Raw genomic sequence first — 51,454 nt, 5'->3', positions numbered from 1 at the left:
GGAATACGTGAAGACCGCGCTGGCCAAGGGCCTCGACGTCGACGGCTTCGCCGGGCGCCTGAGCTTCTTCTGGGCCATCGGCATGAACTTCTATCTTGAAGTGGCCAAGATGCGCGCGGCGCGCCTGCTGTGGTGCCGCATCATGAAGGAGTTCAACCCCAAGAACCCCAAGAGCCTGATGCTGCGCACGCACTGCCAGACCTCGGGCTGGAGCCTTACCGAACAGGACCCGTACAACAACGTGGTGCGCACCACCATCGAAGCGATGGCCGCAGTGTTCGGCGGCACGCAGAGCCTGCACACCAACGCGCTCGACGAAGCCATCGCACTGCCCACCGAGTTCAGCGCCCGCATCGCGCGCAACACGCAGCTCATCATCCAGGAAGAGACGCACATCACCAACGTGATCGACCCCTGGGCCGGCAGCTACATGATGGAGAAGCTCACGCAGGACATGGCCGATGCGGCCTGGACCATCATCGAGGAAGTCGAGGCCATGGGCGGCATGACCAAGGCCGTGGACAGCGGCTGGGCCAAGCTCAAGATCGAAGCCGCCGCCGCCGAGAAGCAGGCGCGCATCGACTCCGGCAAGGACGTGATCGTCGGCGTCAACAAGTACAAGCTGAAGAACGAAGACGCGATCGACAGCCTCTCGATCGACAACGTGAAGGTGCGCGACCAGCAGGTGGCGCGGCTGCAGAAGATCCGCGCCTCGCGCGACACCGCCAAGGTGCAGGCCGCGCTCGACGCGCTGACCGAGGCCGCCGAGAACAACACCGGCAACCTGCTGGCGCTGAGCATCGACGCAGTGCGCCTGCGCGCCACGGTGGGCGAGATTTCGGATGCGCTCGAAAAATCATTCGGCCGCCATCGGGCCGACACGCAAAAGGTGACCGGTGTGTACGCAGCTGCCTATGACTCCGCCGAAGGCTGGGAAGCCCTGAAGACCGAAATCAACGCCTTCGCCGAAGAGCAGGGCCGCCGCCCGCGCGTGATGATCTCCAAGCTCGGGCAGGACGGCCACGACCGCGGCGCCAAGGTGGTGGCCACGGCATTTGCCGACCTGGGTTTCGACGTGGACATGGGGCCGCTGTTCCAGACGCCCGAAGAATGCGCACGCCAGGCCATCGAGAACGACGTGCACGCAGTGGGCGTGAGCACGCTCGCAGCCGGCCACAAGACTCTTGTGCCGGCCATCATCAATGAACTCAAGAAGCAGGGCGCGGACGACATCATCGTGTTCGTCGGCGGTGTGATTCCGCGGCAGGACTACGACTTTCTCTACGAGGCCGGCGTCAAGGGCATCTACGGACCGGGCACGCCCATTCCGGCCAGCGCCAAGGACGTGCTGGAGCAGATTCGCGCGGCGGTCACGGCCTGAAGAAAAGCATCGACGTGAGCGATCTCTTGTCGCGGCTGTCGCTGCAGCCGGTGGATTCCAGCGATTTCGAGGCCATGCTGGCCCTGCGCATCGACGCGATGCGCCCGAGCCTGGAGCGAGTGGGCCGCTTCGACGCAGCGCGTTCGCGCGAGCGCCTGAGCGCGGGCTTTGTCGTGCCGTACATGCACCACATCGTGCTCGATGGCGATCAGCGCGTCGGCTTCGTCACGCTCAAGCCCGAGGACAGCGACGCGCTGCGCCTCGACCACCTCTACCTGCGCACCGGCTTCCAGGGCCTGGGCATCGGCGAATGGGTGCTCGAATGGGCCAAGTCGCAGGCGCGCGCACAGCAACTGGACATCAAGCTCACCGCGCTCGTGAAGAGCGACGCCAACCGTTTCTACCTGCGGCACGGCTTCGTGCTCGAAGGCGGGGAGGGTGTTGACCTGCACTACCGCTGGCGCGTGGCTTCGGAGGACGTGTGCTGAACACGGCGCAGGCGCTAGAACGCGCTGTCGTCGAGACTGACGGAATGGCACAGCGGCGCGCCATCGCGAAGGCGATCACGCTGCTCGAGTCGACGCGCGACGACCACCGCACGCAGGCCGACGAACTGCTCACGGCGCTGCTGCCGCGCACGGGCAATTCGTTTCGCCTCGGCATCTCGGGTGTGCCCGGTGTCGGCAAGTCGACCTTCATCGAAACGCTGGGCCTGCTGCTGATCGGCAAGGGGCATCGCATCGCGGTGCTCACCATCGACCCGTCGTCGACCGTGTCGGGCGGCTCCATCCTCGGCGACAAGACGCGCATGGAACGCCTCTCGGTGCACGAGCGCGCCTACATCCGCCCGAGCCCGTCGAGCGGCACGCTGGGCGGCGTGGCCGAGAAGACGCGCGAGGCGATGCTGGTGTGCGAGGCGGCCGGCTACGACATCGTGATCGTCGAGACGGTCGGCGTGGGCCAGAGCGAAACGGCGGTGGCAGGCATGACCGACATGTTCGTGCTGATGCAGTTGCCCAATGCCGGCGACGACCTGCAGGCCATCAAGAAGGGTGTGATGGAGCTGGCTGACCTCGTCGTCATCAACAAGGCCGACATCGACAAGGACGCCGCCACGCGCGCGCAGGCGCAGATCACCTCGGCGCTGCGGCTCTTTGGCCACCAGGGCAACCCGGACCATGCGCATGCGGTTCACGATGCACACAGCGGCGCCGAAGTGCGCTTCTGGCTCCCCAAGGTGCTGCAGCTCAGCGCGCTCGCCAACACCGGCGTTGACACCTTCTGGGACGCCGTCACCCAATTTAGGCAACTGCAGACCACCAACGGCAAGCTGGCCAAGCGCCGAGAAAAGCAGTCCACCGCGTGGATGTGGGAGCGCATCGACGCTGGCCTCAAGCACGCCTTCAGGCATCACCCGCAGGTGCGCGAGCTGCTGCCCCAGCTCACGCAGCAGGTGGCGCAGGGCACGCTGCCGGCATCGACCGCGGCGCGCAACCTGCTCGCCGCAGCCGCCATCACGGCCAGACCATGAGACACGAAATTCAGGACCACAGCTTCGGAAGCACACCATGCAAGAACTGATCGAACAACTCGAAAAGCGCCGCGCCCAGGCGCGTCTCGGCGGCGGGCAAAAGCGCATCGATGCGCAGCACGCCAAGGGCAAGCTCACGGCGCGTGAGCGCATCGAGCTGCTGCTCGACGACAACACCTTCGAAGAGTGGGACATGTTCGTCGAGCACCGCTCGGTCGATTTCGGCATGGCCGAGCAGAAGATTCCCGGCGATGGCGTGGTCACAGGCTACGGCATGATCAACGGCCGCCTGGTGTTCGTGTTCAGCCAGGACTTCACCGTCTTCGGTGGCGCGCTCAGCGAGGCGCATGCCGAAAAAATCTGCAAGGTGATGGACCAGGCCATGAAGGTCGGCGCACCGGTCATCGGCCTGAACGACTCCGGCGGCGCGCGCATCCAGGAAGGCGTGGCCTCGCTCGGCGGCTACGCCGACGTGTTCCAGCGCAACGTGATGGCCTCGGGCGTGGTGCCGCAGATCAGCATGATCATGGGTCCCTGCGCGGGCGGCGCCGTGTATTCGCCGGCCATGACCGACTTCATCTTCATGGTGAAGGACAGCAGCTACATGTTCGTCACCGGCCCCGAGGTGGTGAAGACCGTGACGCATGAAAGCGTCACGGCCGAAGAGCTCGGCGGCGCGATCACCCACACCACGCGCAGCGGCGTGGCCGACATGGCGTTCGAGAACGACGTCGAGGCGCTGCTGATGCTGCGCCGCCTGTACAACTACCTGCCGCTCAACAACCGCGAGAAGCCGCCGGTGCGCCTGGGCAACAACGGGCTGGGCGACCCGGCGGACCGGCCCGACTACTCGCTCGACACGCTGGTTCCGGACAACCCGAACAAGCCCTACGACATCAAGGAGCTGATCCTGAAGGTGGTGGACGACGGCGACTTCTTCGAGTTGCAGCCCGACTACGCGAAGAACATCGTGATCGGCTTCGCCCGCATGGAAGGCCAAACCATCGGCATCGTGGCCAACCAGCCACTGGTGCTGGCAGGCTGCCTGGATATCAAGAGCAGCATCAAGGCCGCGCGTTTCGTGCGCTTCTGCGACGCCTTCAACATTCCGGTCGTCACCTTCGTCGACGTGCCCGGCTTCATGCCCGGCACGGGGCAGGAGTACGGCGGCATCATCAAGCACGGCGCCAAGTTGCTCTACGCGTATGCGGAATGCACGGTGCCGAAGATCACCGTCATCACGCGCAAGGCCTACGGCGGCGCCTACGACGTGATGGCCTCCAAGCATCTGCGCGGCGACGTCAACCTCGCTTGGCCGCGTGCCGAGATCGCGGTGATGGGTGCCAAGGGCGCGGTGGAAATCATCTTCCGCGAGGACAAGAACGACCCCGAGAAGCTCGCAGCCCGCGAGGCCGAATACAAGGCCCGCTTCGCCAACCCATATGTGGCGAGCGCGCGTGGCTACATCGACGACGTGATCCTGCCGCACGAGACGCGCAAGCGCATCTGCCGCTCGCTCGTGATGCTGCGCGAGAAGAAGCTCGAGAACCCGTGGCGCAAGCACGGGAACATCCCCCTCTGAAGACGCAGGACGACAACATGTTCAAGAAGATCCTGATCGCCAATCGCGGTGAAATCGCCTGCCGCGTGATCCAGACAGCGAAGAAGATGGGCATCCTCACCGTCGCCGTCTACTCCGACGCCGACAAGGAAGCCCGCCACGTCGAGCTGGCCGACGAGGCCGTGCACATCGGCGCCGCGCCCAGCCGTGAGAGTTATCTGCAGGCCGACCGCATCATCGCGGCCTGCAAGCAGACGGGCGCCGAGGCGGTGCACCCGGGCTACGGCTTCCTGTCGGAGAACGAAGCCTTTGCGCGCAAGGTCGAGGAAGAGGGCATCGCCTTCATCGGGCCGAAGCACTATTCGATTGCGGCCATGGGCGACAAGATCGCCTCGAAGAAGCTCGCGAACGAAGCCCAGGTCAACACCATTCCGGGCTGGAACGACGCCATCGAGACGGCCGAGCGCGCCGTCGAGATCGCGAAAGACATCGGCTACCCCGTGATGATCAAGGCCTCGGCCGGCGGCGGCGGCAAGGGCCTGCGCGTGGCCTTCAACGACAAGGAAGCCTTCGAGGGCTTCACTTCGTGCCGCAACGAGGCGCGCAACAGCTTCGGCGACGACCGCGTGTTCATCGAGAAGTTCGTCGAGGAGCCGCGTCACATCGAGATCCAGGTGCTGGGCGATTCGCACGGCAACGTCATTTACCTGAACGAGCGCGAGTGCTCGATCCAGCGCCGCCACCAGAAGGTGATCGAGGAGGCGCCGTCGCCCTTCATCTCCGACGCCACGCGCAAAGCGATGGGCGAGCAGGCGGTGCAGCTGGCCAAGGCCGTGAAGTACCAAAGCGCGGGCACGGTGGAGTTCGTGGTCGGCAAGGACCAGAGCTTCTACTTCCTCGAGATGAACACGCGCCTGCAGGTGGAGCATCCGGTCACCGAATGCATCACCGGGCTGGACCTGGTCGAGCTGATGATCCGCGTGGCGGCCGGCGAGCAACTGCCGCTGACGCAGGAGCAGGTGAAGCGCGACGGCTGGGCCATCGAGTGCCGCATCAATGCCGAAGACCCGTTCCGCAGCTTCCTGCCGTCGACCGGCCGGCTGGTGAAGTTCCAGCCGCCGACGGAGACCATGTTCGCGAGCGACACGCAACACCTGCAAGGCGTGCGCGTGGACACGGGCGTGTACGACGGCGGCGAGATCCCGATGTACTACGACTCGATGATCGCCAAGCTCATCGTGCACGGCAAGGATCGCCAGCATGCGATTGCCCGCATGCGCGAGGCGCTCAACGGCTTCGTGATCCGCGGCATCAGCAGCAACATTCCGTTCCAGGCAGCGCTGCTGGCGCATCCGAAGTTCGTGGCGGGCGACTTCAACACCGGCTTCATCGCCGAGCACTACGGCAAGGGCTTCCATGCGGAAGACGTGCCGCATGCCGATCCGTCGTTCCTGATCGCGCTCGCGGCATACGTGCATCGCCGCTACCGTGCGCGAGCATCGGGCATCAGCGGACAGCTCGAGGGCCACGGCGTGAAGGTGGGCGAGCAGTTCGTGGTGGTGGAACTGGGGCCGCAGGGCAAGCACGTGCACCACCCGGTGTCGGTCACCGACTTCCACGGCAAGACCGGCGCGAGCGCGGTGGCCGTGGGCGGCAAGAGCTACAAGATCGACAGCACCCTGACGCTGGGCGCGATCCGCGTGCAGGGCACGGTCAACGACAAGCCCTTCACGGCGCAGGTGGAGCGCGGCGCTGGCAAGAGCCCGCTGGCGCTGCGCGTGTCGCACGACGGCACGCAGATCGAGGCGATGGTGCTGTCGCCGCTGGGCGCGCGCCTGCTCGAGCTGATGCCCTACAAGGCGCCGCCGGACCTGAGCAAGTTCCTCATGTCGCCGATGCCGGGTCTGCTGGTCGAGGTGTCGGTGCAGCCGGGCCAGCAGGTGCGGGCCGGCGAGAAGCTGGCCGTGATCGAGGCCATGAAGATGGAAAACGTGCTGTTCGCCACGCAAGACGGCGTGGTCGGCAAGATTTCGGCGGGCAAGGGCGAATCGCTGGCCGTCGATCAAATCATTCTGGAGTTCAACTGATGGGTGCCAACGACTTGCAACAGGCGATCACGCTGCACCGGCCCGCGAAGGCCGCTGCCCCCAAGACCGAGGGCCCGTGGTCCGTCGAGGCGATCCAGGCGCTGCTCGACAAGCCGCTGATGGACCTGCTGTTCGAGGCGCAGACCGTGCACCGCCAGCATTTCCCCGCCGGCGACATCGAGCTGGCCACGCTGCTGTCGGTGAAGACCGGTGGCTGCCCCGAGAACTGCGGCTACTGCCCGCAATCGGCCGAGTTCGACACCGGCGTGAAGGCGCAGAAGCTCATGGAGGTCGACGAGGTGCTGCGTGCAGCGCAGGCTGCCAAGGACGCCGGCGCCACGCGCTTCTGCATGGGTGCCGCATGGCGCGCGCCGAAGGACCGCGACGTGGAGAAGGTCGCCGTGCTGGTCGAGGCGGTGAAGGGACTTGGCATGCAGACCTGCGCCACGCTCGGCATGCTGGAGCCGCACCATGCGCACCAGCTCAAGGCAGCTGGCCTCGACTACTACAACCACAACCTCGACACCGCGCCCGAGTACTACACCGACGTCGTCGACACGCGCACCTACCAGGACCGGCTCGACACGCTGGCCCATGTGCGCAGCGCGGGCATCAGCGTGTGCTGCGGCGGCATCGTCGGCATGGGTGAGGCACCGGTGCATCGCGCGGGGCTGATCGCGCAACTGGCCAACCTGAACCCGTACCCGGAATCGGTGCCGATCAACAGCCTGGTGCGCGTGCCCGGCACGCCGTTGGCTGATTCGGACCCGGTCGATCCCTTCGACTTCGTGCGCATGATCGCGGTCGCGCGCATCACGATGCCGACCGCGCGCGTGCGGCTGTCGGCCGGCCGTCAGCAGATGGGCGACGCGGTGCAGGCGCTGTGCTTCATGGCAGGCGCGAATTCGATCTTCTACGGCGACAAACTGCTCGTCACCGGCAATCCCGATGTCGAAGCCGACACAGTGCTGCTGCGCAAGCTCGGACTCAATGCGCGGCAGGTTCAGGAGCAGGCTTCGGAAGGCTGTGCCGCATGACCGCCACCACCGCGCGGCCCTTCAAGGTGCTGGGCATCCAGCAGATCGCCATCGGCGGCCCCGACAAGCTGCGGCTGCAGAAGCTGTGGGTCGACATGCTGGGGCTCGAAGTCACGGGCACGTTCAAGAGCGAGCGTGAGAACGTCGACGAGGACATCTGCGCGATGGGCGTGGGGCCGTTCAAGGTCGAAGTCGACCTGATGCAGCCGCTCGATCCGGAGAAGAAGCCTGCCGTTCACACGACGCCGCTGAACCACGTGGGGCTGTGGATCGACGACCTGCCAAAGGCCGTCGAATGGCTCACCGCGCAGGGCGTGCGCTTTGCGCCGGGTGGCATCCGCAAGGGCGCGGCTGGTTTCGACATCTGCTTCCTGCATCCGAAGGCGAACGACGAGTTTCCGATTGCGGGTGAGGGCGTGCTGATCGAGATGGTGCAGGCGCCGCCCGAGGTGGTCGCAGCATTCAGCGCACTCGCAGCTACGCGTTCAGAACCTTCCTGATCGGCGGCTTCACGTCCGAGCGCTGAGGCGGCAGCATCGCCTGGTGCTCGCGCGCCGGGTTCAGGATGATCGAGGTTGCCGTCTCGGTGAGGATGCAGAACTTGGTGAGCACCGCGTCGAGGTGGCTCACGTCGATCACCGCGATCTCGAGGATCCAGCTGTCTTCGCCGGTCACGTTGTAGGCATTGACGCATTCGGGCGTCTCCTGCACCAGCTTCACGACGAGGTCGTAGTCGGCACGACCGACGCGGATGATCGCGCGGATGCCGTAGCCCAACTTGCCGAGGTTGACGGTGGCGCGGTAGCCGCTGATGACGCCCGCGGCCTCCAGCTTCTTCACGCGCTCGGTCACGGCCGGCTGGCTCAGGTGCACGCGGCGGCCGAGTTCGGCCATGGTCAGGCGTGCGTCGGCCTGCAGTTCGGCGAGGATGCGTGTGTCATGGGCATCCAGCGAGGGGTTCAAGGAAAAGTCCATGCAACTCCTTCAAATCGACGGTGTAATGAGGGCAGAACCATGAAATCTGCATGGCTGCCGAGGGATGGCTTTCATACCATGACCGGCATTCAATACCAAGGAAGAGACACCCTCGATATGCCGACCCTCGCTTCTCCCGCCCATGCCGCGCCAGCCGCGGGCCGCCCCGGACTGCCGCCGCTGCTGTGGCTCTGCCTCGCCGCCACCTGGGTGGTGTGGGGCTCGACCTACCTCGCGATCAAGTACGCGCTGATCAGTTTTCCGCCGTTCCTGCAGATGGGCTCGCGCTTCCTGGTCGCGGGTGTGCTGTTGGCAGCGTGGATGCGCTGGCGTGGCGCGCCGTGGCCATCGCTGTTGCAGTGGCGCAATGCCTTCATCGTCGGCGCGCTGATGCTGGGCGGTGGCATGGGCGGCACGGCGAACGCCGAGGTGTCGATCGGTTCGGGGCTGGTGGTGGCGTTCATCGCGGTGATCCCGCTGCTGATTGCGCTGCTCAATCTGATCTGGGGCGTGAAGCCGTCACGGCTTGAGGCGGCAGGCATTGCGCTTGGCCTCGTCGGCGTGCTGATGCTGACGCAGGGCAGCGGTTTCCGTTCGTCGCCCGAGGGGCTGGTGGCCATCTGCATTGCCTGCGTCTGCTGGTCGCTTGGCAGCGTGCTGAGCCAGCGCAGCCTGCCGCTGGCGTCCGGTGCGATGGGCTTTGCGAGCGAAATGCTCTGCGGCGGCGTGGTGTTGATGGGGCTCGCCGCCGTGTCTGGCGAAACGATGAGCTGGCCGCCGCAGGCCGAAGCGGTCGCCGCGTGGATCTATCTGGTGGTGTTCGGCTCGCTGATTGCCTTCAACGCCTACATGCTGCTGCTGGCTAAGGCGCCGGCCGGGCTGGCGGCGAGCTATACCTTCGTCAACCCGGTGATCGCGATGCTGCTGGGCGTGTGGATCGCCAACGAGGCTGTCACGCGCTTCGAGTGGTACGCGGTGGGCGTGGTGTTGGCGGGTGTGCTGCTGCTGCTCTTCAAGCGCCGGGGCGGCGCCACACCGCAAGCGTAGCGGCGAGCAGCCACATGCCGGCTGCACAACCGCGGTTCATTGCCTTGAGGCCGCGCTGCGAAAGAAAGCGCACGGCCTGAGTGCCGGCCGATGCATAGGCCAGCATCACGCAGGTGTCGAGCACGACGAATACCGAGCCCAGCAGCAGGTACTGCGGGCCTTGCGGCTTCGCGATGTCGACGAACTGCGGCAGGAAGGCCGCGAAGAACAGCACCGTCTTCGGGTTCGAAAGCGCCACCATCAGGCTGCGCAGCAGCGCGACACGGCCTTGCGGACGGACTTCGAGCGGCGACTTGGCCAGTGCCGTGCCAAGGTCGGTTACCTCGCTGCGCCAGAGCTTGATGCCCAACCACACGAGATAGGCCACGCCTGCAACGCGGATCGCGTTGAAGAGCCACTCCGAGGCCGCCAGCAGCGAGCCCAGCCCGAGCGCGACGACTGCGATCAGAGTGATGCTGCCGAGCGACGCACCAGCAATGCCCCAGCTCGCGCGGCGCATGCCACCCTCGATGCCGTTGGACAGCGCCAGCAGCATCGTCGGCCCCGGGATCAGGGCCAGCGCGAGCGAAGCGACGATGTAGATGAGCAGGGTGTCGAGCGTCATGGTTTGGTGGCCGGTGGGCGTTGTTGCGAGGCGGCGCGGGCACGCGCCAGTGCGGCTTCGACGATGGCGCGCTTGCGGGCGCTGGCGTCTTGCGGGGCTTCGGGCTCGGGCGCCGTTTCGGCCAGCCGGGCGTCGGTGTTGCGGTGCCTGCCGTGCACTTCGTAGCGGTGCCGCGCACTTTCGGCCTGCTCGGCCGACCAGGCCTGCCATCCGCTGAGGCCCGGTGTCTCGACTTCGAGCGAGATGCAATCGACGGGGCAGACCGGAATGCACAGCTCGCAGCCCGTGCAATGGGGTTCGATCACCGTGTGCATGCGCTTGTTGATGCCGACGATGGCGTCGGTGGGGCAGGCATCGAGGCACAGCGTGCAGCCGATGCACCAGGCCTCGTCGATGACTGCCATGGCACGCGGGCCTTCGGTGCCGAACTGGGGATCGAGGGGGAGCGGTGCGCAGCCGGTGAGCAGTGCGAGCCGCTCGATGCCTTCAGCGCCGCCTGGCGGGCACTGGTTGATGCCGGCCTCGCCGTCGGCCACGGCCTGCGCGTAGCCTGCGCAATCCGGGTAGCCGCACCGTGTGCACTGCGTTTGAGGCAGTGCGTCGTTGATGCGTGCGGCCAGCCCGTTCACTTGATGATGAGGTTGCGTGCGCGCTCTTCAGCGCGCCGCACGGGCGCCGGGCTTCTTGCGCGCGGCGGGCTTCTTCACTGCCACGGTCGCGGCCTTCTTTGCCGGCAGCTTCTTGGCCGCGACGGCGGGCACCTTGCGGCCGGGCTTGATGGTGTCTTCAGCGGCCAGGCCGCCGCGGTTGCCGGCGCGGCTCTGGGGCTGGTCGTTGGCGGCGATGAATTTCAGCACCTTCGGATAGACCAGTTCGCGCCAGCGGCGGCCGCTGAAGATGCCGTAGTGGCCTGCACCTTTCACTTCATAGTGCTCGCGCTTGTCGTCGGCGATGCCGGTGCACAGGCTGTGCGCCGCTTCGGTCTGGCCCGAGCCCGAGATGTCGTCGAGTTCGCCTTCGACCGTGAGCAGGGCAGTCGAGTGAATGTCTTGCGGGTGCACGCGCTCCACCTGACCCTGGGGGTTTTTCACGTCCCAGGTGCCGTTGACCAGGTCGAACTCCTGGAACACGGTGCGGATGGTCTCGAGGTAGTAATCGGCGTCCATGTCGAGCACGGCGTTGTACTCGTCGTAGAACTTGCGATGGGCCTCGGCGCTGGCGTCATCGCCTTTGATCAGGTCCTTGAAGTAGTCGTAGTGGCTGCTGGCGTGGCGGTCGGGGTTCATCGCCACGAAGCCGGTGTGCTGCAGGAAGCCGGGGTACACCTTGCGGCCCGCGCCCGGAAAGCCCTGCGGCACGCGGTAGATCACGTTGTTCTCGAACCACTCGTAGCTCTTGTTCATCGCGAGGTTGTTCACCGCGGTGGGCGACTTGCGAGCGTCGATGGGGCCGCCCATCATGGTCATGGTCAGCGGCAGCGGCTCGCCGCGGCTGGCCATCAGAGACACAGCCGCGAGCACCGGCACCGTCGGCTGGCAGACGCTCACCACGTGGCAGTTGCCGTATTCGGCCTGCAGGCGGCGGATGAACTCCTGCACGTAGTTGATGTAGTCGTCGAGGTGGAACTCGCCTTCGGACAGCGGCACCAGGCGCGCATTCTTCCAGTCGGTGATGTAGACCTTGTGGTCCTGCAGCATGGTGCGCACGGTGTCGCGCAGCAGCGTGGAGTAGTGGCCCGACAGGGGCGCCACGATCAGCACCACGGGCTGGCTCTTGAGCGTCTTGAGGATGTGCGGCTCGTCGGTGAAGCGCTTGAAGCGGCGCAGTTCGCAGAACGGCTTGTCGAGTTCGACGGCCTCCTGTATCACGACTTCTTCGCCGTCGACCTTGACGGACTTGATGTTGAACTCGGGCTTCTCGTAGTCTTTGCCGAGGCGATAGAGCAGGTCGTAGCCGGCGGCCATGCGCTGGGCCATGGGCAGTTGGCCCCACACGGCGCCCTGGCCATAGAGCTTGGAGGCCGCCTGTGCGAAGTCCGAGAACGGCTCCATAAGGGAACGCTGGGCTTCGTAGAGTTGATAGAGCATCGCTGGTCTTGGAGTGGAATGTTGCGGTGCAATATATCAGCGCATTCGCTGCGTTGCAGGGGGCCAAACCCCTACATCGGCCCCGCCGCGAGGAGCCTTCTTCATTGAGCGTGAAGGAATCGTCGCGAAGACGATTCCCTCACACCTTGCTGTCACCTAGATGACTTTGGCGATCGAGGCACAGACGTGCTCGATGTTCTTGCTGTTGAGCGCGGCCACGCACATGCGGCCGGTGTCGGTGCCATACACGCCGAACTCGCTGCGCAGGCGCACCATCTGGTCCTTGGTCAGGCCCGAGTAGCTGAACATGCCGATCTGCGTGGTGATGAAACTCATGTCTTCCTTCACGCCGGCGGCCTTGAGGCCGTCGACCAGCTTCTGGCGCATGGCCTTGATGCGCACGCGCATCTCGCCCAGTTCCGTTTCCCACAGGGCGCGCAGTTCGGGGTTGCCGAGCACCGCGGCCACCACGGCACCGCCGTGCGTGGGTGGGTTGCTGTAGTTGGTGCGAATGGCGATCTTGAGCTGCGACAGCACGCGGCCGGCTTCTTCCTTGCTCTCGCACAGCACCGACAGGGCGCCCACGCGTTCGCCGTACAGGCTGAAGCTCTTGGAGAACGAGGTCGAGACGAAGAAGGTCAGACCGGCATCGACGAACTTGGCGACGGCGGCGCCGTCTTCCTTCAGGCCGTAGCCGAAGCCCTGGTAGGCCATGTCGAGGAAAGGCACCAGGCCCTTGGCCTTGACGGTGGCGACGACCTGGTCCCACTGCTGCGACGTGATGTCGTAGCCGGTCGGGTTGTGGCAGCAGGCGTGCAGCACGACGACGGTGCCGGCAGGGGCTGCGTTGAGCGCGGCCAGCATGCCGTCGAAGTCGATGCCGCGCTTTGCGGCGTCGTAGTAGGGGTAGCTTTCGACTTCGAAGCCGGCGTTGGTGAAGAGGGCGCGGTGGTTTTCCCAGCTCGGGTCGCTGATCAGCACCTTGGCGTTGGGGTTGAGCTTCTTCAGGAAGTCAGCGCCGACCTTGAGGCCGCCGGTTCCGCCGATGGCCTGGATGGTGGCCACGCGGCCCGAGGTAACGGGTTCGCTGTCTGCGCCGAAGACCAGCACCCTGACGGCGTTGTCGTATGCGGCGATGCCGTCGATGGGGAGGTAGCCGCGCGCCGTGGGCGCTTTCATCATGTTCTGCTCGGCCGCCTGCACGCACTGCAGCAGTGGCAGCTTGCCGTTGTCGTCGTAATAGACGCCGACGCCGAGATTGACCTTGTTGGGGTTGGTATCGGCTGCAAATTGCTCGTTGAGGCCGAGGATCGGGTCGCGCGGCGCCATTTCGACCGCGGTGAACATAGACATGGAAAGGTCCTTTGGGATGAAAGCTTCGCTGCAACCGGAGGAGGCTTTATCCTTTCCGGTTGCCTTGAATTTTACCGGCGCGAGCGCCACCTGTCGGGAACAGCCATGCCAGAGAACAACGAAGCCATAGCAGACCTGAAGAAACTGGACCCGATCGGGCCTGTGAAACAGGGGGAATTCATCCGCTATCCGGACTCGCCTTTCGAGCTTTTCCAGCCCTATCCGCCGGCCGGCGACCAGCCGAAGGCGATCGAGGGGCTGGTCGAGGGCGTGATCGACGGTGAAGTGTTCCAGACCCTGCTGGGCGTGACCGGTTCGGGCAAGACCTTCACCATGGCCAACGTGATCGCCCGGCTGGGCCGCCCGGCCATCGTGTTTGCGCCCAACAAGACGCTGGCGGCGCAGCTCTACAGCGAGTTCCGCGAGTTCTTCCCGAAGAACGCCGTCGAGTACTTCGTGAGCTACTACGACTACTACCAGCCCGAGGCGTACGTACCGCAGCGCGACCTGTTCATCGAGAAAGATTCCTCGATCAACGAGCACATCGAGCAGATGCGGCTGTCGGCCACCAAGAGCGTGCTGGAGCGGCGCGACACGGTCATCGTGGCCACGGTGAGCGCCATCTACGGCATCGGCACGCCCGAGGACTACATGGAGATGCGGCTGATTGCCCGCGTCGGCGACAAGGTCGGCCAGCGCGACCTGATCTCCCGGCTCATTCGCATGCAGTACCTGCGCAACGAGCAGGACTTTGCCCGCGGCACTTTCCGCGTGCGGGGCGACACCATCGACGTGTTTCCGGCGGAACACAGCGAGCTGGCGATCCGCTTCGAGCTGTTCGACGACGAGATCGAGTCGCTGCAGCTCTTCGACCCGCTGACCGGCCGCATCCGCCAGAAGGTGCCGCGCTTCACCGTGTATCCGTCGAGCCACTACGTGACGCCGCGCGACAAGGTGCTGGCGGCCGTGGAAACCATCAAGATCGAGCTGGCGGAGCGGCTCAAGGAACTGGTCGGGGTCGGCAAGCTGGTCGAGGCGCAGCGGCTGGAGCAGCGCAGCCGTTTCGACCTCGAAATGCTCGCTGAGATCGGCCATTGCAAGGGAATCGAGAACTACACACGCCACCTGTCGGGCGCTGCGCCCGGCGAGCCGCCCGCCACACTGACCGACTACTTGCCGAAGGACGCGCTGATGTTCCTCGACGAGAGCCATCAGATGATCGGCCAGCTCAACGCGATGTACAGCGGCGACCGGGCGCGAAAGACAACGCTGGTCGAGTACGGCTTTCGTCTACCGAGCGCGATGGACAATCGTCCCCTCAAGTTCGAGGAGTTTGAAGCGCGCATGCGTCAGTGCATCTTCGTTTCGGCGACGCCGGCGCAGTACGAGAAGGATCATTCCGGTAATGTCGTCGAGCAACTGGTGCGGCCGACTGGCCTGATCGACCCGGAAGTCGAGGTGCGGCCCGCCACGCATCAGGTGGACGACGTGCTGGGCGAAATCCGCGTTCGCGTGGATAAGAACGAGCGCGTGCTGATCACCACGCTGACCAAGCGCATGGCCGAGCAGCTGACCGATTACCTGGGTGACAACGGCGTGAAGGTGCGCTATCTGCATAGCGACGTCGATACAGTCGAGCGGGTGGAAATACTGCGCGACCTGCGCCTGGGCACATTCGACGTGCTGGTGGGCATCAATCTGCTGCGCGAGGGGCTGGATATTCCCGAGGTTTCGCTGGTGGCGATCCTGGATGCCGACAAGGAAGGCTTTCTGCGTGCGGAGCGCTCGCTGATCCAGACCATCGGCCGGGCGGCGCGGAACCTGAACGGCAAGGCCATCCTCTACGCCGACCGGATGACCGAATCGATGAAGAAGGCCATCGGCGAAACCGAGCGCCGCCGCGCCCGGCAGATCGCCTACAACGAAGCCAACGGCATCACGCCGCGCAGCATCGTCAAGCAGGTGCGCGACCTGATCGACGGCGTCTACAGCGAGAAAACGGGCAAGGAAATGGCCAAGCTCGACCTGGAACGCGCCAAGGTCGAGGACATGAGCGAAAAGGACATTGCCCGGGAAATCAAGCGGCTGGAAAAGCAGATGCTGGAGCACGCCCGCAACCTCGAATTCGAGAAGGCGGCCCGTGTGCGGGACCAGTTGGCCCTGCTGCGGGAGCAGGCGTTCGGGGCGTCGGGCGGCGACAACATCGCCATACCGCCGCAGTAGGTCAGACGTTCGCATTCTTCAAGCGAACTGCGCTGGGGTTTACCCCAGCAGACCTCGGGGGCTTCTGTTATACTTGACCGAAACAGTCAACAACAAGAAAAGAACTTCGCGATGAAGGACCGACTCCTACCGACTGGTTCACCAGCGTCAGGGGTCGGGCAGGGCGGAGACGAAGTCACCGCGGTCCGGGACCACGGTGTCATTTCAACGGTAAGCACTTGAAGGAGCTTGCGATGCGTCTCACTACCAAAGGCCGTTTTGCGGTCACAGCAATGATCGATCTGGCGTTGCGTCAGAACACCGGTCCGGTCACGCTGGCTGCGATCAGCCAGCGGCAGCAGATTTCTCTGTCGTACCTCGAACAGCTGTTCGGCAAGTTGCGCCGTCACGAGCTGGTCGAGTCGACACGCGGCCCCGGAGGCGGCTATAGCCTCGGCCGCAAGGCTGCGGACATCACCGTGGCCGACATCATTGTTTCCGTCGATGAACCCATCGATGCCACCCAGTGCGGCGGCAAGGAAAACTGCCTCGGCGAAGCCGGTCGCTGCATGACGCACGAGCTTTGGGCCTCGCTGAATCAGCGCATGGTCGAGTTCCTCGACTCCGTCACGCTGCAGAAGCTGGTCGACGACCAGATTGCCAAGGGCGTGCAGATCGAGAACAAGCCGGTCGTCAAGCGTGCGATCTCGGCCCAGCCGGTGGTCAAGCCGATCCGCGTGAACGCACCGAATTCGGTGTTCGCGCTCGGCAACGCCTTCGCCAAGTCCTGAGTACTGAGTCCCCGGCGGCGCCTTCGGGCGCCACCCTGAGCAGCCCAGATCAAAAAACAACCCCCACGCCAGCACGAGCCAGCCATGGACGTAACTCCTCATTTCCCGATCTATCTCGATTACGGCGCCACCACGCCGGTCGACCCGCGTGTGGTCGACGCCATGATTCCCTGGTTGCGCGAACACTTCGGCAACCCGGCATCGCGCAGCCACGCCTGGGGTTGGGAAGCTGAAGAGGCGGTCGAGAAGGCGCGCGGCCAGGTGGCTGACCTGATCAATGCGGACCCCCGCGAAATCGTCTGGACGTCGGGTGCTACCGAGTCGATCAACCTCGCGCTCAAGGGCGCGGCCCAGTTCTACAAGGGCAAGGGTAAGCACCTGATCACCCTGAAGACCGAGCACAAGGCCGTGCTCGACACCATGCGCGAACTCGAGCGCCAGGGCTTCGAAGTCACCTACCTCGACGTCGAGGAAAACGGCCTCGTCGACCTTGAAAAGTTCAAGGCCGCGATCCGCCCCGACACCATCCTGGCCAGCGTGCTGTTCGTGAACAACGAAATCGGCGTGATCCAGGACGTGGTCGCGATCGGCAATGTCTGCCGCGAAAAGGGCATCATCTTCCACGTCGATTCGGCCCAGGCCACCGGCAAGGTCGACATCGACATCACGAAGCTGCCCATCGACCTGATGAGCCTCGCCTCGCACAAGACCTACGGCCCGAAGGGCATCGGCGCGCTGTACGTGCGCCGCAAGCCGCGCGTGCGGCTCGAAGCGCAAATGCATGGTGGCGGTCACGAGCGCGGCATGCGTTCGGGCACCTTGCCCACGCACCAGATCGTCGGCATGGGCGAGGCCTACCGCATCGCCAAGCTCGAAATGAAGGACGACATCGCCCATGCGCGCCGCTTGCAGAAGCGTCTGCTCGACGGCCTGAAGGACGTCGAGCAGGTGTTCATCAACGGCGACCTCGAACACCGCGTGCCGCACAACCTGAACATGAGCTTCAACTACGTCGAAGGCGAGTCGCTGATCATGGGCATCAAGGGCTTGGCGGTGTCGTCGGGTTCGGCCTGCACCTCGGCCAGCCTCGAGCCCAGCTACGTGCTGCGCGCCCTGGGCCGCAGCGACGAACTGGCCCACAGCAGCCTTCGCATGACCATCGGCCGTTTCACGACCGAAGAAGAAATCGACTACGCCATTTCGACCATCAAGCACAACGTTGCCAAGCTGCGCGAGCTGAGCCCCCTGTGGGAGATGTTCCAGGACGGCGTCGACATCAGCACGATCCAGTGGTCGGCCCACTGACGCAGGCCCGCACCAGGCTCCACGATTGAACAAAGTTTGAGAGGTACACCATGGCATATTCTTCCAAAGTCATCGACCACTACGAAAATCCACGCAACGTCGGCTCCTTCGAAAAGGGCGACGACTCGGTAGGCACCGGCATGGTCGGTGCGCCGGCCTGTGGCGACGTGATGAAGCTGCAGATCAAGGTCAACCCCGAAACCGGCGTGATCGAAGACGCACGCTTCAAGACCTACGGCTGCGGCTCGGCCATCGCCTCGTCGTCGCTCGTGACCGAATGGGTCAAGGGCAAGACGCTCGACGAAGCGGCTGCACTGAAGAACGCGCAGATCGCCGAAGAACTGGCGCTGCCGCCCGTGAAGATCCACTGCTCCATCCTGGCCGAAGACGCGATCAAGGCCGCCGTGAGCGACTACAAGGCCAAGCACGGCGTCAAGACCGAATCCGCTGCTGCCGAAGCTGTCCACTGACATGGCCGTCACGCTGACCGAAGCCGCTGCGCGACACGTCACCCGCTACCTCGGCAAGAGGGGCAAGGGCGTGGGCGTGCGGCTGGGCGTGAAGACCACGGGTTGCTCCGGCCTGGCCTACAAGCTCGAATACGTGGACGAGTTCACGCCTGAAGACGTGGTGTTCGAAGACCACGGCGTCAAGGTGCTGGTCGACCCGAAGAGCCTGGCCTACATCGACGGCACGCAGCTCGACTTCGTGCGCGAGGGCCTGAACGAGGGCTTCAAGTTCATCAACCCCAACGAACGCGACCGTTGCGGCTGCGGGGAAAGTTTTCGCATCTGATGCGCCGTCGCTGACCGCGACAACAGCCGCCACCATGTCATGTGCTGGCGGTTTTTTCTTGCCATGAACCTGAACGACACCGACTTTCAACTGTTCGCCGTCCCGGCGACTTTCGCGCAGGACCGTGCCGTGCTCGACGCGCGCTGGAAGGAGCTGCAGCGCGAAGCCCACCCGGACCGCTTTGCCGCGCAGGGCGCCGCGGCCCAGCGCGTGGCCATGCAGTGGTCGGTGCGCATCAACGAGGCTTACCAGCGGCTCAAGGACCCGATCCGCCGCGCCAGCTACATCTGCGAGCTGCACGATGCACCGCTGAACGCCGAGAACAACACGGCGATGCCGCCGGAATTCCTGATGCAGCAGATGGAGTGGCGCGAGGCGCTCGACGATGTCGAAGACACCGCTTCGCTCGAGAAACTCCAGTCCGAGGTCGAGGCCGCCCGCGCCCGCGCGCTGTCGTCGCTCGACTGGCTGATCGACGAAAAAGGCGACTACCCCGCCGCGGCACAGCAAGTGAGAGCCCTCATGTTCATTGAGCGCTTCGGACAGGACGTCGAAGCCAAATTCGATCAGTTGGGACAATAGCGGCATGGCTCTTCTTCAGATTTCCGAACCCGGCCAGGCGCCAGACCCGCATCAGCGCCGCATTGCCGTGGGCATCGACCTCGGCACCACGCATTCGCTGGTGGCCGCGGTGCGCAATGGCGTGGCCGAATGCCTGCCTGACGACCAGGGCCGCGTGCTGCTGCCTTCGGCCGTGCGCTACCTTGAAAACGACCGTCGCCAGATCGGCTTCGATGCCCTGGCGGCGCGCGCCCAAGACCCGGCCAACACGATCACTTCGGTGAAGCGCCTCATGGGCCGCGGCCTGGCCGACATCGCGAACCGCGAAGCGATGTCGTACCGCATCGGCAGCAGCGATGGCGGCATGGTGCAGGTGCGGACCCTGGCGGGCGAGAAGTCGCCGGTCGAGATCAGCGCCGAGATTCTTGCCACGCTGCGCTTTCGCGCCGAGGACACCTTCGACGACGAGCTCTACGGCGCGGTCATCACCGTGCCGGCGTACTTCGACGAAGGCCAGCGCCAGGCGACCAAGGATGCCGCTCAGCTCGCCGGCCTCAACGTGCTGCGCCTCATCAGCGAGCCCACGGCCGCCGCCATCGCGTACGGCCTGGACAACGCGAGCGAAGGCGTCTACGCGGTCTACGACCTGGGCGGTGGCACCTTCGACATCTCGATCCTGCGGCTTACGCAAGGCGTGTTCGAAGTGATCGCCACGGGCGGCGACTCGGCCCTCGGCGGCGACGACTACGACCACGCGCTAGCCGACTTCGTGCTCGCGCAGACGGGCCTGCAGGCCGGCAGCGATGCCGACAGGGCCGCGTTGCTGGTCGCCGCACGGGCCGCGAAAGAGGCGCTGACCGATTCGGAATCGGCCCTGTTCAAGGCTGATGTGGCAGGCAAGACCGCCTCGTTCGATGTGACCCGCGAACAGTTCTACACCGCCACGCGGCCGCTCACCGATCGCACCATCGCTGCCGTTCGCAAGGCACTGCGCGACGCAAAGCTCAAGTCCGACGACCTGCGGGGCATCGTGCTTGTCGGTGGCTCCACCCGCATGCCGCAGGTCCGCAGCGCCGTCGCCGAGTTCTTCGGCCGCGAGCCGCTTGTCAATTTGAACCCCGACGAAGTCGTGGCCCTCGGCGCCGCCATCCAGGCGAATCAACTCGCTGGCAACAACGGCGCGGGCGAACTGCTGCTGCTCGACGTGATCCCGCTGTCGCTCGGCATCGAGACCATGGGCGGCCTGGTCGAGCGCATCGTGCCGCGCAACCAGACCATCCCCACCGCGATGGCGCAGGACTTCACGACCTATCAGGACGGCCAGACCGCGCTGGCACTGCACGTGGTGCAGGGCGAGCGCGACCTCGTGGCTGACTGCCGCAGCCTCGCGCGCTTCACGCTGCGCGGCATCCCGCCGATGGCGGCCGGCGCGGCACGCATCCGCGTGACCTTCACGGTCGACGCAGACGGCCTGCTGAGCGTGAGCGCCAAGGAGCAGGGCAGCGGCGTCGAAGCCAGTGTGGCGGTCAAGCCGTCGTATGGCCTGTCTGACGACCAGATCGCGACCATGCTGCAGGAGAGCTTCTCCACGGCGCAGCAGGACATGCAGGCCCGCGCGCTGGTCGAGGCGCGTGTCGATGCCGACCGCATGCTGCTCGCTACGCAGAGCGCGCTCGATGCTGACGGCGATCTGCTGAGCGACGAAGAGCGCGCCGTCATCGACGCATCGATGGCGCAGTTGCGCGAAGCCGTCAAGGGCAGCAATGAAGCCGCGGCCATCGAGGCCGCCACCAAGAAACTGGCCGATGACACCGAGGCCTTTGCCGCACAGCGCATGAATGCGGGCATTGCGCGCGCACTTGCCGGCCGCAAGGTCGAATCTCTCTAGAACAACAACATGCCCACGATCAAGATCTACCCGCATCCCGAGTACTGCCCGCAGGGCGCTGAAATCACCGCGCCCGCCGGCACCTCGATCTGCGAGGCGCTGCTCGACAACCACATCAACATCGAGCATGCCTGCGAGATGAGCTGTGCTTGCACCACCTGCCACGTGATCGTGCGCGAGGGCTTCAACTCGCTGAACGAGGCGGAAGAGGGCGAAGAAGACTTGCTCGACCGTGCCTGGGGCCTGGAGCCGCAGTCGCGCCTGAGTTGCCAATCGATCCTGGCGCAGGAGAATGTGACTATCGAGATTCCCAAGTACTCGATCAATCACGCCAAGGAAAACCACTGATGTCGCGCCAGATCGTTCTCGACACCGAAACCACCGGCCTCTCCGCAGAGAACGGCGACCGCGTCATCGAGCTTGGCTGCGTCGAGCTGTTCGCCCGCAAGCTCACCGGCAACGACCTGCACATCTACTTCAACCCGGAGCGCGAGAGCCATGAAGACGCGCTCAAGGTCCACGGCCTGACGACCGACTTCCTGCGCGACAAGCCGAAGTTCGCCACGTTGGCCAACGACATCGTCGAGTACCTGCGCGATGCCGAGCTGATCATTCACAACGCGGCCTTCGACGTCGGCTTTCTCAACAAGGAGTTCGAGCGTGCCGGCCTGCCGCCGCTGCGCACCTTCGTCAGCGAAGTGACCGACACGCTGGCCATGGCCAAGCAGGTGTACCCGGGCAAGCGCAATTCGCTGGATGCGTTGTGCGACCGCTTCGGCGTCGACCGTTCGAACCGCACCTTCCACGGCGCCAAGCTCGACGCGCAGCTGCTGGCAGACGTCTACATCAACCTCACGCGCGGCCAGGATGCGCTGCTGATCGACGTGGCTTCGAACGAGCCCGAACTGGGCACCACCGTGGTGGCCATCGACCTGAGCCAGTTCGAGCTGCCGGTGATCTTGGCGGCCGAGCACGAACTGACCGCGCACGAGGCGGTGTTGGGGCAACTCGACAAATCGAGCGGCGGTCGCACGCTGTTTCGCGAAAACGGCTGAAAAGCTATGGCATAATCTGAGGCTTCGCACAACGCGATACGTTTTCAGAACGCTGCAGGCAACAGCAGCGTTTCGGGCGGTTAGCTCAGGGGTAGAGCACAGCATTCACACTGCTGGGGTCGGAGGTTCGAAACCTCCACCGCCCACCATTTGGGAAACATCGTTTTCCACCCCACCTTCCCATCTGCCCTGTGTAATTCACAGTGCAATTTCAGGCGAAGGCTTTCACCATCGCTGAGCGCTGCTGCTTCACCTGCAGATGGCTGTAGCGCTGGGTCGTGATGATCGACGAGTGCCCGAGGATCTTGCTGACCGTGTAGAGGTCGGCGCCGCTGGCCACCAGGATCGAGGCGCAGGAATGGCGCAGGTCGTGGAAGTTGACATGCTCCATCCCAGCCGCTTTCCGGCCCCGCTGGAACCCGCTTTTGAGCCCCTCGTAGTCCTTGTATGGCAGAGGCAGGTGTTTGAGCCATGGCCGCAGCGGCTTCACGATGGGGATCACCCTGGTGCGCAGTGTCTTCGTGTTCCTGGCGTGGATCGTGAGCGCGGTTTTTGCCACATCCTCCGGCTTCATGGCTAGGATCTCGCCGCGCCGCGCACCGGTGTACAGGGCGATCCAGATGGCGGCCTGCACTGGTTCCGGACAGTGGCCGGCCAGCTTCTCGACCTGAGCAGGCGTCAAGAACACTTCGCGCTTGTTGTTCGGCGGCAGGCTCTTGATCGCCGCCCCATGGTTGATCTCTGTCTGCCCCAACTCCCAGGCCAGAGACAGTGCCTTCTTGAGCGTGGCCAGGCTACGGTTGATCGTGGCAGGGGCGTATTTGGGTTTCATGTCTCGGATGATCGTGGCGGCCACCTCGCGCGCCTGCGAGGCACGGAAACCCGTAAGCCAAGGTTGAATGCGCATTGCGCATTGCTTTGCCTGTTCGGGCCATCTGGTGCCCTTGGCGTGCGCCAGGTAGAGCGGCATCACCGCCACCAGCAGCGGGTCGCCGGCCAGCGGCTTGGGGGCCGTCAGCCGGCGTCGGAGATCAGCCTCAAGTTGCTTGGCATCACTCGCCGACGCACCTTCTGGGAGGATTCGATGTACTCGGCGGCCTGAGACCATGAGGCCGACGTGTCTACGCCCTTGCTTGTCGATCCAGATTGACATTGTTGACCTTGGTTGGCGCGAAGCCACTGCTTGCATTCGGCGAGATCGTAGCGTTTGCTCCGGCCCACCGGCGTGCAGGGCAGGCCCGCCACCTCGAGCCGGCGCACCGTCGACTCGCTGATGCGAAGGCGCACGCAGAGTTCTTGGCGGGTAAGGTCGGCGGTCATGATTTGCTTTCCGGCGCTGGCAGCAGCTTCTGCTGCTCGACGTGATCGAGGATGGTCTGGCCGTTTGGCAGCAGGATCTGGCCGAGAAACGCGCCCTCGAAGGTCAACACGCCCGATTCGATGGCGACGACCTGGCCTTTGATCCAATCGCGCAGCACGCTGCAAACGCTGATCTCGGCCTGCTTGAGCGCGGCGCGCTCATTGGTCGCGGTCTTGCTTTTGCCGCGCAGAAGCGCCGCGGCGTAGCCCTTGTAGCTGGCCCGGGCGATCACATCGCGGCCACGGTGCGAGAACTGCACCAGCAGCTCACCGCGCTCGGTATCGGTCATCGTGCCGAAGCGGGTGCACCCGAAGCCCTGCAGGATCTTCTGCAGGTCGGCCAGCGCATTGCGGCCACTGGTGGCGCGGGAGTATGGAAGGGTCACGAGACGTTCTCCACCTGCCGCAGCACGATCACATCAGGAGACCATCCTTCGCGCGACAGCACCCCATCACGGGCGCCAGCCGGCGTCAGCTGGTGCACCGTGCCGTCGGCCTCAACCTCGACGACGGTATACCCGCCCATCGCAGACATGGCTGGGCTGGTGACCTCGTAGAAGCCGGGGCGCGCAATCATCTCGTCGATGGTCATGATCCGAGGACCTCCTGAGTGCCATCCCACACGAACTCCGCCAGCGGCAGGTGAGTCCTGCAGCCGACGCAGAACGTGCCGGAATAGAAGCCAGGGTCGCGCGCATAGGTCTCGGCGATGTCTTGGGACATCCGGGTGACCACGCCGCACTTCGTGTGCACGTACTTGGTCCGCACGGGGCGCACGAAGCCCTTGGCGCGCTCTTCGGCCGTGAGCACCACGTAGCTCTTCTGCTGGCCCGTCGCATGGTCGATGTCGCGGTGGTCCGGTGTGATCGGTTTCCCGCCGGAGAGTTCTCGATCGTTCATTGCGGGCCTTTCATGTTTTTGCATTCGACTGTGGCCGCCACGACGGCGCGCTGCAGCTTCGCAGGCTCGTCCGTTATGACGGTCAACAAGAGGGTTTCCGGGGCCGCGGCGCCATGCTCCTCGTACGAGAACCCGGCCTCCTTCAAATGCCGCGTGAAGATGGGCAACTTCCAGCGGTCGATGACGATGGCGGCCTTCATGCCCCGATCTCCTGCTGTGCTGCCTTGCGCTTCTCGCTGGCCAGCATGCGGTGATAGGTGGTCGGCGCCAGGTCTTTTCCTTCGAGAGACGCGATACCTTCGATCGCGTCAACGCAGGCCTGCAGGTATGCGATGTCGCTGAGGAAGGCGAAGTCCTTGCGGCACGCGCGATACCGGGTGTTGATCGTGCGCTGCACCTGGATCGGCACCATCTTCCAGTGCGTGATGCACAGGAAGCGGCCGGGCTGGATGTTGGCGCTGCACTGCAGGGCGTCACAACTTCGGCTCATCGCGCATCCCCTTCGCCCGTTTCGAGCGACGTGTCGTCGGGTGCATGCACGGCAGTTGCGCGCGGTCGCGTGCAGTCCGGGCACAGGCAGATGACGTGCTGGCGCTCGTTGCCAGCGTGCAGCCAGGTAGCCGCGGCGGCGCGCACCACCGGCAGGGCGCGGGCCGCGATGCCGATGAACTCCCACGCGCGTCGTGCATGCCAGTCGCGCAGGCCTTCCTCGCTCTCCTGGCCGCTGCCGGACATGCCGGCCAGGGCGATGCTCTCCAGCGCCTCGACGGCGATCTGTAGGGCGCTCATGCCGCCACCTCGTCATGAGCCTTCAGGTCCGCGTCTTGGCCAATGCCAGCGCCGCTCGTGTCGGCGCTGATCGCCTCGTGCCAGTTCGCAAGCACCGCGGCGCTGCTGATCGTGTGGTGCAAGGCCTTCACCTTGTCGCCCATGATCGCTGCGCGCAGCGCCTTGCCGGCGAGATAGCACAACAGCCAGAACCAATGCTCCGCGCTCTTCTGACGGTCGGCGGCGCGACCCCAACGCTCGATTTGATGCGCCTTCTCGGCCGCCACCGCCGTGAGGAAGTTCGCGGTCTGAGGGCTGTTCACGAGCGCGTCGAGGCGATCACGCTCGATCTCGGCCGCCAGCAGGCGGTCGTGCTCGGCTTCGGAAAGCATGCGCATGGCTTACCCCTTGTCGGCCGTAGCGATGAACGCCTCTTCGGGCGTCTGCGCGCCGGCAGGCGGATCGTTCGGGAAGGGCCAAGCCTCTGCGGGCTTGAGGTCTTTCTTTGCGCCCTTGGCAGCCTTGGCCGGTGCCGGCGCAGCAGCCGGCTCGTCCTCGATGTCCTGCTGCGTGACTTCGGGCTCCAGCAACTTGATGGGAACCTCGCGGCTCTTGAGCATCGTGAGCTCGCCCATCGTCAGCTTAGGCACGTCGATCATCTCGATGCTCCACCAGGCCGCTACAGTGCCGCCTTCTTTCGCTGCGAAGCGGAAGTTTTCGAGCGTCGCATCGGTCAACGGCAGATTCGACTTACCGCCGATGCCGTGGTCGATCTCTCCGCTGTAGCCGGTGAGCTTTTCCGACCATGCCACCTTGCGCACGTGGCGCGCGATGGAGGTAAGGTTCGGCAAGTCACTGATGGGCTCGACGCCCGGCAGCGTCTGGCGCTTGTCCTTGGCCGTCTCGGCCGCGGCGCTCTTCGTGAACAGCGTGTTGCGCAGCGCCGGATCGAACTCCGACAGCACGTAGTTCGGCAGATCAGCCTGCACATTCAGGCACACGCCGGGGTTCGCGCCGGCGGGGCGGTTCTTCTGGCTCAGCACGGTGACATCGAGCACCTTGACCTTGGTGAATTCGGGGAGGGAGAACATGGTTGCCTTTCAGTGGTTGATGGAATGGGCGCGGAAAATCTTGGTCAGGCCGCCGTCAATGGCATGCCCGCGCTTGAGCAGCGCGCGGCCGACGGCGACCTGGTCCTGGTGGCTGTTGCCGGCCTGGCGCATCAGCCCGAGGTAGCTGTTGCCGGTGGCGAACAGATCGGCGGCCGGCAGCGTCTCGATGCGGTGCAGGGCCGTTGCCACCGTGCGCGGCCGGGTCGTGCGACGCCATGGCTTGATGACGTGCCCCACGAAGTCGATGCCGCGGTCTACCGGTTGCAGGATGGTCTTGCTGGGGTTCAGCCGCGCGCCGAGGCGTTCGGGCAGGAAGACCGCAATGCGGTCATGTGCCTGGCGCAGCCACTGCGGCGACTCGTGAAGCAGGATGAAGTCGTCGACGTAGCGCACGTACCGCGTGGCGCGCAGCTGGTGCTTGGCGAACTGGTCGAGTGCATCGAGGTGCACGTTCGCGAAAAACTGGCTGCTGAGATTGCCGATCGGCAGGCCCGTGTGCACCGGCGCGTTGAAGAGGCTCTTGTGCGCTGGCACGCGCGCCAGTAACTCTGGGCGTCCGCGCAGCTCGTGGTCATCGCGCGGGTCGTGGAACAGGATGGTCTCGGCCAGCGCCAGCCAGAACGGCTCGTGCACCTTGCGGGCCAGCTGATCGCGCAGCGTGACCTTGTCGATGGCTACAAAGAAATTGGCCAGGTCGCACTTCAGGTAGAAGGCCGGTCGGCTCCAGTTCTGAGTGATGCTGCGGACATCGCCTTCCAGCAGCTTGGCGGCGTACAGCGTGCCGCGGCCAGGGATGCATGCGCTGCTGCCGTGAACGAAGCTCGCGTGAAAGCGCCGGGCGATGCGGTTGTACAGGAGGTGGTGGACGATGCGGTCACGGAAGTCTGCAGCCCAGACCTCGCGCGGCTTGGGGCGTGTGATGACGAAGCAGATCGACCGACCAGGGCGCCATGCGCCGCTGGTCAGTTCCTCATACAGAGCGCACAGGTTGCGCTCGAGCTGGCTTTCAAAGGCGAGCGCGCTTTCCGTGTTGCGCTTGCTCTTGCGGCAGTCCAGATAGGCCTGCACCAGCTCTTCGAAGGAGAACGGATATGAATCTGCGAACGAGGCGGGCGCGGCCTTCGAACTTCTTGTTGTTGTTGTTCTGGTTGCCGTTGTTGAAGTTCTGATTCCAGGCGTTGTTGCTGGAAGCCTGCGTTGGTTCGCGCTATCTACATCGCCCCACCGAAGACCGGAGCCGATCAGCGGGGAGACTGCGCCGGACCGGGCCTGCACTGGGGCAGCGGTATCCGTTGTGCGCATGGCGGTGCCCTCGTGGGGCAGCGGCGCGACCAGATTCAAATTGCGCACGGGCGTGAGGGCCTTGACCGTCATGCTGCAGGCGCCTTCTCGCTTGACACTTTGAGCCATCCACTGGCCTGCTTGCCGATGCTGTCGAGCATCTGCACCGACTCGCCCCAGAGCTTCGGCGAGATCTCCTTCAGGTCGAAGCCCACACGCAGCCAAACTGTGGCAGCCCGGTTGTGCGTGAGGATTTCCCTGATGTGCGCCGCCCGCTGCGCGTGCTTCGTGGCATTCGCGAGCGCCATGAGGTCGAGCATTTCGGCGCAGTGGCCGATGATTTTCTCGCCCACCGAGCGCTTGTAGCCGCGGCGCATCTGCGCGTGGATCTGGACCACAAGGCCGAGCAGCTTGCTGCCCGTCTTGTGAATCGGCAATTGGGTATGGATGGCCATGACTCAACGGACTAAAGGATCAAAGGACCAATCTGCGAACGAGGCGGGCGCGGCCTTCGAACTCCTCGTAGTAGTCGTCCTGGTAGCCGTAGCCGAAGTGCTGACGCCAGGCGTCGCCGCTGGAAGCCTGCTCACTCGACCAGTACCAAGCGGCCTTGAATTCGCTCTTGAGGTTCGCGAAGAGCAGGGACTGTTCACGCCTGGAGGGAAGCTCGCCCCCGACCTTCTCTGCGGCGCTCTTCGCAGCATCCCAAGACACGTCCTCGAACTCGCCGGGCAGCAGCACCAGGTGATGACTCGGCTTGCCTTCCTCATCGAGGAGAAGGCCCGCATAGCGCTCGCCCGGTGCCAGCGTGATCTCGATGCCAGGGAGGGTGAGGACGGTGGCCGCGCTGGCCTTGAGCTTGGCGAGCAGACCTTCGGCCCATGCCTTGGCATCGCCGACGTTCACGCCGATGGATTCGAACCGGGCGATCATTTCGCCCAGCTTCTTCGTCTCTTCTTGAATGGTCTCTTGGGTGATGGCCATGGGAACTCCTGAAAGGATTGAAGGACTCAAGCGTTGAGCTGAATCAAGCGAACGAGGCGGGCGCGGCCTTCGAACTTCTTGCCGTCGCCGTCCTGGCCGCCGTTGCTGAAGCCCTGAAACCAGGCGCCGTCGCTGGAAGCCTGCGTGCTGCTCCAGTACCAGGCTTCTTCGAACGCCTCGGCACCTCCCTTGCGGAAGGCTTCGACGCTGGTTTGCGCGGGCAGCTCTTCGGTGTACGCATCGCCCGGGGGAACGCTGCTCGTGTTCTCACCGTCCTCGTAGGCGTAGTTCTCTTCGCCGGTGGGCTTCAGGTGCCGGTAGGCCAGCTCCAGCACGTCACGCGCAGGGATGCACCAGTCCTTGTGCCCGGCGATCTCAGCGGCTAGGGCCTGCTGCGCAATGGGGCTGCCCGCCGCGGCCATCGCAATGGTGTTCGCCATGCTGTCGAAGTAGCTGTCGGTATTGGGCACCTGCGTGTAGCTCGGCAGCCAGAGGCCCTTGATATCGCCGTTGGCTTTGGGTGCCCAGACGACTGCGTAGATGCCGTCGCCGATGCGGATCTTGCCGCCGTAGAAGCCGCCTTCGAAAGGCGCTCCATGTTCAGCGGGAACGAGGGTGGTGGGGTTGTCTGCGTTCATGGATTGCTCCGGTTGGTTGAGGGAAAGAAAAGGGGCGGCTGCTCGCGCAGCGCCGGCCGGGAATGGAGGGAGGGAGGAGGAGACGGAGGCCCGGTCGTACGCCCGAAACTGGTGTCAGGCTGCGACAGGCTCAGCGGCCGGCGCGGTGGCTGCGAAGAAGACTTCCATGCACGCACGCACGTCCACGATCGCGCTGTGCGCACCCTCGAGCGGTTTGCCCATGAAGTGCGCATAGGCCTCGCCGAGGTTGGCGCTCTTGTGCTTGAGGAAGCCGGCTGCCTTCATCTTCGCGGTGGGCGGCAGCTTCAGGATCGGCGTGCTGATCTGCTGGGTGCACTTCGCGGCACCGGCCTTCCAGAGGTCAGCGAGCACCGCCTCGCCTTGGGCGGCCGGGAAATGACGCATCAGGGCAATACGCACGATGCGGGCGTCGAACGTCTCGTTGTGGCCGATGCGGCACGACGCCTGCTGCCACATCGCGATCAGGATGCCGACAGCTTCGGCTTCGGGCACGCCAGCGGCGGTTGCCAGATCGGTGCTGATGCCGTGAATGGCCGTCACCTCTTCGGGAATCGTCCAGCCTTCGGGCTTCACGATCACATCGAGCGAACTGAGCACACGGCGATCGTCGAGGTCGACCAGGCAGGCGCCCAGCTGCACGATGTGCGGCTGGCCCGGGTGCTCGCTCGGCTCTTTGAAGAGCGGCAGGCCGGTGGTTTCGGTGTCGTAGAACATAGCGAGATTCATCAGTTGCTTTCGGAGTTGCGTGGGGGGAACGGGTCAGGCCGCGGCCGCTTCGGGCTCGACGACCTGCTGCAGGTGGTCGATGAGGGCGGCGCAGATGCGCGGGTAATCGGTCTCGTGGTAGAGCACCGTGCTGCCCTGGCGTGCGGCCGCAGTGAAGCCCAGCGACGCGAGGCCGCCGGCGGTGATCTGGATGGGGGCGAGCCGTTCGTTGAGTACGCCAAGGCGCAGCGAGGGCGGTGTGTTCGGCGCTGCTTGCGGTGCGGGCACAACGCGTTGCACGACAGCGGCCACAGCAATGGGAGCAGCTGCAGGCGCTGGCACCGGTACCGCGACCTGTGCAACCGCTGCCATGCGCCCGGCTTCCTTCGCATCTTCGGCAGCCTTGTGCGCGGCGAGGCGCGAGGTGACCAGCGCCTCGAAGTCGTCGTTCGCCTTCTGCACGATGATTCCGGCGTCGGGGAACAGCGGGCGGCACTCGTCGGGCACGCGCGCCAGCGCCTTCAGGTTAATCTCGATCTTGTCGGCTACGGCGCTGGCCGCGATCTTGGCGTTGGCGAGCGTGGTTGACACCGCCTCCTTCAGGCTGGCGATCGTCTTCTTGCCCTTCATGGCGCCGGCAAAGTCCGCCTGTGCGGCACTCAGCGGCATGTAGGCCACACCCAGCCGCTCATTGAGCGAGTGCACGTGCGCCGTCAGCGCGGCCGCGCCGTCGGCCATGATCTTGTTGCGGCGGTTCAGCTTCTCGCTGTCGATCTTCTTGGACAGGTCTAGGCGAACGCGCCGCGCCTCGGCCGCGATGTCGTCGATCGTGCGGAACAGCATGTCGATGCTCTCGGTCTGGCTCAGCGCATGCTGCTTGGCGGCGGCCAGGCGCTCCTCGACGTCGCCGCACCACTTCACCGTCTTGTCAGCATCGGCGAAGTGCTGGTCGGTTTCCAGCGTGGTGTTGATGCCGGCGAACACCTCGAAGGCGTGGGCTTTGAACTCGGCCAGATTACTGGCCGTGACCATGCCCGTCACCTCGACGCGCAGCGCGGGCAGCGTCTCGGGCGTGCGGCCCACCGGCTCAGCGGCGGCATGGGCCGGCTTGTAGGCAGCCAGGTCGATCTCGAACTGGGCCCAGCCCTGTTGCAGCGCAGCGCGCATCACCGGATCTGATTCGTACCAGCAGTGCTGTTCCTCGATGAGATCGTCACCGCGCCAGCTCGATGCCACGAACAGGATCTTCTCAGCGCCCGAGATCATGAGCTGCTGCTCCATCTGCGCGCGGTAATCGGCGGGCAGCGAGGCACCTGTGCTGCCGCCGGCCATAGCCGCGCGTAGATCGGCGTTCAGCGTCTTGTGCTCGAAGCCGATGGTTTCGTCCATCGTGAGGCCGTCGAAGGACGCCGAGAGCTTGCCGAGCGCGCCCACTACGGGGAACAGTTCTTCGCCAATGAACTCCTCGGCCAGCGGCCGGGCCAGCGCCTCGAAGCGGTGACCATAGTCGAACCGTTTCTGCGTGGCGGCATCGACCTCGGGCGTGTCGCCGGTTGCCATCTCGTGCAGCAGCTGCGTGCGCGTCTTGTAGCGCGAGACGCCGAGCATCGCGGGCGCGTCGCTCGCGTTGAAGTGGTTGCGGCGGTGGGCGTGCCATTCCGGCGTGCCCTGAACGAGGTTGAGAGTTTCCATGGTCGTGATTCCTTTCTGGTGTTGAGAGTTCAGCCGGCGGTGAGGGCGTCGTTGCGCTGTTCCCAGAGCGTGTTGAGCTCGCCGCGCTGGCCAACGTCCTGCACGCTGCTGATCAGGTCGCCTGCGATGCCGAGTGCGTCGACGTCGACGGCCTTCGCGATGCGGTCGGCGACCTGGGCATAGGTCATGTGGATTTCGCCGTCGGCGGTCGTGGTCACCGTCTCGGCTGCCGCAGCCGGCGCGGGCGCCGCGGCGCGGATCTGCTGTTGTTGCGCGTCGGTCAGCGGGAACTTCGTCTGCGCCATCGCGATGATTTGCTCGGGCGTCTTGCGGCCCTTGGCCATGACGTCGCGCCAAGCCGGGAGGTTCTTGTCGAACTGGTCGGCCGGGTAGGTTTCGGCCGTGGGCCGCACCACCTCTGCTTCACCCATGTGGCGCATGCTCGGCGGCGCGATGTCTTGCGACTCCTCGGCTACCGACAGACCCTTGATGACGTCGGCGAACTGATCGCGCAGCGCGAAAGCGCGGGCTCGCTGCTTGAGCATGCGGTCGCGGTATTGGGTCCACGGGCCTTGCTTGCCCAACAGTCCTGCGGTCTTGGCATCCTTGAGCGAGAACTCGCCCACCTTATCGGCGCGGCCATGGCGCTGCGCGATGCAGACCGCCTTGTAGTCCTCGCCGGTGCCCTCATAGCGCTCGATCACATCCTTGCACACCGGCGACGACAGCACGAGCGACAGCAGCGCATCGCCCCAGATCGAAGGGCGCCCGTTGATGACCGCAATGCCCTGCAGCGCCTGTAGTGGCTTGAGGCCCACTTCGAAACCCCACTGCATGGCGATCAGGCAATTGCCGGGCTTGCCCTTGAAGTCCTTCGGCACCATGTCGCTGTCGGCCATGTAGTTGGCGAAGGTCAGCGCCTGCTCGAAGGTCTGAGGGCTCAGGTCGAATTGCGCGGGCTGGGTTGTCAGTTCAGTGGACATAGGTTCTCTCGAGTGATCAGGATTGGAGGAAGAAGCGCGCGAGCCAGGCGACCAGCGCGACGGCGAGGAGGAGGGCGACGAAGGCCGTGCCGACAGCAACCACCGGCGGCCGTGCCTCGTCGTGCTGCTCATCGGCTTCGGCGATCTCGTCGCTGTTGGGGATGCGCTGGTCGGCCCAATGGCCAGGGCGCGTGCGGGTAGGCGTGTTCATGGCTTGCCTTTCACCAGCGGCGGGTGAGCGCGGATGCGATCGAAGGTCTTGCGGATGTCCGTCTCGGCGGCGCGCACATAGACGAAGCGCGAGTCCATGAGGCCACCGATGGGGGCGGCCACGGGCGCAGCGACGGAGCGCAGGCGGCGGGTGGTCGCGGTCTTCATGCGAACAGCCCCGGTGCGTCGATGCCGAACACCATGCGGTCGATCAGCCATGCGAAGCCGAACGACACCGCGAGCACCAGCAGCCACACGTAGAGGGTTTGGAGGGCTGCCATCACGATGCAACTCCAGTGGCCAGCATCGCCTTGGCCTTCGCAGCCATGAGCAGATCGATCATGAAGCGCAGCGATGTGATGGTGCTCTCGCCTTGGGCCAGCAGATGCAGCAGCTGTATGCCGGCCTCGGGCGCCGCGGCGATGTAGCGAAAGCGCTCCGCGTCCCGCTCGATGCTGTCGAGCACTGGAGTGAATGTCGCGCTCACAGGCCACCTCGGTTCTGCTGATCGAGCGCGAAGTGGACTTCCACGTCCCTCCATTCGGGAGTGGGCTTCTTCGCGTTCAGCGCGCGGTCGGCTGCGAGACGCTCGGCCTCAGTGACGGGCGGCAGGCGGCCGGAAAAGCTCTGCTTCGCGGGGTCGAGCGGCACGAGATCCCAGTCGGGCACGTGCTGCGGCATCTCGCGGCGGATGACGGGGCCGGAGATTGCGCGGCTCATGGCTTGCACTCCGGCGCCACCTGGTCGAGCGCCTTCACAAGCTTCTCGACGAGGCGGGTGCTCTGGGCCTGGGCTGGGTGCACGTCGTCGGCCATGTCTGCGATCACCACTGGCACCGCGCCCCAGTCGGCGAAGGTCACGCCTTCTTCGGCAGCCACACGGCGCGCGATGGCGTCGTAGGCATCACGGTTCGCCACCGCGACGGCCGCCTGCGAGATGCCCGTCACCACCACCAGCTTGCTCAGCGCTTTCGCGCGCTGCACCATGGCGCGCAGCGGCGCTTCGTAGGGCAGGCTGTTGCCGGCGTCGTTGATGCCCTGCTCGATCACGACGATGTGCGTGTCGATCGCGTCGTTGACCATCACCGGCATGCGCATTTGCGCGTTGTCGCCGGCAACGGAGCGGTCGACCACGCGATACGCCGGGTGCATGCGCTGGATGGCTGCCGCTGGCGGCTCCGCGATTCGGCCTGCCTTGAAGGTCGAGCCGTTCAGGATCGAGTCACCGTAGAGGGTCACGCTGCAGTCGCGCGTCGGCGCTGCAGGTGCAGCTACCGGCGCAGTCGGTCCTGCGACGGGCGCCATTGCCAGCATGGGCAGGCCGCCGCTCGAACCGCCGCCACCTCCACCGCCGCATGCGGCCAGCATGGCGGCGCCCGCCAGTGCAGCGAGATTGAATACGCGGATGATGGCGCTCATGCCGCACCGCCTTCGATGGAAGTACCGAAGGACTGAAGAAACAATCTGCGAACGAGGCGGGCGCGGCCTTCGAACTTCTTGAGGCCGTCGTACTGGTAGCCGTTGTCGAAGTACTGAGTCCAGGCGTCGTAGCTGGAAGCCTGCGTGCTGCTGAGGTGCCATTCGCTCTTGTCGAACAGCTCAGGGACGGTCGCGTAGCAGAGGGCCAACTCGCGGCGGCTCGGCAGGTAGAAGTCCGAGTGCCCGTCGATGACCAAGCCGCCGCTGGCTTCAGCGGCCGGGTGGGAAATCTTGCTGGCGATCAGTGCCTGCGTGTTGGCAAGGCCATCCCATTCGCAGATCGCGCCGGGCTCTTCCTTGCCGTAGCCGCCCCACGCCACATTTTTGATGTCTGCCTGCGGATCGGTCGGGACGATCAAGTGATACGGGGCCTTGCCCGGTGCGCCACGCATGACACCTGCATAGACGCCGCCCTGCTCGGGCCAGAACTCGCCTGGGGCCGGCGGGATGGGGGCGCCGGCCGAGGCCGCTGCGCGGGTGATGTTGGCGAGGTCGGATGCGCTTTGGCGCAGCGTCGCGATGATCGCGTTGACCTGTGCCGCGGGGGCTTGCTGTTCGGTTGCTTCCATGTCCATCTCCGTGTTGAGGTGGATGAATGCTAAGCGCGCTAAGACGAAAAGCAAAGCAAGCTAAGTAAAAACCACTTAGCGCGCTCAGTTATTGGTCGAAAAAATGCCCGCACATGGCGGGCTATAAGCGATGCGCTCGCGGGACGCTAATCAGGCTTCCAGGCGTGGCCGTTGATGCCGCAGTTTCGCTCCAGCCCGGCAAACGATTCGTCGGCGGTGTATTGCCTACTGCGGTAGCCATCGATCACGGTCTGCACGTAGGCGCGGCAGTTCTTTGGGAGCCCTGTTTCCCCGTATTGGGGGCGTGCGTTCGGGTCGAACCGATCGCAGCCGGACAAGGCCAGCGCGGCCAATAGCACTACGCTGGTCACTCGCATTTGAAAAGCACCTCTGCCTCAGGCCAGCCGCCCAATGGGCGCGCCTCGCGCTGCGTCACGTCGATTACACGCACACGCTTGCGGTCGCGCGCGCAGTAGCCATCGGCTTCCTGGATTGCCGCCGTCTTCAGCTGCTCGGTGCGCACGAAGCCGGCGCTTCCCTGGTGCGTGATCTTGTTCAAGCCGTCGGACAGCGGCACCACCCCGGTGGTGGGCGTCGCACAGGCGCAGAGGAGGAGGGCGAGGGAAGCGGCAAGAGTGAATCTCATTGGGGCCTCGTGTGTTGCAAATTGAGAAAAACCAACATTCCGACCCCACGGGCAGGGGTCTGACCTGTACCTGACTTGGAAACGTTCGTAAACAATCGAGGATCGAATTGATAAATTCGTGCCGTCTCCTTGGGCGCTACGCAGCTTCGCGGTTGTCGAGCCCCTGCGTCGGCGGCAACTCCCCCGATAAGCGCTTCGCGATGAGGGGCAAAAGGTCGAGGTTTGCACTCGGATTCGAGATGTAGGTGCTGAGCATCGACACTGCACCTTGTCTGCCTTCCACGGTAGGCGCCAGCTCGATGGCCTTCCCGAGCAATGCCAGTGCATCTGCCAGGCTCAAGGGGGCATTCTCGACTGGTGTTTCGCGGGCCATCTTCGGCCCCAGCCCCTTGGCAAGCCACAGTGCGCTGAACCCGGAGGCGCGCTCCAAGTAGATGGCGGCATCGATCTTTCCGATGGAGTGGATCGTCTTCGTCCCGTGGCCCAGCCATTGGTACACGGCGGATGCGCTCACCCCCGCCGTGGTAGCCACCTTCTCCACATCCCAATGCATCACGTCCATCAGTTCTTGGACGCGCTCGACGAGCGTTTTCATTAAGCAGGATTAGAAACCGGGTTTCACTTAGCATGCTTGTGCGCTATTCACTAAGCGTGCTAAGATTGGGCATGCTCAAAACACAAGCCATTGAACTGCTCGGCGGCACCGTCACGGCCGCCGCGAATGCAGTTGGCATCTCCCCCTCTGCCGTGACTCAGTGGCCGGATGAGCTCCCTCCGCGCATCGAAGACCGCGTTCTCGCGGCGCTGGCGCGCAAGCACTTGCCGCCGGAATTGCTGGGCGAACCGGCTGCCGAGCCCGAACCCAAGGCGGCCTAGATGGCCGTCACCCACCACCACGACCAGCACCAGGTCGGCGCGCAGCCGACGCTGGGAGAGCAGGGGGCCGAGGGCTTCCAGGGCGGCGGTGTGTGCGGTCTTCATGGCTCGAAGTTTTGCCTTCGCGAGCCTCTCAACACCACTCAACTGATTCGAGGACCGTTGTGAACCAACTCGGTTTCCCCTCTGCCGTGACCATTCAGGAGATCACGCGCGAGAAAACATTGGGCGGAGCCATCGGGCTCTGCGTGAAGGCGGCCAGCATGGAGCCCAAGGAGGTCATGGCCGACCTGAAGATGGACAAGGCGCAGTGGTCGCGCTGGGAGTCTGGCGCCGAGGGCGTCATCTGGCCCAAGTTCGAAGCCGTCATGGACTACTGCGGCAACGACGCGCCGCTGCTCTGGATGAACATGGCCCGCGGCTACGACCTGGCCAGCCTGCGCCGGCGCGAAACCGAGCTCGAGCGCGAGCTGCGCATCGCCCAGGAAGAAGTCGCACAGCTGCGTCACGACAAGCGCGTGTTGGTGGAAGCGTTGCGGGGCGCCACAACATGAAGCCCCGCACGTTCTGGACCGAAGAGCAGATCTCGCTGTTGCGCGAGTTCTATCCGCACTTCCACACCTCGAAGGTCGCGCAAGCCGTCGGCCGCTCTGTCGGGCAGTGCTACCAAAAGGCCAAGCAGCTCGGGCTCTCGAAGACCGAGCGCTACCTCGCCTCGGACGATGCATGCCGCGTCAGCGCGAGCCGGCGAACGCCTGCCATGCAGGCAACCCAGTTCAAGCCCGGTCAATCATCGTGGAACAAGGGCCTGCACTACCAGGCCGGCGGCCGCTCTGCTGAAACCCAGTTCAAGCCCGGGCGCGCAGCTCACGAGGCGAGCAACTACGTGCCGATCGGCTCCCTCAAGGTCAGCGGCGACGGATACCTCTACCGCAAGGTCACCGACGACCAGAAGCTCGTACCGGCCCGCCGCTGGGCTGCTGAGCACCGTCTCGTTTGGGAGGCCGAACACGGTCCCATCCCGCAGGGGTATGTCGTGGTCTTCAAGTCAGGGCGGCGCACCACCGTGCTCGAGCTGATCACTCTCGACGTACTCGAGCTCTTGACGCGCACCGAGCTCATGAAGCGCAACACGCTGCACAACCGCTACCCGAAAGAGGTCACCCAGCTCATGCAGCTGAAGGGCGCCATCAATCGGCAGATCAACCGCATCACGAAAGAAAAGCCATGAGCAACCACATCAGCACGGTGCGCCAGCACCTCCTCGACACCCTCGCAGACCTGCGCAACAAGGACAACCCGATGGACATCGACCGGGCCCGCGCCGTGGCCGACGTAGCGAATGTGATCGTGAACACGGCGAAGGTCGAGGTGGACTACCTGAAGGCGACGAACCAGACACACACACCGTTCCTGGAAGTTCCGCCGGACGCCGAGTTCCGCACGATCACCGCCGAGGACGGCAACCTCCCCAACGGCATCAGCAGCATCACGCGCCACCGCATCGCCGGTTGAAGGTTCGAATGACAGAGCCGATGGTCCCGCCAGACTGCGACCTGCGCGGCATGCCCTTCATGCCGCTGCACTGCCAGCGCCTGCTCGACTCCGACCTGTTCAGCATCAGCACAGGCGACGAGTTCAAGGCTGCGGTGGCGCTATGGGCAAAGAGCTGGAACCAAGCACCCGCCGGAAGCCTGCCGAAAGACGAGCGCGTACTGGCCCACCTCTCATCCGCGAAGTCCTGGAAGAAGGTGCGCGAGATGGCCATGCGAGGTTGGGTGCTGTGCACGGATGACCGCTACTACCACCCCCTGATCGCGGAGTACGTGCTGGAAGCTTGGGGTCGGCGCGAAGATTTCCGCGAAGTGCGCGAGACGAAGGAGACGCGACAGCAGCGCTGGCGCGAGAAGGTCAAGCATCTTTCCGGCCTCTTGCGCGCCGCTGGCGTGACCCCTCCAGCCGGCGCATCGCTGGAAAAACTGACATCTCTATGCGCTCAATACGTAGACGGATTTGTAGACGCTCAGGTGTCTACCGGTAGACACTATGTAGACGACCGTGAGATGTCTTTGACAGGGGACAGGGGACAGGGGACAGGGGACAGTAAGAAGACAGAAGACATAGCGCGCGCTCAATCCGATCTTTCCGCGGGCGAGGCATGCAAGGCGATGCGAAAGGCCGGGCTTGCCGACACCAACCCCGCTCATCCCGAACTGCTCACACTGCTCGCCGAGGGCATCACGCTGCCCGAACTCAAGTCCGCTGCAACCACTGCGGCCGACGGCGGCAAAGGTTTCGTCTACGCCCTGCGCACCGCAGCAGGCCGGCGCCGCGATGCCGCCAAGGTCGGAACGCTCCCCGCCGCACCGCCAGGCCGACCACCCGCAACCGAGCCCGACTGGCGCCGCGAACAGCGCGAGCGCATGCAGCAGGCCGCCCCATACGCCGCAGCCCGGCGCGATCAATCCCCACCACAGGAGGCCTTCGATGCGCTCCCCCCCACCTCTGCCTGACGACGTGATCGACCGGCTTTTCTCGGCCCTCGTGCTGCGCTACGGCACACCGTTCCTCGACCGATGGCGCGACCTCAACCTGTCTGCCGTGAAGACCGATTGGGCCATCGAGCTCATGGGCTTCGCCGGCAATCTGGCCGCCATCCGCTACGGGCTCGACCACCTGCCCGAGAAGCCGCCGACCGTCATGGACTTCAAGCGGCTGTGCCACTCGATGCCTGCCGCTGTACAGGCCATCCGGTACGACGGGAACGTGCGCGGGCCCACGGCGCAAGAGGTCGACGCGATGCAGGCGCTGTCGGCCGACATCCGGGCCGGAATGCTGTTCGCCCGGCCAAGCCGAGATTGGGCGCGCAGCGTCATCGACCGCCATGCGAACGGCAGTCATCCGGCAACCCTCACGGCGCTCGTGATGGCTCGCGATGCGCTTGGAGAACCCACCTTCACAGCGGAGGAAGCCCAGCCATGAACACGCCTCAAACCCGGGAGGAAAACCGGAAGTCGCCCCCGCGCTCGCTGCGCTACGCCGAGCCCGATGAGACGCCTCTTTCGGCCGCCGAGATCCTTCACGGCATGCGGCACGGGATCATCTGGCACTCGCCGCCGGTGCTGCCGTCCGCTGCCGATCCCGCGCGCGCCCGCGCGCATTTCGCGGAGGCATCATGACCTACCAACCCGCGCATTCCGAGCTGATCCTGGCCGCGATGACGAGCGGCGTTCCGATGACTGCCGTGCAGATCGCGCAGGCCAGCGGCGTGTCCGTTGGCATCGTCGCGACGTACATGCCGCGGCTATGTATGGCCGCAAAGGCGACGTGCGTGAACCGCAAGCGGCCGATGCAGTACCAGCTGGCCGGCGCTCCAGCCGAAGCCATCGTGAGCCAGGCGCGCCGCACGCAGCCGGTGAGCGTCTTCGACATGGCGAGGCTCGCATGATCACGCTGACCCTCCCGTACCCGGTCAGCGCCAATCGTTACTGGGCCTCGCGCATCATCACCGTCAAGGGCCGACAGATGCCCATGGTCTACGTCACGGAAGACGCGAAGAACTACATCGAGCAGGTGGGCTGGCTGTGCCGCGCCGCCGGCGTTCGCGAACCTCTGGTCGGCCGCTTGCGCGTGACCGTGCAGCTCTACCCGCATCGGCCCCAGGACTGGCAGGCGCGTATGCGCAAGTTCGGTGCGAACTGGGACGACACGGTGCAGTGCATGGACCTGACCAACTGCGAAAAGGTGCTGCTCGACGCGCTCAACACCATCGCCTTCAACGACGACAAGCAGGTGCGCAGCTACATGGCCGAGCGCATGGAGCCCGACGACAAGGGCGCGCGCGTGGTGCTGCGCATCGAGCAGATCGCGCAGCCGGTGGTGCAGGGCGACCTGTTGGGAGCGGTGGCATGAAGATCATCAGCCGGGGCAAGTTGCCCGACCTGCAGCCCATCCAAGCCGAATGCGGCTACTGCCACACCGTGGTCGAGTTCACGCGGCAAGAAGCCCGACACGTTTCCGATCAACGCGACGGCGACTACTACAGCCTGGCATGCCCAGTGTGCAGCAAGGAAATCACGAAGGCGGTGCGCTCATGATCCAACTTGCCCTCGCATTCTTTGGTCTATCCGCGATGTGGATGGCAATGGGCAAGAGCATGCGGGCCCGCAAGTTCGCGCCGCTCGTCGGCCTGTGCGGCCAACCGTTCTGGATCGTCTTCGCGGTGCAGGCCAGCGCTTGGGGTCTGCTCGCCCTATCGCTGGCGTACAGCGCGGTCTACGTGCGCGGCGCATGGGTGCAATGGAGGAAGTCATGAGCGTGTTCGACTGGAAGAACAATCCTTCAGGCATCCACATCGAGGACACCAGCGTGCGGCGTCACAAGGGTGGCACACGAGGCATGCTCAGCAGCCCACTCAGTTCCAGCTGGTGCCAGACGGTCGCGCAATGCGACTTGGCGGGAACCGAGATCCGCGTCTATCCCAGCATTCAAGCCGCCGCGCGTGACCTCAACCTGTGCGCCACGGCTATCTCGCGCTGCGTCAATGGCAAGCGGGCTAGCGTCGGAGGCTTCACGTTCAAGCCGCATGCGCCGATTGGGAGTAGGCGATGAACTGCGGCACCTGCAAGCACTGGAACCTCTCCGCGCCCCTCGGCCAGCACGGCCATGGCACATGCGATGCGCGCACCGATCCCGCGCTGCGCACCGATCCCGCGCTGCGCGCCGGGCTCAGCACCACGCCGGAGAACCACTGCCGCATCGGGCTGTTCGCGAAGGCGACGGTCGAACAGCTGGTGGAGCGCGAGAAGCGAATCGGGGGTGCGACGTGAGCGACTTCAACGCAGCCACCGGCCGCCAAGCCTTTGACCTGCTCTGCGACGAGCGTCTCGGCTACGGCATGAGCCGCCAGGTCTTCAGCTGCCGCCTCGCGCCTGATTGCGTGGTCAAGGTGGAGGAGGGCGCGGGCCAGTTCCAGAACGTCATCGAGTGGGAGACCTGGCAGCGCGTCAAGGACACGCCGGCGAGCCGCTGGTTCGCCGCCTGCAAGTGGATCAGCCCGAATGGAACGTTGCTGGTCATGGAGCGCACGCGCCCCGCGGCGCCGGCGGAGTTCCCCGACAAGCTGCCGCTGTTCCTGTGCGACTTCAAGCGCACCAACTACGGCATGGCCGAGGCCACCGACCGCAACGGCAACCCCGGGAAAGAGTGGTTCGTCTGCCACGACTACGGCACCCACCTAATGTTCGAGAACGGCATGACCAAGCGCATGCGGAAGGTGGAATGGTGGGATGCATGACGCTGCTCTGCCGTCCCAAAGGCCGCGGCAACTGGCGCGTGATCACTATCGGCCTCGACGTGGCCGCCGACCTGTTCACCGTCAAGTGTGGCGACGTGCTCCACCTCGGCACGATGGTGCTGCGAGTGGTCGAGATTCGAGTTTGAAGCCTATGAGCACCATGACCCTCATCGACGACTGGCGCGCCCGCCGAGCTGCTGCCCGTGCGGCGCGCACCAAGGCCAGCGCCGAGCCCACGCAGCATGTTGTGCGCGAGAAGGCTCGCATCGAAGCGCTCGACGGCAAGCTTAATCGCCTGCTCGCATGCTGGTACGAGTGGACCCTCGGCTACTCGCACACGCGCGGCTACAGCGGCAGCGATTCGACCTGCCGCGACTACAGCACCCCAACGCATTGGGACTGGCGCAACGGCGCCGAGGACGAGCGCGCCGAGCAGGAGCGCATGCGCGGCGTCGATGCTGCGCTCAAGCGCGTGCCGAACACGCCGAGGAAGTGGCGGCTTGCGCTGGAGATCCAGGCGATGAACCTGCACAGCGAGGCGGCCGTCTGGTCGTCCGGCCGGCTGCCATCCGGCGACGAGCTCACCGTGCTGCTGCTCGAAGCCCGCAACATGCTGCTGCGCGAGCTGCAGGCCGAAGGGGTGATGACGTGAGATTGACGCTATGCAGCAATCTCGGTTACATTCCGCCCCGGTGGGCGAAGCCTGCCTGTCACATTTCCAAGCCGCCCGCCGAGGCGGCTTTTTCGTTTCCCCCTCCGACTCACCCCCGGCGAACAGCATCAGCCTCGCGTGCTGGCGCGGCGGGAAAACCGCGCCGGATTCTCACCATTCGCACTCAATGGGCGCGAGTGCTGACCGCACAGGCCCAGCGCTTCGGCGTCAGTCGGATGGGCCGACTTCGGATAAGCCCAAGGGAGCCCCGACCATGAACACAACTTTCAAGGGGTCTTGCCGTGGGTAAGGTCACGGTCAAGCCCGGCGAGGCGGAAGCCATCCTCAACGCCTTCGGCTTGGAGGCCCTGTGCGACAGGCTGGTGGCCGGCGAGACACAGACCGCGATCTGCAATTCGCTGGGCGTCATGCGAGGTTCGCTTAGCCGCTGGGTGTCGCTGGATTCTGAGCGCCAGGCGCGCGTACGAGAGGCGCGCATCGAAGCAGCGCAGGCGTTCGACGACCTGGCCGAAGCCGCGATCAAGTCAGCCCGCGGCAAGGACGGCATCGCCAAGGCCCGCGAACTGGCGCACCACTACCGCTGGAGAGCATCGAAGGCCAATCCTCGCGAGTACGGCGAGAAGCTAGAGATCGAGCAGAACACGACCATCATCAACCTGAGCGACGAGGAGATCGCTCGGCGCGCGGCGAAGATTCGCGCAGACCTGGCAGCCCAAGCGCAACCTGTTGACGGGACGGCATCGCAGTGAATGCGCCCCTCACTCCCGGCCAGGTGCGCGCTTTGCAGCTTGAGGAACTGGCGCTGCTCGAAGAGATGCACCGCCGTGCGCTCGGCAACCGGCTGAACACCTATCGGTCGTACCCGAAGCAGCAGGAGTTCCACGCGGCCGGCAAGACCTACCGCGAGCGCCTGCTCAAGGCCGGCAACCAGCTCGGCAAGACGTGGAGCGCGGCATTCGAGACGGCCATGCATCTCACCGGGCGCTATCCCGACTGGTGGGAGGGCCGCACCTGGGACCGCGCTGTCAGCGGATGGGCGGCCGGCGTGACCAACGAGGTGACGCGCGACTCGTTGCAACTGCTGCTGTGCGGAAAGATCGAGAACGTAGGCACGGGCACCATCCCGCGCGACGCCATCAAGGACTTCAACCGGCGCTCCGGTGTGCAGGACGCCATCGAGACCATCGTGGTGCGCCACGGCGGCGGCGGCGACGTGCAGGCCGGTGAGTCGGTGCTGGGGATCAAGAGCTACGAGCAGGGCCGCGCGAAGTTCCAGGCCGCCACCCTCGATTTCGTGTGGCTGGACGAGGAACCGGCTCTCGACATTTACACCGAGTCGCTGACCCGGACGAACGCCACGAACGGCATCGTCTACATGACCTTCACACCCCTGATGGGCATGACCGACACCGTGAAGCGATTCCTGATCGACAAGCCGCCCGGCACGCATGTCACCACGATGACGATCCATGACGCGCTGCACTACACGCCAGAGCAGCGCGCCGCGATCATCGCCAGCTACCCAGCACACGAGCGCGAGGCCCGCGTCAATGGTGTGCCCACGCTGGGAAGCGGGCGTATCTTCCCGATCGACGAAGCGCTGATCAAGGTTCCAGCCTTCGAGATCCCGCGGCATTGGGCGCAGATCGGCGGACTGGATTTCGGCTGGGATCACCCGAGCGCCGCGGTCAACGTGGCCTGGGACCGAGACGCTGACATCGTGTACGTCACAAAGGCGCATCGGCAGAAGGAGCAGACCCCGCTGATGTTCGCGGCGACGCTGAAGCCATGGGGCGACTGGCTGCCGTGGGCGTGGCCGCATGACGGACTGCAGCACGACAAGGGCTCCGGCCAGGCGCTGCGCGATCAGTACGAGGCGCAGGGCCTGAGCATGCTCAAGGACAAGGCCACCCATCCGCCGGCGGATGGCGAGGAAGAGGGCACCGGCGGCAACGGTGTCGAGGCCGGGGTGCTTGAGCTGCTCGACCGCATGCAGTCGGGCCGATTCAAGGTCTTCGACCACCTGAACGACTGGTTCGAAGAGTTCCGCATGTACCACCGCAAGGACGGAAAGATCGTGAAGCTCGGCGACGACCTGATGAGCGCCACGCGCTACGCCGACATGATGAAACGGCACGCGATCACGAAGCCGCAGCCGTCCAAACCACTCACCTACCGCAGCAACCGAATGCTGGCCTGACCAGCGAGAAAGGCACCCATGACCGACACCGCCGAAGCGACCACCACCGAGATCGCGCGCAGCGAACTCCACACCTATCCCGACGGCTCGGCTGTGGTGGGCACGCCGCCATGGCCCGAGAAGTCGCCCAAGCAGATCGCAGCTGAAGCCGCAGAGCGCGTTGGTGTGCCAGCCGAGGAGCCGGCGCCCGCCCCGGTCCCGCAGACCTCGAATGTCGTAACGGCCGACCAAGTGGAATCCTCGCCCGAGCCGCAGCCGGTTGAGCCCACGCCCGCCGAGCTCGAAACCATCGCCGAGCAGATCGAGCCCGCAGCCGCCCCGGCTCCCATTGCCGCGCCCGCACCGACCAGCTCGCGCAAGCGCTAAGCCATGGCGAAGATGGAAGACACCACCCTCCTGAGCATGCTGCAGGAGCTGGAGGAGAACTCCGCCCAGTTCGTCTGGGGCACGCTCGCGCAAGAACGGCGCGTGGCGGCCAAGGAGTACTACCGCCAGCCCTACGGCAACGAGGAGGATGGCTGGTCATCCATCGTCACGTCGGAGGTGCAGGACACCGTCGAGTGGATCCTGCCGGACCTCATAGACATGTTCCTGAGCAGCGACGACGCCGTGATCTTCGAGCCCACGCAGGCCGCAGACTCGAAGGGCGCCGAGCAGGCCACCGATGCTGCCAACTATGTTTTCTATAAGCAGAACAACGGCTTCCTAACGCTCTACACCGCGTTCAAGGACGCGCTGATGTTCAAGAACTGCGCGGTGCACTGGCGCAAAGAGACGCTGCGCACCAATCGCAAGGAGCGCGTGAACGGCGCCACCGCCGAGATGATCGCGTACCTCCAAAAGGAACGCGGCGCCAAGATCGCGGCGGCCGAGGAGACCGAGCCGCAGCCGCTGGTCGACCAGATGGGCATGCCTGTGCTCGATGCAGACGGCCAGCCGATCATGCAGACCTTGATCAACGCCCTCGTGTCGGTGCCCACCGAGCGCCGCGTGATCAAGATCGATGCCTTCGAGCCCGACAACCTGCTGATCCAACGCGATTGGACCAGCCCGATGCTCGCGGATTGCCCCTACGTGGCGCGCAACCTCGAAGTGACGCTCTCCGACCTCAAGCAAATGGGGTTCGACGACGTGGAAGCCGAAGAGCTGGCCGCCAGCACGCAGCCAGGTGTCGGCGAATCCATCGAGCAGCGCCGCAGCCGCCGCGGCCTCACCAACGAACTCAACGACCCCATCAACGAGGTGTCCGTCGACGACGAGAGCCTGACGCGCGGCTATCTGCGCATCGAATGGGTTCTGGTCGACTACGACGACGACGGCATTGCCGAGCGCCGCGAGATCTACCGGCTCAACGACAAGATCCTGAGCAACGAGGAATGCGACGAGGTTCCGGTATCGACCGGTTCGCCGCTGCTGGTGCAGCACCGCTGGGACGGTATGAGCGTGGCCGAGATCATGAGCGACCTGCAGATGCTCAAGACTGAGTTGACGCGCGGCGTGGTGAACAACGCCTATGCCTCCAACAACCCGCGCAAGATGGTGCTGGTGGACAAGCAGGGTGCGCCGCAGGCCGATGTCGACGACCTGCTCGACGGGCGGCCAGGTGGTCATATCCGCATCAAGTCGCTCAATGCCGTCACGATGGAGCCAACCTCTTTCACGGGCAACCAGATGTTCCCGCTGCTGGAGTACGTCGACCAGATGGGCGAGAAGCGCATCGGCGTGTCGAAGCAGCAACAGGGCCTCGACCCCAACGCACTGCGGCCCGACCGCACGGCTGCCGAAGTCATGATGACGGCCAACGCGGCCAAGGCCCGCATCAAGCTGATTGCGCGCATCCTGGCCGAGACGGTGGTGAAGCCGATCTTTAAGGGCGTGCTGCGTCTGCTGACCGAGGGCGATATGCAGCCGCTGGCGTTCAAGCTGCGCGGCGAGTTCGTCGAGCTTGATCCGAACGAATGGAACGACGGCTATGACATGACCGTGAATGTCGGCCTTGGCACCGGCGACAAGGACAAACAGCTCGCGGTGCTGGGCAAGGTCTTCGAGACGCAGATGGGCCTCGCGCAGAGCCCGCTGGGCGAGATGATGGTCACGCCGCACCAGATCTACACCACGCAGGCCAAGATGATCGCGCTGGGCGGCTTCAAGAATGTGGGCGACTTCCTGAAAGACCCGGGCGAGGCACCGCTGCCAGGCCGGCCGCAGCAACCGCCAGATCCGGCGCTGCAGATTGCGCAGATCAAAGCTCAGTCGCAGCAACAGATCGAGATGGTGAAGCTGCAGGCTCAGGCCCAATCGAAGCAGATGGAACTTGATCAGCAGGCCGCGCTCGAGCGCCAGCGCATGCAGTTGCAGGCCGAGGTCGACAACAACCGACAGCGCGCCGAAGCCGAGCAGCACGCGCTCAAGATTCGCAACGAGGCTGATCTGGCCGCCATGCGCGCCCAGTATGAAGACCTGTCCCACCAGCGCGAGCAGTCGCGCCGCTGGGATGAGGCTCAGCTCGCAGCCGCCACCAAGATCCAAGTGGCCACTGTCATGTCGAAGGACAAGGTTTCCGACCCGGCAACGGCTGCGGCCACCAACGAAATCGCCACCGAGGTGACGCAATGACCACGCCCAACAACCAGCAGATCTCCGACATGGGCGAAGACGCCCGCCGCGTGCTGGAAAGCCCAGCATTCAACGAAGCGCTGCGCCTGATGGCCGAGGATGCCGTCGAGCGCATCAAGGCATGTCCCATCCGCGACCGCGAGGGCCTGCTGCTGCTGGCCCAGGCCGCGCGGCTCACCGACAAGGTGGCTGAGACGCTGCGCGGCATGTTGGAGGCCGGGAAGATGGCAAGCGCCCAGATCGACATCGACACCGCACGCAACGAGTCGCGCATGAAACGCGCACTACGCAAGATTTCATAGGCCCACACCAGCCTCTTTGGGCTCCGCAGCGATGCGTCCCGTGTCTACCCCCTGGTGTCTCGTGGGGGTGGTCTTGACTGAAAGCACATCACATGTCAAACGGACAAGCCGATACGGCCCCGGTTTCTATGGATGACGTTGCAGCGTTCCTGGTCGATAACCCCGAGGCCGACCAAGCGGGAGAGCTGCCAAACGACGACGAGCCCGGTGATCCGGAGAACTCGGACGGCGAAGAAAATCCGAGCGGCGATGACGCCGACGGTGCTGGCCCTGACAGCGACGACCCCGATGCGGACTCCGATGAGGACGACCCCGCCGCGGCCGACGCAGCCCAGAAGCAGACAAGCCAGAAGTTCAAAGTCACCGTCAAGGGCGAAGACGGCGCCGACATCGAGCAAGAGGTCGATGCGAAGGAACTCATCGCCGGCTACCAGCGCCACGCGGACTACACCCGCAAAACGCAGGAGCTTGGCAATCGGGAACGCGAAGCGCATGAACTGGTCAGCCGGCGCCTGGAAGAGGGCCGCAACCACTACATGCAGGAGGCGCAGAAGGCACATGCTGCCATCCGAACGCTCGCGGGCCTGAAGTCAGACGCGGAAATGGCGCAGCTCGCGCAAACCGACCAGGCAGCTTGGGTTCAGGAGCGTGCACGCACCGAGGCCATCAAGGGCGTGCTGGCGCAGATCGAGCAGGGCATGACGCTGGAACAGCAGCAGGCCCAGCACCAGCAGCAGGTCGCCCAGCAGCAGGAATTCCAGAAAGCCTGGGGCGTTCTGGGCCAGCAGGGCATCGACAAGCCGAAGCTGAAGGGCATCTTCGATGGTGTCGCCAAGGCCTACGGCGTCGAGGAGACGCGTTTCGCAAACGTGACCGACCCCAAGGTCGTGCTGATCATGCGCGACGCGCTGGCCTACCGCGAACTGAAGGAAAAGGCCGCGGCGGTGAAGAAGCAGGTGAAGACCGCGCCGAACCTCCCCGCCCAGCGCCAGAAAGTGCCGCAGAAAGAACAGGCGAACAAGCGCCTCAACCAGAAATTCCGCTCCGGAAATGCTGGCGTGAAGGACTTGGCCGCCTTCCTGATGAACAACTGATTTTCTAAGCCCGCGAGGGCCTGAAAGGAGCCAGAAATGGCACAACCGACCAATCTCTATGACCGGTACGACGCCGGCACCAACGTCCGCGAAGACCTGATCGACAAGATCACGATGACCAACCCCGAGGAAACTCCGGTCATCTCGTCTTTCGGCCGGGCCGCTGCGGAAAACACGCTGCACGAGTGGCAACGTGACAACTTGCGCGCCCCGAACAAGGACAACGCGGCAATCGACGGCGACGACGCCACCGCGAGCAACAAGACGCCGCCTGTGCGCGTGGGCAACATCTGCCAGATCTTCCAGGACACCATCGCGGTTTCGGGCCGCGTCGAGCGTGTCAAGAAGGCCGGCATGAAGTCCGCGCTAGCCTACTACAAGGCCAAGGCGTACAAGGAGCTGCAACGCGACATGGAGGCCATGACGCTTTCGGCCAATCCTGCTGTGGCTGGTTCTGGTGCGGCGGCTGCAAAGTCGGGTGGCCTGGGCGTGCTGCTGTACACCAATGCGCAGCATGGCGCGGGCGGCTCGACCGTCGCGCATACGTCGGGGGCACCGACCACAGCACCGACGGCCGGCACGCCTCGTGCGTTCACGGAAGCCTTGCTCAAGGCCGCCGTGCAGGCCGCCTATACCTCGAGCGGCAAGATCCCGCCCGCGGCATACATGGGGCCCAACCACAAGAGCGTGTTTTCCGCGTTCACCGGCATCGCCTTGAACCGCGTCGAAATCAAGGAAAAGAAGCAGGCTCGCATCATTGGCGGCGCCGATGTCTACACCTCGGATTTCGGCGACATCGAGATCGTGCCGCACTACATCATGGCCGGCAGCACCAACGTATACGGGCTCAATCCCGAGTACGGCGATGCCGTGTATCTGCGCCCCTTCCAGTCGGAACCGCTCGGCAAGTCCGGCGACTCGACCAAGGAGCAGGTGCTCGTCGATGCGACGGTGCGCGTGACCTCGGAAAACGTGCACTGGAAGATTGCCGACCTCTCGGGCGGCTAAGCCGATCTGGTCAGCACATCGCCATCAAGGGCCCTCTTCGGAGGGCCCTTTTCATTGGAGAGAACACCATGACAAACGGCTACTCCGAGAACGTCACCATCGACGAGGGCGTGAACCCGAACACGGGCATCCGCACGCAGCTCCACTTCGAAGGTGATTCTCTGATCACACAGAAGACCTTCGACGCCGAACCGCACCTTGAGCATGCCCGCCGGCTGCGCGATGCCCAGGACGGCCAGCGTTGGGGCGAGGGCAAGCTGGTCGGACATATCCCGGCCGCCTTCTACGCCAAGATCTGCGTGATCCGCGACCCCGAGGCACGCAAGGCGGCGGTGCGAGAGTTCTTCCAGCAGAACCCGGCTTTCGTCGGCTACACGCCGTACCTGAAGCGCTGACATGTCCTTCAGCAGCTACACCGACCTGAAGACCAGTGTGCAGGCATGGCTCGTGCGCGGCGACTCGCTGGTGACTGATCGGATTCCCGACTTCATCCGCTTGGGCGAAGAGCGCATCGGCCGCCGGCTGCGCGTCAGCGGCATGGTGTCGTTGCCCACCACGCTGACCATCTTGGCCGGACAGAATTGGGTTGCGCTGCCCGATGACTGGCTCGCCTTCAAGCGCATCCGCAGCGCCGCCGAGCCGCGCATCGAGTACATGACCCCCGACGCGCTGGAAGACTTGCCGCCGTGCGGTGATGCTTCGAAGTACTCCATCGAGGGGCGCCGCCTGCTGTATGGCCAGACTCCAAGCGCCAACCTTGCGCTGACGGTGCGGTACTACCAGCGGCCTCCCTATCTCCAGAATGCCGCCTCCACGTGGCTGCTCAACGAGGCCCCGAGCGTCTACCTGTACGCCGCCCTGGTTGAAGGCGCCATGTTCATCAAGAACTCGGGCAAGGCAGGCGAGTGGGGCACGCTCTTCGACAAGGCCGTCGACGAGCTACAGAGCGTCGATGAGGCGGCTGCGGTCAGTGGTTCGAACCTTCGGATGCGCCGGCGATGACTCCCATCGTGGGCTTCATGCCCGACGCCGACCCGACTGCTCCGGGCGTACTGCTGGAGTGCTCGAACATCATTCCGTTCGAATCCGGGTTTCTCGCCGCGCCTTCGCCCGTCGCGGTGCAGGCGGCCGCGCTGGCCGCCGAGTGCCGCGGTGCGGTTGTGGCCACGAAGCTCGACGGCACGCGGCGCCTGTTCGCCGGCACGCAGACGAAGCTGTACGAGCTCACCAGCACCACGTGGACCGACCGCAGCAAGGCCGGCAACTATGTGGGCTCTACGGAATCGCGCTGGAGCTTTTGTCAGTTCGGCGACACCTCGATGGCTTCCAACTTGGTCGACGCCATGCAGCAGTCGACCGCTGGCGCCTTCGCCGATGTGCCCACGGCGCCCAAGGCGAAGATCATCGTGAGCGCCTCCAACAACTTCGTGATCGCATTCAATACGAATGACGGCACGTTCGGTGTGTCGCCGGACCGCTGGTGGTGCTGCGCGCAGAGCAACCAAGCCGATTGGGTGCCCAGCGTCGCCACTGGCGCAACCACGGGCCGCCTCGTGGCGCGAGAGGGCGCCATTCAGGCCGCGCTGCCGTTGGGCGACTACGTGGTGGCCTACAAGTCCCGCGGCGTGTTCATCGGCTCTTTCGTCGGCTCAGCCAATGGCGCCTGGCAGTGGACGGCGGTTCCCGGCGGCGAATGCGGCTGCGTCGGGCAGGAAGCGGTCTGCGACGTCGGTGGCCAGCACTTCATCGTCGGCGAAGACGATTTCTGGCTATTCGACGGCAC

The 51,454-nt window shown here is 64.9% G+C and carries 73 protein-coding genes, 1 tRNA gene and 1 pseudogene (2 of these 75 running past the window's edge); 45 read left to right on the top strand and 30 right to left on the bottom strand.

The window, feature by feature from the left end; all coding sequences use genetic code 11:
* The 7 genes in view from scpA to ACSFBF_RS07240 are tightly spaced (at most 37 nt apart) and all read left to right on the top strand, a layout consistent with a single transcriptional unit that may run on beyond the window.
* Positions 1-1,381, top strand: partial view of a methylmalonyl-CoA mutase gene (gene scpA, locus ACSFBF_RS07270; RefSeq protein WP_435465633.1) — the 3' portion only. Its footprint begins 782 nt before the window's first position; 1,381 of the gene's 2,163 nt are visible here — the last part of the coding sequence; its start codon lies off the left edge, out of view; it ends in the stop codon at positions 1,379-1,381.
* Positions 1,382-1,395: 14 nt separating this feature from the next.
* Positions 1,396-1,869, top strand: coding sequence for a GNAT family N-acetyltransferase (locus ACSFBF_RS07265; protein WP_435465632.1), 474 nt, complete (start codon positions 1,396-1,398; stop codon positions 1,867-1,869).
* Positions 1,863-2,912 carry a methylmalonyl Co-A mutase-associated GTPase MeaB gene (gene meaB / locus ACSFBF_RS07260; RefSeq protein ID WP_435465631.1) on the top strand — a complete coding sequence of 350 codons (1,050 nt, stop codon included), beginning with the start codon at positions 1,863-1,865 and terminating at the stop codon, positions 2,910-2,912. The genes ACSFBF_RS07265 and meaB overlap by 7 nt, the downstream gene beginning before the upstream one ends.
* A gap of 37 nt (positions 2,913-2,949) precedes the next feature.
* Positions 2,950-4,494 (top strand): acyl-CoA carboxylase subunit beta, encoded by a 1,545-nt coding sequence (locus ACSFBF_RS07255; protein ID WP_093052368.1) that lies wholly within the window; start codon positions 2,950-2,952, stop codon positions 4,492-4,494.
* Positions 4,495-4,511: 17 nt separating this feature from the next.
* Complete coding sequence (gene accC / locus ACSFBF_RS07250; protein ID WP_435465630.1) at positions 4,512-6,560, top strand: acetyl-CoA carboxylase biotin carboxylase subunit; 2,049 nt, start codon at positions 4,512-4,514, stop codon at positions 6,558-6,560.
* Entirely contained in the window at positions 6,560-7,597 is a 1,038-nt protein-coding gene (gene bioB / locus ACSFBF_RS07245; RefSeq protein WP_435465629.1) for a biotin synthase BioB, read from the top strand. Before accC ends, bioB begins: the two co-directional genes overlap by 1 nt.
* A complete protein-coding gene (locus ACSFBF_RS07240) occupies positions 7,594-8,097 on the top strand; it encodes a VOC family protein (RefSeq protein WP_435465628.1) in 504 nt (167 codons plus the stop codon). Before bioB ends, ACSFBF_RS07240 begins: the two co-directional genes overlap by 4 nt.
* Here ACSFBF_RS07240 and ACSFBF_RS07235 read toward each other — a convergent pair.
* Positions 8,075-8,572, bottom strand: a complete 498-nt coding sequence (locus ACSFBF_RS07235) for an Lrp/AsnC family transcriptional regulator (protein WP_435459555.1) — start codon at positions 8,570-8,572, stop codon at positions 8,075-8,077. The genes ACSFBF_RS07240 and ACSFBF_RS07235 overlap by 23 nt on opposite strands.
* Before the next feature lie 117 nt (positions 8,573-8,689).
* Here ACSFBF_RS07235 and yedA point away from each other — a divergent pair, with 117 nt between their 5' ends.
* A complete protein-coding gene (yedA, locus tag ACSFBF_RS07230) occupies positions 8,690-9,619 on the top strand; it encodes a drug/metabolite exporter YedA (RefSeq protein WP_435465627.1) in 930 nt (309 codons plus the stop codon).
* Here the strand turns inward: yedA and ACSFBF_RS07225 are convergent.
* The 4 genes and pseudogenes from ACSFBF_RS07225 to ACSFBF_RS07210 all read right to left on the bottom strand — a co-directional run bounded on the left by ACSFBF_RS07225 (position 9,585) and on the right by ACSFBF_RS07210 (position 13,663).
* Positions 9,585-10,223: a LysE family translocator gene (locus ACSFBF_RS07225; RefSeq protein ID WP_435465626.1), complete on the bottom strand. Its 639-nt coding sequence runs from the start codon at positions 10,221-10,223 to the stop codon at positions 9,585-9,587. The genes yedA and ACSFBF_RS07225 overlap by 35 nt on opposite strands.
* A pseudogene (locus tag ACSFBF_RS07220) lies at positions 10,220-10,870 on the bottom strand (RnfABCDGE type electron transport complex subunit B); the annotation flags it as partial. The gene ACSFBF_RS07225 and the pseudogene ACSFBF_RS07220, both read right to left, overlap by 4 nt.
* A 9-nt stretch (positions 10,871-10,879) precedes the next feature.
* The gene (locus ACSFBF_RS07215) at positions 10,880-12,310 is read right to left on the bottom strand and encodes a polyhydroxyalkanoate depolymerase (protein ID WP_435465625.1); all 1,431 of its coding nucleotides are present in this window, start codon (positions 12,308-12,310) and stop codon (positions 10,880-10,882) included.
* 156 nt (positions 12,311-12,466) lie between these two features.
* Complete coding sequence (locus ACSFBF_RS07210; RefSeq protein ID WP_435465624.1) at positions 12,467-13,663, bottom strand: amino acid aminotransferase; 1,197 nt, start codon at positions 13,661-13,663, stop codon at positions 12,467-12,469.
* A gap of 105 nt (positions 13,664-13,768) precedes the next feature.
* On the opposite strand from ACSFBF_RS07210, the gene uvrB reads away from it, so the two are divergent.
* The 10 genes from uvrB (at position 13,769) to ACSFBF_RS07160 (ending at position 22,409) form a co-directional block, all read left to right on the top strand.
* Positions 13,769-15,886, top strand: a complete 2,118-nt coding sequence (uvrB, locus tag ACSFBF_RS07205) for an excinuclease ABC subunit UvrB (RefSeq protein ID WP_435465623.1) — start codon at positions 13,769-13,771, stop codon at positions 15,884-15,886.
* A 233-nt stretch (positions 15,887-16,119) separates the two neighbouring features.
* Positions 16,120-16,656 (top strand): Fe-S cluster assembly transcriptional regulator IscR, encoded by a 537-nt coding sequence (iscR, locus tag ACSFBF_RS07200; RefSeq protein ID WP_007828186.1) that lies wholly within the window; start codon positions 16,120-16,122, stop codon positions 16,654-16,656.
* Between the two features lie 84 nt (positions 16,657-16,740).
* Entirely contained in the window at positions 16,741-17,961 is a 1,221-nt protein-coding gene (locus tag ACSFBF_RS07195) for an IscS subfamily cysteine desulfurase (RefSeq protein ID WP_093052338.1), read from the top strand.
* Between the two features lie 50 nt (positions 17,962-18,011).
* Complete coding sequence (gene iscU / locus ACSFBF_RS07190; protein WP_081268994.1) at positions 18,012-18,431, top strand: Fe-S cluster assembly scaffold IscU; 420 nt, start codon at positions 18,012-18,014, stop codon at positions 18,429-18,431.
* Position 18,432: 1 nt separating this feature from the next.
* Complete coding sequence (gene iscA / locus ACSFBF_RS07185) at positions 18,433-18,756, top strand: iron-sulfur cluster assembly protein IscA (protein ID WP_007828190.1); 324 nt, start codon at positions 18,433-18,435, stop codon at positions 18,754-18,756.
* Positions 18,757-18,819: 63 nt separating this feature from the next.
* Complete coding sequence (gene hscB, locus ACSFBF_RS07180; protein WP_435465622.1) at positions 18,820-19,338, top strand: Fe-S protein assembly co-chaperone HscB; 519 nt, start codon at positions 18,820-18,822, stop codon at positions 19,336-19,338.
* A gap of 4 nt (positions 19,339-19,342) precedes the next feature.
* Positions 19,343-21,205: a Fe-S protein assembly chaperone HscA gene (gene hscA / locus ACSFBF_RS07175; protein WP_435465621.1), complete on the top strand. Its 1,863-nt coding sequence runs from the start codon at positions 19,343-19,345 to the stop codon at positions 21,203-21,205.
* A 9-nt stretch (positions 21,206-21,214) separates the two neighbouring features.
* Positions 21,215-21,553, top strand: coding sequence for an ISC system 2Fe-2S type ferredoxin (gene fdx / locus ACSFBF_RS07170; RefSeq protein WP_013542153.1), 339 nt, complete (start codon positions 21,215-21,217; stop codon positions 21,551-21,553).
* On the top strand, positions 21,553-22,260 hold the full coding sequence (dnaQ, locus tag ACSFBF_RS07165) for a DNA polymerase III subunit epsilon (RefSeq protein WP_258349877.1): 708 nt from the start codon (positions 21,553-21,555) through the stop codon (positions 22,258-22,260). Before fdx ends, dnaQ begins: the two co-directional genes overlap by 1 nt.
* Before the next feature lie 74 nt (positions 22,261-22,334).
* A tRNA-Val gene (locus ACSFBF_RS07160) sits at positions 22,335-22,409 on the top strand.
* Between the two features lie 62 nt (positions 22,410-22,471).
* Here ACSFBF_RS07160 and ACSFBF_RS07155 read toward each other — a convergent pair.
* The 25 genes from ACSFBF_RS07155 to ACSFBF_RS07035 form a co-directional block, all read right to left on the bottom strand.
* On the bottom strand, positions 22,472-23,413 hold the full coding sequence (locus ACSFBF_RS07155; RefSeq protein ID WP_435465620.1) for a tyrosine-type recombinase/integrase: 942 nt from the start codon (positions 23,411-23,413) through the stop codon (positions 22,472-22,474).
* Between the two features lie 163 nt (positions 23,414-23,576).
* Complete coding sequence (locus ACSFBF_RS07150) at positions 23,577-24,005, bottom strand: hypothetical protein (protein WP_435465619.1); 429 nt, start codon at positions 24,003-24,005, stop codon at positions 23,577-23,579.
* The gene (locus ACSFBF_RS07145) at positions 24,002-24,211 is read right to left on the bottom strand and encodes a hypothetical protein (protein ID WP_435465618.1); all 210 of its coding nucleotides are present in this window, start codon (positions 24,209-24,211) and stop codon (positions 24,002-24,004) included. Before ACSFBF_RS07145 ends, ACSFBF_RS07150 begins: the two co-directional genes overlap by 4 nt.
* Positions 24,208-24,519, bottom strand: coding sequence for a hypothetical protein (locus ACSFBF_RS07140; RefSeq protein ID WP_435465617.1), 312 nt, complete (start codon positions 24,517-24,519; stop codon positions 24,208-24,210). Before ACSFBF_RS07140 ends, ACSFBF_RS07145 begins: the two co-directional genes overlap by 4 nt.
* Positions 24,516-24,719, bottom strand: coding sequence for a hypothetical protein (locus ACSFBF_RS07135; RefSeq protein WP_435465616.1), 204 nt, complete (start codon positions 24,717-24,719; stop codon positions 24,516-24,518). The genes ACSFBF_RS07140 and ACSFBF_RS07135 overlap by 4 nt, the downstream gene beginning before the upstream one ends.
* Positions 24,716-25,009: a hypothetical protein gene (locus tag ACSFBF_RS07130; protein WP_435465615.1), complete on the bottom strand. Its 294-nt coding sequence runs from the start codon at positions 25,007-25,009 to the stop codon at positions 24,716-24,718. The genes ACSFBF_RS07135 and ACSFBF_RS07130 overlap by 4 nt, the downstream gene beginning before the upstream one ends.
* Positions 25,006-25,308 (bottom strand): hypothetical protein, encoded by a 303-nt coding sequence (locus ACSFBF_RS07125; RefSeq protein WP_435465614.1) that lies wholly within the window; start codon positions 25,306-25,308, stop codon positions 25,006-25,008. The genes ACSFBF_RS07130 and ACSFBF_RS07125 overlap by 4 nt, the downstream gene beginning before the upstream one ends.
* A complete protein-coding gene (locus ACSFBF_RS07120) occupies positions 25,305-25,685 on the bottom strand; it encodes a hypothetical protein (RefSeq protein ID WP_435465613.1) in 381 nt (126 codons plus the stop codon). The genes ACSFBF_RS07125 and ACSFBF_RS07120 overlap by 4 nt, the downstream gene beginning before the upstream one ends.
* Before the next feature lie 3 nt (positions 25,686-25,688).
* Positions 25,689-26,378 (bottom strand): hypothetical protein, encoded by a 690-nt coding sequence (locus ACSFBF_RS07115; protein WP_435465612.1) that lies wholly within the window; start codon positions 26,376-26,378, stop codon positions 25,689-25,691.
* A gap of 9 nt (positions 26,379-26,387) precedes the next feature.
* Positions 26,388-27,467 (bottom strand): RNA-directed DNA polymerase, encoded by a 1,080-nt coding sequence (locus ACSFBF_RS07110; RefSeq protein WP_435465611.1) that lies wholly within the window; start codon positions 27,465-27,467, stop codon positions 26,388-26,390.
* Positions 27,468-27,769: 302 nt separating this feature from the next.
* Positions 27,770-28,135 carry a four helix bundle protein gene (locus tag ACSFBF_RS07105; protein ID WP_435465610.1) on the bottom strand — a complete coding sequence of 122 codons (366 nt, stop codon included), beginning with the start codon at positions 28,133-28,135 and terminating at the stop codon, positions 27,770-27,772.
* A gap of 19 nt (positions 28,136-28,154) precedes the next feature.
* On the bottom strand, positions 28,155-28,664 hold the full coding sequence (locus ACSFBF_RS07100) for an Lcl C-terminal domain-containing protein (RefSeq protein ID WP_435465609.1): 510 nt from the start codon (positions 28,662-28,664) through the stop codon (positions 28,155-28,157).
* A gap of 26 nt (positions 28,665-28,690) precedes the next feature.
* Positions 28,691-29,302 carry an Lcl C-terminal domain-containing protein gene (locus ACSFBF_RS07095; protein WP_435465608.1) on the bottom strand — a complete coding sequence of 204 codons (612 nt, stop codon included), beginning with the start codon at positions 29,300-29,302 and terminating at the stop codon, positions 28,691-28,693.
* Between the two features lie 114 nt (positions 29,303-29,416).
* Positions 29,417-30,049 (bottom strand): 3'-5' exonuclease, encoded by a 633-nt coding sequence (locus ACSFBF_RS07090; protein ID WP_435465607.1) that lies wholly within the window; start codon positions 30,047-30,049, stop codon positions 29,417-29,419.
* 33 nt (positions 30,050-30,082) lie between these two features.
* On the bottom strand, positions 30,083-31,720 hold the full coding sequence (locus ACSFBF_RS07085; RefSeq protein ID WP_435465606.1) for a YqaJ viral recombinase family protein: 1,638 nt from the start codon (positions 31,718-31,720) through the stop codon (positions 30,083-30,085).
* A gap of 29 nt (positions 31,721-31,749) precedes the next feature.
* Positions 31,750-32,703 carry a hypothetical protein gene (locus ACSFBF_RS07080; RefSeq protein ID WP_435465605.1) on the bottom strand — a complete coding sequence of 318 codons (954 nt, stop codon included), beginning with the start codon at positions 32,701-32,703 and terminating at the stop codon, positions 31,750-31,752.
* Positions 32,704-32,719: 16 nt separating this feature from the next.
* Positions 32,720-32,914, bottom strand: coding sequence for a hypothetical protein (locus ACSFBF_RS07075; RefSeq protein ID WP_435465604.1), 195 nt, complete (start codon positions 32,912-32,914; stop codon positions 32,720-32,722).
* Positions 32,911-33,081, bottom strand: coding sequence for a hypothetical protein (locus ACSFBF_RS07070; RefSeq protein ID WP_435465603.1), 171 nt, complete (start codon positions 33,079-33,081; stop codon positions 32,911-32,913). Before ACSFBF_RS07070 ends, ACSFBF_RS07075 begins: the two co-directional genes overlap by 4 nt.
* 112 nt (positions 33,082-33,193) lie before the next feature.
* Complete coding sequence (locus tag ACSFBF_RS07065) at positions 33,194-33,400, bottom strand: hypothetical protein (RefSeq protein ID WP_435465602.1); 207 nt, start codon at positions 33,398-33,400, stop codon at positions 33,194-33,196.
* Entirely contained in the window at positions 33,397-33,633 is a 237-nt protein-coding gene (locus ACSFBF_RS07060; protein ID WP_435465601.1) for a hypothetical protein, read from the bottom strand. Before ACSFBF_RS07060 ends, ACSFBF_RS07065 begins: the two co-directional genes overlap by 4 nt.
* Entirely contained in the window at positions 33,630-34,331 is a 702-nt protein-coding gene (locus tag ACSFBF_RS07055) for an SGNH/GDSL hydrolase family protein (RefSeq protein WP_435465600.1), read from the bottom strand. The genes ACSFBF_RS07060 and ACSFBF_RS07055 overlap by 4 nt, the downstream gene beginning before the upstream one ends.
* Positions 34,328-34,960, bottom strand: coding sequence for an Lcl C-terminal domain-containing protein (locus tag ACSFBF_RS07050; RefSeq protein ID WP_435465599.1), 633 nt, complete (start codon positions 34,958-34,960; stop codon positions 34,328-34,330). Before ACSFBF_RS07050 ends, ACSFBF_RS07055 begins: the two co-directional genes overlap by 4 nt.
* Positions 34,961-35,106: 146 nt before the next feature.
* On the bottom strand, positions 35,107-35,337 hold the full coding sequence (locus ACSFBF_RS07045; protein ID WP_435465598.1) for a hypothetical protein: 231 nt from the start codon (positions 35,335-35,337) through the stop codon (positions 35,107-35,109).
* Positions 35,328-35,606: a hypothetical protein gene (locus ACSFBF_RS07040; protein WP_435465597.1), complete on the bottom strand. Its 279-nt coding sequence runs from the start codon at positions 35,604-35,606 to the stop codon at positions 35,328-35,330. The genes ACSFBF_RS07045 and ACSFBF_RS07040 overlap by 10 nt, the downstream gene beginning before the upstream one ends.
* A 136-nt stretch (positions 35,607-35,742) precedes the next feature.
* Complete coding sequence (locus tag ACSFBF_RS07035; protein ID WP_435465596.1) at positions 35,743-36,201, bottom strand: hypothetical protein; 459 nt, start codon at positions 36,199-36,201, stop codon at positions 35,743-35,745.
* A gap of 71 nt (positions 36,202-36,272) precedes the next feature.
* On the opposite strand from ACSFBF_RS07035, the gene ACSFBF_RS07030 reads away from it, so the two are divergent.
* From ACSFBF_RS07030 to ACSFBF_RS06900, 27 genes are all read left to right on the top strand, one after another.
* Positions 36,273-36,482 (top strand): Cro/CI family transcriptional regulator, encoded by a 210-nt coding sequence (locus ACSFBF_RS07030; protein ID WP_435465595.1) that lies wholly within the window; start codon positions 36,273-36,275, stop codon positions 36,480-36,482.
* The gene (locus tag ACSFBF_RS07025) at positions 36,483-36,650 is read left to right on the top strand and encodes a hypothetical protein (protein WP_435465594.1); all 168 of its coding nucleotides are present in this window, start codon (positions 36,483-36,485) and stop codon (positions 36,648-36,650) included.
* Positions 36,647-37,036 carry a hypothetical protein gene (locus tag ACSFBF_RS07020; RefSeq protein WP_435465593.1) on the top strand — a complete coding sequence of 130 codons (390 nt, stop codon included), beginning with the start codon at positions 36,647-36,649 and terminating at the stop codon, positions 37,034-37,036. The genes ACSFBF_RS07025 and ACSFBF_RS07020 overlap by 4 nt, the downstream gene beginning before the upstream one ends.
* Entirely contained in the window at positions 37,033-37,713 is a 681-nt protein-coding gene (locus ACSFBF_RS07015) for an HNH endonuclease signature motif containing protein (protein ID WP_435465592.1), read from the top strand. Before ACSFBF_RS07020 ends, ACSFBF_RS07015 begins: the two co-directional genes overlap by 4 nt.
* Positions 37,710-37,997 carry a hypothetical protein gene (locus tag ACSFBF_RS07010; RefSeq protein WP_435465591.1) on the top strand — a complete coding sequence of 96 codons (288 nt, stop codon included), beginning with the start codon at positions 37,710-37,712 and terminating at the stop codon, positions 37,995-37,997. Before ACSFBF_RS07015 ends, ACSFBF_RS07010 begins: the two co-directional genes overlap by 4 nt.
* Before the next feature lie 8 nt (positions 37,998-38,005).
* Positions 38,006-38,995, top strand: a complete 990-nt coding sequence (locus tag ACSFBF_RS07005) for a DUF1376 domain-containing protein (RefSeq protein ID WP_435465590.1) — start codon at positions 38,006-38,008, stop codon at positions 38,993-38,995.
* Complete coding sequence (locus ACSFBF_RS07000; protein ID WP_435465589.1) at positions 38,970-39,464, top strand: hypothetical protein; 495 nt, start codon at positions 38,970-38,972, stop codon at positions 39,462-39,464. The genes ACSFBF_RS07005 and ACSFBF_RS07000 overlap by 26 nt, the downstream gene beginning before the upstream one ends.
* A complete protein-coding gene (locus ACSFBF_RS06995; RefSeq protein WP_435465588.1) occupies positions 39,461-39,661 on the top strand; it encodes a hypothetical protein in 201 nt (66 codons plus the stop codon). The genes ACSFBF_RS07000 and ACSFBF_RS06995 overlap by 4 nt, the downstream gene beginning before the upstream one ends.
* Positions 39,658-39,930, top strand: coding sequence for a hypothetical protein (locus ACSFBF_RS06990; protein WP_435465587.1), 273 nt, complete (start codon positions 39,658-39,660; stop codon positions 39,928-39,930). Before ACSFBF_RS06995 ends, ACSFBF_RS06990 begins: the two co-directional genes overlap by 4 nt.
* Entirely contained in the window at positions 39,927-40,394 is a 468-nt protein-coding gene (locus ACSFBF_RS06985; RefSeq protein WP_435465586.1) for a RusA family crossover junction endodeoxyribonuclease, read from the top strand. The genes ACSFBF_RS06990 and ACSFBF_RS06985 overlap by 4 nt, the downstream gene beginning before the upstream one ends.
* Positions 40,391-40,579, top strand: coding sequence for a hypothetical protein (locus ACSFBF_RS06980; protein WP_435465585.1), 189 nt, complete (start codon positions 40,391-40,393; stop codon positions 40,577-40,579). The genes ACSFBF_RS06985 and ACSFBF_RS06980 overlap by 4 nt, the downstream gene beginning before the upstream one ends.
* Entirely contained in the window at positions 40,576-40,797 is a 222-nt protein-coding gene (locus tag ACSFBF_RS06975) for a hypothetical protein (protein WP_435465584.1), read from the top strand. Before ACSFBF_RS06980 ends, ACSFBF_RS06975 begins: the two co-directional genes overlap by 4 nt.
* Positions 40,794-41,093: an NUMOD1 domain-containing DNA-binding protein gene (locus ACSFBF_RS06970; protein WP_435465583.1), complete on the top strand. Its 300-nt coding sequence runs from the start codon at positions 40,794-40,796 to the stop codon at positions 41,091-41,093. The genes ACSFBF_RS06975 and ACSFBF_RS06970 overlap by 4 nt, the downstream gene beginning before the upstream one ends.
* Complete coding sequence (locus ACSFBF_RS06965) at positions 41,090-41,311, top strand: hypothetical protein (RefSeq protein ID WP_435465582.1); 222 nt, start codon at positions 41,090-41,092, stop codon at positions 41,309-41,311. The genes ACSFBF_RS06970 and ACSFBF_RS06965 overlap by 4 nt, the downstream gene beginning before the upstream one ends.
* On the top strand, positions 41,308-41,778 hold the full coding sequence (locus ACSFBF_RS06960) for a hypothetical protein (protein WP_435465581.1): 471 nt from the start codon (positions 41,308-41,310) through the stop codon (positions 41,776-41,778). Before ACSFBF_RS06965 ends, ACSFBF_RS06960 begins: the two co-directional genes overlap by 4 nt.
* Positions 41,775-41,924 (top strand): hypothetical protein, encoded by a 150-nt coding sequence (locus ACSFBF_RS06955; protein ID WP_435465580.1) that lies wholly within the window; start codon positions 41,775-41,777, stop codon positions 41,922-41,924. Before ACSFBF_RS06960 ends, ACSFBF_RS06955 begins: the two co-directional genes overlap by 4 nt.
* A gap of 5 nt (positions 41,925-41,929) precedes the next feature.
* On the top strand, positions 41,930-42,430 hold the full coding sequence (locus ACSFBF_RS06950; RefSeq protein WP_435465579.1) for a hypothetical protein: 501 nt from the start codon (positions 41,930-41,932) through the stop codon (positions 42,428-42,430).
* Positions 42,431-42,732: 302 nt separating this feature from the next.
* Positions 42,733-43,200 (top strand): terminase small subunit-like protein, encoded by a 468-nt coding sequence (locus ACSFBF_RS06945; protein ID WP_435465578.1) that lies wholly within the window; start codon positions 42,733-42,735, stop codon positions 43,198-43,200.
* A complete protein-coding gene (locus ACSFBF_RS06940; RefSeq protein ID WP_435465577.1) occupies positions 43,197-44,651 on the top strand; it encodes a terminase large subunit domain-containing protein in 1,455 nt (484 codons plus the stop codon). Before ACSFBF_RS06945 ends, ACSFBF_RS06940 begins: the two co-directional genes overlap by 4 nt.
* Positions 44,652-44,669: 18 nt before the next feature.
* Positions 44,670-45,017: a hypothetical protein gene (locus ACSFBF_RS06935; RefSeq protein WP_435465576.1), complete on the top strand. Its 348-nt coding sequence runs from the start codon at positions 44,670-44,672 to the stop codon at positions 45,015-45,017.
* 3 nt (positions 45,018-45,020) lie between these two features.
* Entirely contained in the window at positions 45,021-47,267 is a 2,247-nt protein-coding gene (locus ACSFBF_RS06930; protein WP_435465575.1) for a portal protein, read from the top strand.
* A complete protein-coding gene (locus tag ACSFBF_RS06925; RefSeq protein ID WP_435465574.1) occupies positions 47,264-47,569 on the top strand; it encodes a hypothetical protein in 306 nt (101 codons plus the stop codon). Before ACSFBF_RS06930 ends, ACSFBF_RS06925 begins: the two co-directional genes overlap by 4 nt.
* 128 nt (positions 47,570-47,697) lie before the next feature.
* Positions 47,698-48,663, top strand: coding sequence for a hypothetical protein (locus ACSFBF_RS06920; RefSeq protein WP_435465573.1), 966 nt, complete (start codon positions 47,698-47,700; stop codon positions 48,661-48,663).
* Between the two features lie 36 nt (positions 48,664-48,699).
* The gene (locus ACSFBF_RS06915; protein WP_435465572.1) at positions 48,700-49,671 is read left to right on the top strand and encodes an SU10 major capsid protein; all 972 of its coding nucleotides are present in this window, start codon (positions 48,700-48,702) and stop codon (positions 49,669-49,671) included.
* A 68-nt stretch (positions 49,672-49,739) separates the two neighbouring features.
* Complete coding sequence (locus tag ACSFBF_RS06910; protein ID WP_435465571.1) at positions 49,740-50,066, top strand: hypothetical protein; 327 nt, start codon at positions 49,740-49,742, stop codon at positions 50,064-50,066.
* A 1-nt stretch (position 50,067) separates the two neighbouring features.
* A complete protein-coding gene (locus tag ACSFBF_RS06905) occupies positions 50,068-50,673 on the top strand; it encodes a phage adaptor protein (protein WP_435465570.1) in 606 nt (201 codons plus the stop codon).
* On the top strand, positions 50,670-51,454 hold the 5' portion of the coding sequence (locus ACSFBF_RS06900) for a hypothetical protein (protein WP_435465569.1). The gene runs 673 nt beyond the window's last position; 785 of the gene's 1,458 nt are visible here — the first part of the coding sequence; it begins with the start codon at positions 50,670-50,672; its stop codon lies off the right edge, out of view. Before ACSFBF_RS06905 ends, ACSFBF_RS06900 begins: the two co-directional genes overlap by 4 nt.

Source organism: Variovorax nivicola, assembly GCF_051216475.1.
Classification (GTDB): domain Bacteria; phylum Pseudomonadota; class Gammaproteobacteria; order Burkholderiales; family Burkholderiaceae_C; genus Variovorax.
The sequence above is the reverse complement of the archived record's forward strand: the minus strand, read 5'-3'. Positions and strand labels throughout refer to the sequence as shown.

Coding starts and splice junctions, on each gene's coding strand:
- ACSFBF_RS07255 (WP_093052368.1), top strand. CDS start 2,950: ATGCAAGAACTGATCGAACAACTCGAAAAGCGCCGCGCCCAGGCGCGT.
- accC (WP_435465630.1), top strand. CDS start 4,512: ATGTTCAAGAAGATCCTGATCGCCAATCGCGGTGAAATCGCCTGCCGC.
- bioB (WP_435465629.1), top strand. CDS start 6,560: ATGGGTGCCAACGACTTGCAACAGGCGATCACGCTGCACCGGCCCGCG.
- ACSFBF_RS07240 (WP_435465628.1), top strand. CDS start 7,594: ATGACCGCCACCACCGCGCGGCCCTTCAAGGTGCTGGGCATCCAGCAG.
- ACSFBF_RS07235 (WP_435459555.1), bottom strand. CDS start 8,572: ATGGACTTTTCCTTGAACCCCTCGCTGGATGCCCATGACACACGCATC.
- yedA (WP_435465627.1), top strand. CDS start 8,690: ATGCCGACCCTCGCTTCTCCCGCCCATGCCGCGCCAGCCGCGGGCCGC.
- ACSFBF_RS07225 (WP_435465626.1), bottom strand. CDS start 10,223: ATGACGCTCGACACCCTGCTCATCTACATCGTCGCTTCGCTCGCGCTG.
- ACSFBF_RS07215 (WP_435465625.1), bottom strand. CDS start 12,310: ATGCTCTATCAACTCTACGAAGCCCAGCGTTCCCTTATGGAGCCGTTC.
- ACSFBF_RS07210 (WP_435465624.1), bottom strand. CDS start 13,663: ATGTCTATGTTCACCGCGGTCGAAATGGCGCCGCGCGACCCGATCCTC.
- uvrB (WP_435465623.1), top strand. CDS start 13,769: ATGCCAGAGAACAACGAAGCCATAGCAGACCTGAAGAAACTGGACCCG.
- iscR (WP_007828186.1), top strand. CDS start 16,120: ATGCGTCTCACTACCAAAGGCCGTTTTGCGGTCACAGCAATGATCGAT.
- ACSFBF_RS07195 (WP_093052338.1), top strand. CDS start 16,741: ATGGACGTAACTCCTCATTTCCCGATCTATCTCGATTACGGCGCCACC.
- iscU (WP_081268994.1), top strand. CDS start 18,012: ATGGCATATTCTTCCAAAGTCATCGACCACTACGAAAATCCACGCAAC.
- iscA (WP_007828190.1), top strand. CDS start 18,433: ATGGCCGTCACGCTGACCGAAGCCGCTGCGCGACACGTCACCCGCTAC.
- hscB (WP_435465622.1), top strand. CDS start 18,820: ATGAACCTGAACGACACCGACTTTCAACTGTTCGCCGTCCCGGCGACT.
- hscA (WP_435465621.1), top strand. CDS start 19,343: ATGGCTCTTCTTCAGATTTCCGAACCCGGCCAGGCGCCAGACCCGCAT.
- fdx (WP_013542153.1), top strand. CDS start 21,215: ATGCCCACGATCAAGATCTACCCGCATCCCGAGTACTGCCCGCAGGGC.
- dnaQ (WP_258349877.1), top strand. CDS start 21,553: ATGTCGCGCCAGATCGTTCTCGACACCGAAACCACCGGCCTCTCCGCA.
- ACSFBF_RS07155 (WP_435465620.1), bottom strand. CDS start 23,413: ATGTCAATCTGGATCGACAAGCAAGGGCGTAGACACGTCGGCCTCATG.
- ACSFBF_RS07145 (WP_435465618.1), bottom strand. CDS start 24,211: ATGACCATCGACGAGATGATTGCGCGCCCCGGCTTCTACGAGGTCACC.
- ACSFBF_RS07140 (WP_435465617.1), bottom strand. CDS start 24,519: ATGAACGATCGAGAACTCTCCGGCGGGAAACCGATCACACCGGACCAC.
- ACSFBF_RS07135 (WP_435465616.1), bottom strand. CDS start 24,719: ATGAAGGCCGCCATCGTCATCGACCGCTGGAAGTTGCCCATCTTCACG.
- ACSFBF_RS07130 (WP_435465615.1), bottom strand. CDS start 25,009: ATGAGCCGAAGTTGTGACGCCCTGCAGTGCAGCGCCAACATCCAGCCC.
- ACSFBF_RS07125 (WP_435465614.1), bottom strand. CDS start 25,308: ATGAGCGCCCTACAGATCGCCGTCGAGGCGCTGGAGAGCATCGCCCTG.
- ACSFBF_RS07120 (WP_435465613.1), bottom strand. CDS start 25,685: ATGCGCATGCTTTCCGAAGCCGAGCACGACCGCCTGCTGGCGGCCGAG.
- ACSFBF_RS07115 (WP_435465612.1), bottom strand. CDS start 26,378: ATGTTCTCCCTCCCCGAATTCACCAAGGTCAAGGTGCTCGATGTCACC.
- ACSFBF_RS07105 (WP_435465610.1), bottom strand. CDS start 28,135: ATGGCCATCCATACCCAATTGCCGATTCACAAGACGGGCAGCAAGCTG.
- ACSFBF_RS07100 (WP_435465609.1), bottom strand. CDS start 28,664: ATGGCCATCACCCAAGAGACCATTCAAGAAGAGACGAAGAAGCTGGGC.
- ACSFBF_RS07095 (WP_435465608.1), bottom strand. CDS start 29,302: ATGAACGCAGACAACCCCACCACCCTCGTTCCCGCTGAACATGGAGCG.
- ACSFBF_RS07090 (WP_435465607.1), bottom strand. CDS start 30,049: ATGAATCTCGCTATGTTCTACGACACCGAAACCACCGGCCTGCCGCTC.
- ACSFBF_RS07085 (WP_435465606.1), bottom strand. CDS start 31,720: ATGGAAACTCTCAACCTCGTTCAGGGCACGCCGGAATGGCACGCCCAC.
- ACSFBF_RS07080 (WP_435465605.1), bottom strand. CDS start 32,703: ATGTCCACTGAACTGACAACCCAGCCCGCGCAATTCGACCTGAGCCCT.
- ACSFBF_RS07075 (WP_435465604.1), bottom strand. CDS start 32,914: ATGAACACGCCTACCCGCACGCGCCCTGGCCATTGGGCCGACCAGCGC.
- ACSFBF_RS07070 (WP_435465603.1), bottom strand. CDS start 33,081: ATGAAGACCGCGACCACCCGCCGCCTGCGCTCCGTCGCTGCGCCCGTG.
- ACSFBF_RS07060 (WP_435465601.1), bottom strand. CDS start 33,633: ATGAGCCGCGCAATCTCCGGCCCCGTCATCCGCCGCGAGATGCCGCAG.
- ACSFBF_RS07055 (WP_435465600.1), bottom strand. CDS start 34,331: ATGAGCGCCATCATCCGCGTATTCAATCTCGCTGCACTGGCGGGCGCC.
- ACSFBF_RS07050 (WP_435465599.1), bottom strand. CDS start 34,960: ATGGAAGCAACCGAACAGCAAGCCCCCGCGGCACAGGTCAACGCGATC.
- ACSFBF_RS07045 (WP_435465598.1), bottom strand. CDS start 35,337: ATGCGAGTGACCAGCGTAGTGCTATTGGCCGCGCTGGCCTTGTCCGGC.
- ACSFBF_RS07040 (WP_435465597.1), bottom strand. CDS start 35,606: ATGAGATTCACTCTTGCCGCTTCCCTCGCCCTCCTCCTCTGCGCCTGT.
- ACSFBF_RS07035 (WP_435465596.1), bottom strand. CDS start 36,201: ATGAAAACGCTCGTCGAGCGCGTCCAAGAACTGATGGACGTGATGCAT.
- ACSFBF_RS07030 (WP_435465595.1), top strand. CDS start 36,273: ATGCTCAAAACACAAGCCATTGAACTGCTCGGCGGCACCGTCACGGCC.
- ACSFBF_RS07025 (WP_435465594.1), top strand. CDS start 36,483: ATGGCCGTCACCCACCACCACGACCAGCACCAGGTCGGCGCGCAGCCG.
- ACSFBF_RS07015 (WP_435465592.1), top strand. CDS start 37,033: ATGAAGCCCCGCACGTTCTGGACCGAAGAGCAGATCTCGCTGTTGCGC.
- ACSFBF_RS07010 (WP_435465591.1), top strand. CDS start 37,710: ATGAGCAACCACATCAGCACGGTGCGCCAGCACCTCCTCGACACCCTC.
- ACSFBF_RS07005 (WP_435465590.1), top strand. CDS start 38,006: ATGACAGAGCCGATGGTCCCGCCAGACTGCGACCTGCGCGGCATGCCC.
- ACSFBF_RS07000 (WP_435465589.1), top strand. CDS start 38,970: ATGCGCTCCCCCCCACCTCTGCCTGACGACGTGATCGACCGGCTTTTC.
- ACSFBF_RS06995 (WP_435465588.1), top strand. CDS start 39,461: ATGAACACGCCTCAAACCCGGGAGGAAAACCGGAAGTCGCCCCCGCGC.
- ACSFBF_RS06990 (WP_435465587.1), top strand. CDS start 39,658: ATGACCTACCAACCCGCGCATTCCGAGCTGATCCTGGCCGCGATGACG.
- ACSFBF_RS06985 (WP_435465586.1), top strand. CDS start 39,927: ATGATCACGCTGACCCTCCCGTACCCGGTCAGCGCCAATCGTTACTGG.
- ACSFBF_RS06980 (WP_435465585.1), top strand. CDS start 40,391: ATGAAGATCATCAGCCGGGGCAAGTTGCCCGACCTGCAGCCCATCCAA.
- ACSFBF_RS06975 (WP_435465584.1), top strand. CDS start 40,576: ATGATCCAACTTGCCCTCGCATTCTTTGGTCTATCCGCGATGTGGATG.
- ACSFBF_RS06970 (WP_435465583.1), top strand. CDS start 40,794: ATGAGCGTGTTCGACTGGAAGAACAATCCTTCAGGCATCCACATCGAG.
- ACSFBF_RS06965 (WP_435465582.1), top strand. CDS start 41,090: ATGAACTGCGGCACCTGCAAGCACTGGAACCTCTCCGCGCCCCTCGGC.
- ACSFBF_RS06955 (WP_435465580.1), top strand. CDS start 41,775: ATGACGCTGCTCTGCCGTCCCAAAGGCCGCGGCAACTGGCGCGTGATC.
- ACSFBF_RS06950 (WP_435465579.1), top strand. CDS start 41,930: ATGAGCACCATGACCCTCATCGACGACTGGCGCGCCCGCCGAGCTGCT.
- ACSFBF_RS06935 (WP_435465576.1), top strand. CDS start 44,670: ATGACCGACACCGCCGAAGCGACCACCACCGAGATCGCGCGCAGCGAA.
- ACSFBF_RS06930 (WP_435465575.1), top strand. CDS start 45,021: ATGGCGAAGATGGAAGACACCACCCTCCTGAGCATGCTGCAGGAGCTG.
- ACSFBF_RS06925 (WP_435465574.1), top strand. CDS start 47,264: ATGACCACGCCCAACAACCAGCAGATCTCCGACATGGGCGAAGACGCC.
- ACSFBF_RS06920 (WP_435465573.1), top strand. CDS start 47,698: ATGGATGACGTTGCAGCGTTCCTGGTCGATAACCCCGAGGCCGACCAA.
- ACSFBF_RS06915 (WP_435465572.1), top strand. CDS start 48,700: ATGGCACAACCGACCAATCTCTATGACCGGTACGACGCCGGCACCAAC.
- ACSFBF_RS06910 (WP_435465571.1), top strand. CDS start 49,740: ATGACAAACGGCTACTCCGAGAACGTCACCATCGACGAGGGCGTGAAC.
- ACSFBF_RS06905 (WP_435465570.1), top strand. CDS start 50,068: ATGTCCTTCAGCAGCTACACCGACCTGAAGACCAGTGTGCAGGCATGG.